The organism is Saprospiraceae bacterium (assembly GCA_026129545.1).
Taxonomy (GTDB): domain Bacteria; phylum Bacteroidota; class Bacteroidia; order Chitinophagales; family Saprospiraceae; genus M3007.
Window position 1 is genome coordinate 115344 of record JAHCHX010000005.1, and the last position, 57671, is coordinate 173014.

General features: G+C 52.5%; 40 protein-coding genes (2 of these 40 cut by a window edge). 17 read left to right on the plus strand and 23 right to left on the minus strand.

Translation table 11 applies throughout. The features are described from left to right. The 6 genes from KIS77_21845 to KIS77_21870 all read left to right on the plus strand — a co-directional run. A protein-coding gene (locus KIS77_21845) for a tetratricopeptide repeat protein (protein MCW5924979.1) crosses the window boundary here: on the plus strand, nucleotides 1-596 show its 3' portion. 1054 nt of this gene lie to the left of the window's left edge; 596 of the gene's 1650 nt are visible here — the last part of the coding sequence; the start codon falls outside the window, past its left edge; it ends in the stop codon at nucleotides 594-596. A gap of 165 nt (nucleotides 597-761) precedes the next feature. Next, complete coding sequence (locus tag KIS77_21850; GenBank protein ID MCW5924980.1) at nucleotides 762-1190, plus strand: hypothetical protein; 429 nt, start codon at nucleotides 762-764, stop codon at nucleotides 1188-1190. Between the two features lie 398 nt (nucleotides 1191-1588). Further along, a complete protein-coding gene (locus KIS77_21855; protein ID MCW5924981.1) occupies nucleotides 1589-3781 on the plus strand; it encodes a glutamine synthetase III in 2193 nt (730 codons plus the stop codon). Between the two features lie 81 nt (nucleotides 3782-3862). Continuing rightward, complete coding sequence (glsA, locus tag KIS77_21860) at nucleotides 3863-5503, plus strand: glutaminase A (GenBank protein MCW5924982.1); 1641 nt, start codon at nucleotides 3863-3865, stop codon at nucleotides 5501-5503. Nucleotides 5504-5528: 25 nt separating this feature from the next. Next, the gene (locus tag KIS77_21865) at nucleotides 5529-6887 is read left to right on the plus strand and encodes an ammonium transporter (GenBank protein MCW5924983.1); all 1359 of its coding nucleotides are present in this window, start codon (nucleotides 5529-5531) and stop codon (nucleotides 6885-6887) included. 174 nt (nucleotides 6888-7061) lie between these two features. Beyond that, nucleotides 7062-8213, plus strand: a complete 1152-nt coding sequence (locus KIS77_21870; protein MCW5924984.1) for an acyl-CoA dehydrogenase family protein — start codon at nucleotides 7062-7064, stop codon at nucleotides 8211-8213. Between the two features lie 224 nt (nucleotides 8214-8437). Here KIS77_21870 and KIS77_21875 read toward each other — a convergent pair whose 3' ends face one another. The 5 genes from KIS77_21875 to pgmB form a co-directional block, all read right to left on the minus strand. Further along, the gene (locus KIS77_21875; GenBank protein MCW5924985.1) at nucleotides 8438-9952 is read right to left on the minus strand and encodes a tetratricopeptide repeat protein; all 1515 of its coding nucleotides are present in this window, start codon (nucleotides 9950-9952) and stop codon (nucleotides 8438-8440) included. Between the two features lie 115 nt (nucleotides 9953-10067). Next, nucleotides 10068-12041, minus strand: a complete 1974-nt coding sequence (locus tag KIS77_21880) for a KUP/HAK/KT family potassium transporter (protein MCW5924986.1) — start codon at nucleotides 12039-12041, stop codon at nucleotides 10068-10070. Nucleotides 12042-12077: 36 nt separating this feature from the next. Further along, a complete protein-coding gene (locus KIS77_21885; protein MCW5924987.1) occupies nucleotides 12078-13487 on the minus strand; it encodes an alpha-glucosidase C-terminal domain-containing protein in 1410 nt (469 codons plus the stop codon). 29 nt (nucleotides 13488-13516) lie between these two features. Next, nucleotides 13517-14119: a hypothetical protein gene (locus KIS77_21890; GenBank protein MCW5924988.1), complete on the minus strand. Its 603-nt coding sequence runs from the start codon at nucleotides 14117-14119 to the stop codon at nucleotides 13517-13519. A gap of 175 nt (nucleotides 14120-14294) precedes the next feature. Further along, a complete protein-coding gene (gene pgmB / locus KIS77_21895) occupies nucleotides 14295-14978 on the minus strand; it encodes a beta-phosphoglucomutase (GenBank protein MCW5924989.1) in 684 nt (227 codons plus the stop codon). A 182-nt stretch (nucleotides 14979-15160) separates the two neighbouring features. Between pgmB and KIS77_21900 the strand changes: the two genes are divergently transcribed. Beyond that, entirely contained in the window at nucleotides 15161-16531 is a 1371-nt protein-coding gene (locus KIS77_21900; protein ID MCW5924990.1) for a pentapeptide repeat-containing protein, read from the plus strand. Between the two features lie 103 nt (nucleotides 16532-16634). Here the strand turns inward: KIS77_21900 and KIS77_21905 are convergent, their stop codons facing one another. From KIS77_21905 to rpsA, 10 genes are all read right to left on the minus strand, one after another. Beyond that, nucleotides 16635-16883: a hypothetical protein gene (locus KIS77_21905; protein ID MCW5924991.1), complete on the minus strand. Its 249-nt coding sequence runs from the start codon at nucleotides 16881-16883 to the stop codon at nucleotides 16635-16637. A gap of 55 nt (nucleotides 16884-16938) precedes the next feature. Next, nucleotides 16939-17172 (minus strand): DUF433 domain-containing protein, encoded by a 234-nt coding sequence (locus KIS77_21910; GenBank protein ID MCW5924992.1) that lies wholly within the window; start codon nucleotides 17170-17172, stop codon nucleotides 16939-16941. A 98-nt stretch (nucleotides 17173-17270) separates the two neighbouring features. After that, nucleotides 17271-20159: a DNA polymerase I gene (gene polA, locus KIS77_21915; protein ID MCW5924993.1), complete on the minus strand. Its 2889-nt coding sequence runs from the start codon at nucleotides 20157-20159 to the stop codon at nucleotides 17271-17273. A 519-nt stretch (nucleotides 20160-20678) separates the two neighbouring features. After that, the gene (gene fusA / locus KIS77_21920; GenBank protein ID MCW5924994.1) at nucleotides 20679-22814 is read right to left on the minus strand and encodes an elongation factor G; all 2136 of its coding nucleotides are present in this window, start codon (nucleotides 22812-22814) and stop codon (nucleotides 20679-20681) included. Nucleotides 22815-23176: 362 nt separating this feature from the next. After that, nucleotides 23177-23644, minus strand: coding sequence for a 30S ribosomal protein S7 (rpsG, locus tag KIS77_21925; GenBank protein MCW5924995.1), 468 nt, complete (start codon nucleotides 23642-23644; stop codon nucleotides 23177-23179). A gap of 110 nt (nucleotides 23645-23754) precedes the next feature. After that, nucleotides 23755-24129 (minus strand): 30S ribosomal protein S12, encoded by a 375-nt coding sequence (gene rpsL / locus KIS77_21930; protein ID MCW5924996.1) that lies wholly within the window; start codon nucleotides 24127-24129, stop codon nucleotides 23755-23757. A gap of 202 nt (nucleotides 24130-24331) precedes the next feature. Continuing rightward, a complete protein-coding gene (locus tag KIS77_21935; protein MCW5924997.1) occupies nucleotides 24332-25777 on the minus strand; it encodes an FHIPEP family type III secretion protein in 1446 nt (481 codons plus the stop codon). Further along, nucleotides 25774-28464 (minus strand): tetratricopeptide repeat protein, encoded by a 2691-nt coding sequence (locus KIS77_21940; protein MCW5924998.1) that lies wholly within the window; start codon nucleotides 28462-28464, stop codon nucleotides 25774-25776. The genes KIS77_21935 and KIS77_21940 overlap by 4 nt, the downstream gene beginning before the upstream one ends. Before the next feature lie 14 nt (nucleotides 28465-28478). Then, nucleotides 28479-30470 (minus strand): TIR domain-containing protein, encoded by a 1992-nt coding sequence (locus tag KIS77_21945; GenBank protein ID MCW5924999.1) that lies wholly within the window; start codon nucleotides 30468-30470, stop codon nucleotides 28479-28481. 289 nt (nucleotides 30471-30759) lie between these two features. Next, the gene (rpsA, locus tag KIS77_21950; GenBank protein MCW5925000.1) at nucleotides 30760-32838 is read right to left on the minus strand and encodes a 30S ribosomal protein S1; all 2079 of its coding nucleotides are present in this window, start codon (nucleotides 32836-32838) and stop codon (nucleotides 30760-30762) included. 286 nt (nucleotides 32839-33124) lie between these two features. On the opposite strand from rpsA, the gene KIS77_21955 reads away from it, so the two are divergent. Beyond that, nucleotides 33125-33442 carry a DUF3467 domain-containing protein gene (locus tag KIS77_21955; GenBank protein MCW5925001.1) on the plus strand — a complete coding sequence of 106 codons (318 nt, stop codon included), beginning with the start codon at nucleotides 33125-33127 and terminating at the stop codon, nucleotides 33440-33442. Between the two features lie 122 nt (nucleotides 33443-33564). Here KIS77_21955 and KIS77_21960 read toward each other — a convergent pair whose 3' ends face one another. Together KIS77_21960 and radC are read right to left on the minus strand one after the other, a co-directional pair. Further along, nucleotides 33565-33984: a hypothetical protein gene (locus KIS77_21960; protein ID MCW5925002.1), complete on the minus strand. Its 420-nt coding sequence runs from the start codon at nucleotides 33982-33984 to the stop codon at nucleotides 33565-33567. Between the two features lie 99 nt (nucleotides 33985-34083). Continuing rightward, complete coding sequence (radC, locus tag KIS77_21965; protein MCW5925003.1) at nucleotides 34084-34779, minus strand: DNA repair protein RadC; 696 nt, start codon at nucleotides 34777-34779, stop codon at nucleotides 34084-34086. Nucleotides 34780-34909: 130 nt separating this feature from the next. On the opposite strand from radC, the gene KIS77_21970 reads away from it, so the two are divergent. Then, a complete protein-coding gene (locus KIS77_21970; protein ID MCW5925004.1) occupies nucleotides 34910-35563 on the plus strand; it encodes a PorT family protein in 654 nt (217 codons plus the stop codon). A 186-nt stretch (nucleotides 35564-35749) separates the two neighbouring features. Here the strand turns inward: KIS77_21970 and KIS77_21975 are convergent, their stop codons facing one another. Together KIS77_21975 and KIS77_21980 are read right to left on the minus strand one after the other, a co-directional pair. Further along, nucleotides 35750-37549 (minus strand): acyl-CoA dehydrogenase family protein, encoded by a 1800-nt coding sequence (locus KIS77_21975; GenBank protein ID MCW5925005.1) that lies wholly within the window; start codon nucleotides 37547-37549, stop codon nucleotides 35750-35752. A gap of 205 nt (nucleotides 37550-37754) precedes the next feature. Continuing rightward, the gene (locus tag KIS77_21980; protein ID MCW5925006.1) at nucleotides 37755-38231 is read right to left on the minus strand and encodes an Lrp/AsnC family transcriptional regulator; all 477 of its coding nucleotides are present in this window, start codon (nucleotides 38229-38231) and stop codon (nucleotides 37755-37757) included. 136 nt (nucleotides 38232-38367) lie between these two features. Between KIS77_21980 and KIS77_21985 the strand changes: the two genes are divergently transcribed. The 8 genes from KIS77_21985 to KIS77_22020 all read left to right on the plus strand — a co-directional run bounded on the left by KIS77_21985 (nucleotide 38368) and on the right by KIS77_22020 (nucleotide 48382). Next, nucleotides 38368-39669, plus strand: coding sequence for a cystathionine gamma-synthase family protein (locus tag KIS77_21985; GenBank protein MCW5925007.1), 1302 nt, complete (start codon nucleotides 38368-38370; stop codon nucleotides 39667-39669). A 405-nt stretch (nucleotides 39670-40074) separates the two neighbouring features. After that, complete coding sequence (locus tag KIS77_21990; protein MCW5925008.1) at nucleotides 40075-40584, plus strand: hypothetical protein; 510 nt, start codon at nucleotides 40075-40077, stop codon at nucleotides 40582-40584. A 118-nt stretch (nucleotides 40585-40702) separates the two neighbouring features. Further along, nucleotides 40703-41716 carry a hypothetical protein gene (locus KIS77_21995; GenBank protein ID MCW5925009.1) on the plus strand — a complete coding sequence of 338 codons (1014 nt, stop codon included), beginning with the start codon at nucleotides 40703-40705 and terminating at the stop codon, nucleotides 41714-41716. Continuing rightward, nucleotides 41688-41987 (plus strand): hypothetical protein, encoded by a 300-nt coding sequence (locus KIS77_22000; GenBank protein MCW5925010.1) that lies wholly within the window; start codon nucleotides 41688-41690, stop codon nucleotides 41985-41987. The genes KIS77_21995 and KIS77_22000 overlap by 29 nt, the downstream gene beginning before the upstream one ends. A 180-nt stretch (nucleotides 41988-42167) precedes the next feature. Next, nucleotides 42168-42824, plus strand: a complete 657-nt coding sequence (locus KIS77_22005; GenBank protein ID MCW5925011.1) for a hypothetical protein — start codon at nucleotides 42168-42170, stop codon at nucleotides 42822-42824. 711 nt (nucleotides 42825-43535) lie between these two features. Next, nucleotides 43536-44273 carry a response regulator transcription factor gene (locus KIS77_22010; GenBank protein MCW5925012.1) on the plus strand — a complete coding sequence of 246 codons (738 nt, stop codon included), beginning with the start codon at nucleotides 43536-43538 and terminating at the stop codon, nucleotides 44271-44273. A 167-nt stretch (nucleotides 44274-44440) separates the two neighbouring features. Continuing rightward, nucleotides 44441-46507 (plus strand): methylmalonyl-CoA mutase, encoded by a 2067-nt coding sequence (gene scpA, locus KIS77_22015; protein MCW5925013.1) that lies wholly within the window; start codon nucleotides 44441-44443, stop codon nucleotides 46505-46507. A 213-nt stretch (nucleotides 46508-46720) separates the two neighbouring features. Next, nucleotides 46721-48382, plus strand: coding sequence for a T9SS type A sorting domain-containing protein (locus tag KIS77_22020; protein ID MCW5925014.1), 1662 nt, complete (start codon nucleotides 46721-46723; stop codon nucleotides 48380-48382). A 64-nt stretch (nucleotides 48383-48446) separates the two neighbouring features. On the opposite strand, the gene KIS77_22025 is transcribed toward KIS77_22020, so the two are convergent. The 4 genes from KIS77_22025 to rpoB all read right to left on the minus strand — a co-directional run. Further along, nucleotides 48447-50132 (minus strand): DEAD/DEAH box helicase, encoded by a 1686-nt coding sequence (locus KIS77_22025; protein ID MCW5925015.1) that lies wholly within the window; start codon nucleotides 50130-50132, stop codon nucleotides 48447-48449. A 580-nt stretch (nucleotides 50133-50712) separates the two neighbouring features. Next, nucleotides 50713-55008 carry a DNA-directed RNA polymerase subunit beta' gene (rpoC, locus tag KIS77_22030; GenBank protein MCW5925016.1) on the minus strand — a complete coding sequence of 1432 codons (4296 nt, stop codon included), beginning with the start codon at nucleotides 55006-55008 and terminating at the stop codon, nucleotides 50713-50715. Nucleotides 55009-55113: 105 nt separating this feature from the next. After that, nucleotides 55114-55884, minus strand: a complete 771-nt coding sequence (locus KIS77_22035) for an FkbM family methyltransferase (protein ID MCW5925017.1) — start codon at nucleotides 55882-55884, stop codon at nucleotides 55114-55116. An 87-nt stretch (nucleotides 55885-55971) separates the two neighbouring features. After that, nucleotides 55972-57671, minus strand: partial view of a DNA-directed RNA polymerase subunit beta gene (gene rpoB / locus KIS77_22040; protein ID MCW5925018.1) — the 3' end only. The gene runs 2140 nt beyond the window's last position; 1700 of the gene's 3840 nt are visible here — the last part of the coding sequence; the start codon falls outside the window, past its right edge; its stop codon occupies nucleotides 55972-55974.

The window sequence follows — 57671 nt, forward strand, 5'->3', positions numbered from 1 at the left end:
CGACGGGAGTGCTTGTTTTATCTATCATTACGGGTGTGGGAAGTTATCTTTTTTGGAAATGGTCGCGGACGAGCCAGCAGAATGAAGCTAAACAGGCTAAAGCCTTGGCTACGTTTCGCAACAACGAGGAGGCACAGCAAGCCCGTGAAGCCCAACTCAACGAAGAACTCGCTTTCCGAAGCCGCGAATTGGCGGGACAGACCGTGCACTTGCTGCAAAAAAACGAATTGCTCCGCCGAATCGCCGAACGACTGCGCGAAGCCATCGGCGACAACCCGCAGGACGAACATCGCTTTCGCCCCATCCTTCGCCTCGTGGAAAACAACATCAACGACGACGAACGCTGGGAGGAATTCAAACAGCGATTCGAAGGCGTACATACGGGCTTTTTCCAGCGTCTTCTGGAGATTCAGCCCAAACTCACCGCCCACGACCTCCGCTACTGCGCTTACCTCCGCATGAACCTCACCAGCAAAGAAATTGCCTCTTTGCTCAACACCTCGCTGCGAGGCGTGGAGACTCACCGATACAGACTGCGCCGCAAGCTCAATTTAGAAACAGACAGCGATTTGTCAGCGTGGATTATGAAGGTGTGACCATCACAATACCCCGCCCATTGTACTTTTTTTGCAAAAAAACATCAAAATTGGCTGTTGACGTAGCGTTGTGAAGCGCGTGTAGTAGTGTTGACGTACCCCCTTTGCTTGCCTTCCGCATGATATGCCCTCCATCTTTGCCCCATCAAAACAAAGTCGATGGACATGAACCACGAAGAAAAAACACTCGCACTTCACATCCGACAAACCACGATTCCCGACTTGGGCCAACGCTTGCACGAACTCTTGGGCTATTACATCCCAATCGAAGTCGAATGGGAAAGCTTCAGAAACGCGCCGTTGTCGGCGCTTCACTACCTGCGCAATTACATCGAGCGACTTCAAAAGACCCTCGAGCAAATCGCAGGCGAAGAAAAAGAGGCTAGCTCGCTAGCTGCGCAGCTCAGGCGCATCAGCATACGGCAAGTACCTTCCAACGAAGCGGTCGAATTAAGCTTTGCCGACGGCGCATTGTGCTCTATGGTCAACTTCAACAATATAGAAGGCATTCCTGCGGAAACCGAATTGCACAAAACTATTGGGCATTTTGTGGCCATGACCACCACATTGCGCTCGCACGAACATATTCGATAAACTCACATCAAACAACCCAACATGGCACGGAATTGCCCTGTGCCCATTATGCTTTTGATAAGCCTTTTCTGACAACCGATTCTCGCTCTCCCCACTTTCATTTCACCCCATAATCAGCCTCCTACCTAACCTCTTGTGAGATTTAACTGATTGTGCCGCACTAGCAATTGCAGCACATCTCGCCTCTTCGAGCAGCATGCTGTTTGAGGAAATATATACCTTGATTTGCTAGGATTTGTCAGATGAACATGATTGATGTCCATGATTTTGAACAGATTGCGCTTTTAGTCATGCCCAAAACTTGATGGCGCGAAGTATACTTGATTGCCCTCCAAAAAATCAATCACGCATTGACAACCCAATTTTTTCATCACCAATCTAAAAAACGTTTTAGTGCAATGAACAACACTGCTTATCAGGATTCCAAGTTTCTCGACCCACTTGACAAACTTTCTTTGCTTTCCGCGCCCGTGTCAGAGTATTTTGGCAGCAACACTTTCAACCGCGCCGCCATGGAGAAATATCTGCCAGAAGATGTGCTCCATCTGTTTGACAATGCTTTGCGCACCAGCCAAAGCATTGACCGCAATTTGGCAGATGCCTTTGCAGAAGGCCTGAAAAACTGGGCTATCGACAACGGGGCAAAACACTACACACACTGGATACAACCCATCAACAACAACACCGCCGAAAAACACGATGCCTTTTTCAAACCCGCGCTTGACCGCCACAACCCCTCGCTCGAATCGTTCAGCGGCAGCGACCTGATGCAAAAGGAGCCGGATGCATCCAGCTTCCCCAGCGGAGGCCTGCGCAACACCGCTCAAGCGCGCGGCTATTCCGTATGGGACCCTACTGCCACTATTTTCATTCTCGAAACAGAGCTGAGCAAGACGCTCTACATTCCCAGCATTTACATCGCATGGACAGGTGAGGCACTTGACTACAAAACCCCGCTCCTGCGCTCCCTGCGCCAACTCGACCGCGCCGCCACGGAAGTGGCCCGATTGTTCAACCCCGATGTGAAAGGCGTGAAAGCCACGCTTGGCTGGGAGCAAGAGTATTTCGTGGTGGAAGAGGACATCTACCACCAGCGCCCCGACCTCAAAATGGCAGGTCGCACCCTCTTCGGCAACAAACCTGCCCGCAATCAACAACTCGAAGACCACTACTTCGGCGCCATCCCAGAGCGGGTGCAAAACTTCATCGCTGACTTTGAGACAGAGGCGCACCGCCTTGGCATCCCTGTGGTAACCCGCCACAACGAGGTGGCACCTAGCCAATACGAGTGCGCGCCCATGTTCGAGGACGTGAACAACGCCGTTGACCACAACTTGCTCCTGATGAACCTCATGCGCCGCGTGGCAAGCCGCCATGGCTTGCGCGTGTTGCTCCACGAAAAACCTTTTGCGGGCATCAACGGCAACGGCAAACACAACAACTGGAGCCTCAGCACTTACGAAGGACATAACCTGCTCTCACCCGGCAAAGACCCCGGCCACAACCTCTCCTTCCTCACGTTCTTCGTCAACATTGTGGCTGCCGTCAATCGCTTCGAATCGCTCATCCGCGCCAGCATCGCCACACCCGGCAACGACCACCGCCTCGGTGCCAATGAGGCACCTCCGGCCATCATCTCGGTCTACACGGGCGAGTTCATCGAAAAAGTGCTCGAACGCTTCAAAACAGAGGGGTTGCACGAGGCCGTCAATGCCAAATCGGTGCTTCAATTGGATTTGTATAGCGTGCCTACGGTAGAGCTCGACTCCACCGACCGCAACCGCACCTCGCCATTCCCGTTCACGGGCAACAAGTTCGAATATCGGGCGGTCGGCGCTTCGGCCAACTGTGCACAGGCGCTCACGGTGCTGCAAGCCGCCGTCGCCGACCAACTTGCCCAATTCAAGCAAGCGGTGGATGAAAAAACGCAACGCGGCCAATCCGTAGAGGAAAGCGTGGTGGAGGTGTTGCAACAAACGTTGCGCGAAAACGAGCGCATCATTTTCAACGGCAATGGGTACAGCGCCGAATGGGAAGCCGAAGCTGCCCGCCGGGGCCTGTCGAACAACAAAACGGCCCCCGATGCACTGGGAGCCTATTTGGAAAGTGGCGCGAGGGAACTTTTCGAGCGCACAAATGTGCTGAACGAACGCGAGTTGGAAGCCCGCTACGAGATTTTTGCCGAAGAATACATCAAAGTGATGGAATTGGAAGCCCGGATGATGCTAGATATTTGCAACACCAACATCATACCCGGCGCCAACGCCTACTTGGGACAACTCGCCGCCACCAACAACCAGCTGGCCCAGATGAGCCAAGCCAATGGCAGCCATGCGCTCTTGACCACCCAACACAACCTGAATAAACTGTTGGAGGCTGTCAACTGTGTGTTGGCCAACACCTTCACCTTAGAGGAAAAGCTGACGCAACTGCACCATCAGGGCGATGTCTCCCACATTCTCCAATATGCCGGCAAAGATATCAAGCCGACACTGGAGTCTACCCGCCGTTGCGTGGACGCGCTCGAACTGCTGGTGGACGACGAACGCTGGCCTTTCCCCAAATATCAAGATATGCTTTTCAATTTTTAGTTTGGCCGAGCCAACCAAGCCATGCGCCCCGAGCAGCCTATGCCTGCCGGGGCGCAACCTTCAACTCGCACATTCAATACCATGGAAAAAAAGTCAAAAAAAGCAGAAAGCCCGACGGCTACCCATCAAACGGAAAATGAAATGAACAGCAACCCTTCTAGGACTGTCCAACATGAAATCGAAGCGGATTTTAGACAGCTTTTCCGCGCCTTGGATACCGAACAAAAAGGCTCCATCACCTTGCACCAGCTTTTTCGCCGCTTGCAGGAAATGGGCATAAAAAAGGACGACTTTCGGCTGAGAGGCGTGTTGGGCTCCTACCTCGACCGCGACGACGAAGATTTGGACGAAACTATACTCGAATTTGCAGATTTTCTTAAAATCATGCAAGGCGGGGATGGTGCCAGTTTGATTCAGAGTGCCATCCGCGGCGACCTCATCGTGCCAGAATTCAAACAATTTTCCCGCGAAATCCGGGAAATTTGCGAGGCCGTCAAGCAGTTGCGGGAGGGTAGTGTGGCAACTTATATCCCCCAATTGGGCCGGGTCAATCCCGATTTGTTTGCCGTGACTATCTGCACGATTGACGGGCAGCAATTCCATTGGGGTGACTATCGGCAGTTTTTCAGCGTACAATCCGTCTGCAAACCCATCAACTACTGCATCACCCTTGAAGAGCATGGCGAAGAAAAAGTGCATCGGCACATCGGGCGCGAGCCTTCCGGCATCGGCTTCAACGGCCTGGTGCTCAACGACAAAGGGCTGCCACACAACCCAATGATAAATGCCGGTGCCATCATGGCCTGCTCGCTCATCAAGCCCCATTTTCAAATGGCCGACCGTTTTGACTATGTGCTGGATGTGTGGTCGAAATTGGCAGGCAACTCACCCGCCCGCTTCAACAATGCCGTGTATCTCTCCGAACGCGAAACGGCCGACCGCAACTTCGCATTGGGCTATTTCATGCGCGAGAAAAAAGCTTTCCCGGAAAACACAGACCTGAACCAAACCCTGGAGTTCTATTTCCAATGCTGCTCCATCGAAATCAACTCCGAACAACTGGCGGTAACCGCGGCGACATTGGCCAACGCAGGCGTGTGCCCAACCACCGGGGAGCGCATTTTCCGACCCGACACAGTGAAAAATTGCCTGAGCCTCATGTCGAGCTGCGGGATGTACGATTTCTCCGGCGAATTTGCCTTCACCATCGGCCTGCCCGCCAAAAGCGGGGTCTCTGGCGATTTGATGATTGTAGTGCCCAATTTGATGGGCATCGCCATCTATTCGCCTGCGCTCGACCAGCTGGGCAACTCCGTGCGGGGCATCGAGTTCTGCAAACAATTGATCAAAAACTTCAACTTCCACAATTTCGACTCGCTCACGGGCAGCTTGAACCAGAAAAAAGACCCTCGTGTCAATCGCGCTCAGACGAAAATTGACGGGGTCATCAGTCTGTGTTGGGCAGCGAGCGAAGGCGACCTTTTCCAAGTGCAGTCGTTGGTAGCTAGAGGCGTGGACGTGGATGCTGCCGATTACGACGGCCGCACGGCTATCCACTTGGCTGCTTCCGAAGGCCACCCAAAAGTGGTTCGATACTTGCTCAACCAACGCGCACAAGCAAGCCCCAAAGACCGTTGGGGCAACACCCCGCTATCAGATGCCATTCGTGGCAAACACGAAGAAGTCATCCGAATTTTGGAAGAATACAACGCAACAACCTAATGCTACCTGTCGCACATTAAAGCCTATGACCGCACTTCAAAAAAAACTGACGAACAACAGCCGCAATGTGGCTTCTTTCATTTTTCTGGTCTTCATCGCCCTATCGGCCATATCCGCTTTTTATCCCTCTCGCCACCCAGAAGGAGGCACCTTCGAACCAAGCAACATTGCATTCATGCTTTCGGCGGCAGGGCTTGTCCTGCTAATGACCCCGGGCCTGTCGTTCTTCTATGGCGGCATGGTGAACGCCAAGAGCATCATCTCCACCATGCTGCAAAGTTTTGTCGCGCTGGGCCTCATCAGCCTGTTGTGGTATGTAGTAGGCTTTAGCTTGGCTTTTGGCGACGACATAGGGGGCATCATCGGCAATCCGATGACCTTCCTTTTTTTCGACAACGTGGGGCTGGCACCACACGACCGCATGGGCACAGTGCTGCCCTTTGCGTTGTATGCCGCTTTTCAGCTGAAGTTTGCCATCATCACCCCGGCGCTCATCACAGGTTCTTTTGCCGAACGGGTTCGTTTTTGGGGTTATGTCATTTTTATATGTTTGTTCTCCTTGCTTATTTACTGCCCGCTTGCCCACATGACTTGGCACCCCGATGGCTTGTTTTTCAAGATGGGGGTGCTTGATTTTGCGGGTGGCACGGTGGTCCATATCTCCGCGGGATTTGCGGCTTTGGCAGGCGCTATTTTTCTGGGTCGCCGCAAGTCGCATTTGGAGCAAAGGGCCCATACGCCCGTCAATGTGCCTTATGTGGTGCTCGGCACAGGGCTGCTTTGGTTCGGTTGGTTTGGTTTCAACGCGGGTAGCGCCTTGGAATCCAACACGTTGGCCGTGCTTGCTTTCATCAACACCAATTTGGCTTCTGCCTCGGCTATGTTCGCTTGGATGCTGTTCGACACCGTACGCGGCAAAAAAGCATCGGCTGTGGGCGCCTGTGTGGCGGCAGTGGTAGGCTTGGTGGCCATTACTCCGGCAGCAGGGTTCGTGAGCTTTGGGAGTAGTATTTTCATCGGCGTGGTCGCCGCCATCGTGTGCAACTATGCCGTGCATCGGAAAACAAAATCTGATTTGGATGACACGCTCGACGTATTTCCATGCCATGGCGTAGGCGGCATTGTTGGCATGATACTCACGGCCGTTTTTGCCACTGAGGGCGGTCTTGTTGCCGGAGAAACCTCTTTGTTTTTCAGCCACCTGCTTGCCTTGGCCATTGTGAGCGCCTTCACGTTTTTTGGCTCGTTGGCACTGTATCGGTTTGTTTCTCTTTTCACCCCCATGCGCGTCACGGAGGAAGAAGAGGCAATGGGGCTTGACATCACGCAGCACCAAGAGTCGGTTTTTGCCGAAGAAGCGCATCTCGCCGGCACTTACCAATAAGCGCGTGGAGTGGGTTGAAAATCGGCATTTCAAGACGTTTTGTAGAAACTTCCCCTGCCGGGCTTGAACTTTCGGCGTACCTTTGGGTTCTCATTCGCCGAACTGCCGACCGATGTCACCACCATCGGTTTCTTTTTCACAAAAACACTCCCTCGCGTAGGTAAAATCAGATTTATGGGACAGACTGCAACCATCAGCGCCGACAACCTTCAATTGATTCGTCAAAGTGCCAAAGACTTCGCGGAGGCATATATCCGGCCACACGTCATGGACTGGGACGAGAGCCAGCATTTCCCGATGGATATGTTTCATCAAATGGGCGAACACGGATTCTTGGGCGTGTTGGTGCCAGAGGAATATGGCGGTGCCGGACTCGACTATCAGGCCTACATCACCATCATAGAGGAAATAGCCAAAGTGTGCGGCTCCATCGGACTAAGCGTGGCGGCGCACAATTCGCTCTGCACCAACCACATACTCATGTTCGGCAACGAAGAGCAAAAACACAAGTATCTGCCCAAACTTGCCACGGGCCAATGGATTGGCGCGTGGGGGCTCACCGAACCCAATACTGGCTCTGATGCCATGCGAATGCAATGCACGGCCGCCCGCGATGGCGATTACTGGGTGCTGAATGGCAATAAATTGTGGATAACGCATGGCAAGAGCGGGCACGTCGCAGTCGTCATCGCTCGCACCGGCGAGCTCCTCGACAGTCGCGGCATGACGGCATTCGTCGTGGAGCGCGGCACGCCGGGGTTTCTTGCCGGGAAAAAAGAGAACAAACTCGGAATGCGCGCCAGTGAGACGGCGGAAATGATTTTCGACAACTGCCGAGTACACAAAAGTCAAGTGCTTGGGCAAGAAGGCGAGGGCTTCATTCAGTCCATGAAGATATTGGACGGGGGGCGCATTTCCATCGCGGCACTTTCGCTCGGCATCGCCAAAGGCGCTTACGAGGCTTCTGTCAAATATGCCAAGGAGCGCCACCAGTTCGGCCAGCCTATTTCCAATTTTCAAGCGATTAGTTTCAAATTGGCAGATATGGCCACAAAAATTGAGGCGGCGGAATTGCTGACGCGCCAAGCAGGCCAGCTGAAAGATGAAGGAAAAAAACACACCAAACAAGCCGCCATGGCAAAATACTACGCTTCGGAAGTAGCGGTGGAAGTCAGTACAGAAGGTGTACAGATACATGGTGGCTACGGCTACACAAAGGATTTTCCGGCAGAAAAGTATTATCGGGATTCCAAACTTTGCACCATCGGAGAGGGCACGTCAGAGATTCAGAAATTGGTTATTGCGCGCGAAGCTTTGCGAGAGTGACGGCTTTCGACAAAAAAATAAAAAAAAGTTTTCCGGTACGATATTTGATTTTCCTACCTTTGCTGTCTCAACATCGAAATTTAAGATTTTTCCCATAGTTTGTTTTGTTTTGTAATTTTTGGGCCTCCGCAGCTTGCTGTAGGGGCCTTTTTTGTTTTTGACCTGTGCGAGTGTTTTTGAAATATCGAAAACACTCGCACAGGGGGTGTCCGCGCCGCTGACCTTTATAGCTTTCGCTCCCCTATTTTCCGTTCCAACTCTGCCGATTTTCTGATTGCGTTGGCTTTTTTCCAAACCTCCACCGCCGCTGAGCGTTCGCCTTTTTGAAAAAGCGCGTCGCCAAAATGCTCCATGATGCCGGGGTGCTTGTCGCCCCCTTGCGTGAGCAGCCGCTCGTAGTGACTGACGGCAGCAGCGAAGTCTTTCTTGCCCAGCAGCGCCAAGCCGATTTGGTCCTGAATGTCCAAGCGCAAGGCAAAGTTGTTGCCCGTCATCAGCACGGCCTGTTCCAGCTGCGCACGAGCATCGTCGTGCTGGCCTTTTTCATTGGCTGCCAAGCCGTAGTAGTAGTATGCCTTGGGCTGGTTGGGAAAAGCATCTATGGCTTGGTCGGCCATGCGGAGCATCTCGTCGTGGCGTTGCTGTTGATACAGGATGTCGAGGGTGTTTTCCCACACGGAGAAGACGGTTGGGTTGAGTTCTATACATTTTCGATAGCGTTCGAGTGCCTCCGCAGGGCGGTTGGCGTGATAGCGCAAATCACCCGACAGGCTCCATGCCTTGGGGTCGGTGGGGTGCGCCTGCTCCACGAGGCTGCCGAGTTCGAGCAGGGTTTGAGTGAGCGATTCGTCGCGGCCAGCCTCAAGTTTGGGGATATAGGGCAGCACCTCTTTTATTTTGGCATCAATGGAAATTTTCGCGTCGGCAAAAAGCGGTTTGAGCGAGGCCAGGTAATCGGCATCGGAGCTGCTTTTGGCCTTGTCGAGCACGGCCAGTTTTGCCTCTGGGTCGTCGGGGCGGCGGCGCAAGATGTCCTCATACACTTTGCGGGCGCTGGCTTTGTCGCCCGATGTCTCGTAGTATTTGGCTAACCGGTGGCGATATTCGATGCGCTCGGGATAGATGTCGGCGAGTTTTTGCAACTCTGCCGCGGCCTTCTTGCTGTCGCCCATGCCCACATAAATCAGGTGTTTTTCCATTGTTGTTTCCAAGGTGATGCCGCGCAGGCTTTCGACCCGTTCGAGGGCTTTCAACCCACCTTTGGGGTCGGCGGCAAGCACGGACAGGTAGGCCAAGTGCTGCCAAAACTCCACCGTGTTGGGGAAACGCTTGGTCAGTCCCTCATATACCTTGACGGCATCTTTCGCTCGCCCGGTTTTTTCCAGAATATCGGCTTGAAAAATCTGGTACCACTCGTTGGCTGGCTCTTTTTCCACCGCCTTGACGACGGATTCGAGCGCATTTGCCATATCGTCTTTGGCAAAATACGAACGCGCCATGCCATACCAAGCGGCTCCGACATCGGGATTGTCGTAGGTGAATTTTTTGTACAGCTCGATGGCTTTGTCGTGATGGCCAAGCAGGCGCTCGCGTTCGGCGTTCACAAAGGCGCTTTGGCGCGTCACCTCCGCCTCCGGGACGGTCTTTGCTTGTCCGTCAAGTGTGTTTTGAGCAAGCAAAATGGCAGGCATGAACAGGCTCAAAGCCACAAGCACAGCAGGTATGTTTTTGAATTTCATGTCAAAATCCCAAAGTAATGATGAACATCTTTAGCCGCTCCATAACGTTCGGCAAGCGCAGTATATTCGATTGGTTCGACTGATTCGATTGGGCCGATGTCCGCCCCATGCCGCATCAGGTGATTCTTTTCAGTTTAAAGTCTTTGACGGGGCGCAGCACAAGCGGCACTTTTTCAAGGTCAACCGAGTCGCTGTCGAGGCCAAACCAGTTTTGGGGCGAAGCGGTGAAGCTTTTTACTGCCAGATAGACCGTCATCACGATTTGTTCCAGCACGGGCAGGTCGTTTTCGTGCGACAGGAATTCTTGGATAATGACGAATTTGAAATCGCCCGTTGGCAGCCCGTCGCGGCTGATGTGGTAGCGCGATTCGATATTAACCTCCTCATTGAGCAAAAGTTCTTCCACCACCTTGCGCAAAAACAGGTTCATGCGCTGCTCCACTCGAAAACCGAGGCGGAAGGTGACTTTATAGACGTCATCAGCGGCGAGCACGTTGACTTTGTACTCCATGGTGTATGGCTCGTCGGTGACTTCGATGTGCACGAACCAATAGATGTCGGCGCGTTTGGGTTGAGTCTGGAGAATGGAGTAGAGGATTTTTTCCTCCACCTTTTTGGGCGATTTGGCGCTACTGAGAAAAACGAGGTTGGTGGCATATTTTGGCACGGATTCGTCGTTGCTCAGCGCGATGAGCTGGTCTATGTAGTCGTTGATTTTGATGTTGTGAATGAAACGGGTTCTGATTTTTTTGGCCTGCACCCACACATACATCAGCACGAACAACACAGAGGCAATGACGATGGTGATGAAGCCTCCTTCCTTAAACTTCAGCAAGTTGGCTGAGAAAAATGCTCCCTCAAAACACAAGTACCAAACCAGGAAAATCCATACGAGCAACGGTGGTCTTCGGCGCGTCACGAAAAAGTTGGACAAGAGGATGGTGGACATCAGCATCGTAATCGTGACAGACAATCCATACGCCGCCTCCATGTGTTTGCTTTCTTGGAAATACAAGGTCACAAAAACACAACCTCCCCAGAGTAAGGTGTTCACCGCTGGCACATAAAGCTGCCCTTTCAGGTGGGTGGGGAAAATGACAGTCAGTTTTGGCAAAAGACCTAGGCGGATAGCTTCGCTGACGAGCGTGAAAGAACCCGATATCATGGCTTGGCTGGCGATGATGGCTGCCATGGTGGCGATGGTGATGCCAATGGGCAAAAACCAATCGGGCATGACGCCGTAAAACGGATTGAGTGTCTCGCCTTTGACCAACATGGTCTGCCCCTCAAAATGGAGGCACCATGCAGCTTGACCAAGATAATTGAGCACCAGACACGTTTTCACAAAAATCCAACTCACCCGGATATTCTGCTTGCCACAATGCCCCAAATCCGCGTAGAGCGCCTCCGCGCCAGTGGTGCAAAGAAATACCGCGCCCATGAGTACCAACGCATTGGGATGATGCAGCAGCAGCTGCATGGCGTGCACGGGGTTGAGCGCCTGCAAAATGGACCAGTTCCCGGCCAACTGCATCAGCCCCAAAAGCCCCAGCATGGAAAACCACACCAACATGACTGGTCCAAAAAACCGCCCGACCGTCGCCGTACCGAATTGCTGAAAAATAAACAAAGCAGAGAGTATGCCGATGGTGATGGCAACTATCGGAATATGAACGTCGTGCAGACTGTCCACCGCTTGAAGCCCCTCTATGGCCGACGAGATAGAAATGGGCGGCGTTATCATGCCTTCCGACAATACCGCGCTACCGCCTATCATGGCCGGAAACAACAACCAACGGCGCCGCCGTCGGACCAAAGTGTAGAGGGAAAAAATGCCGCCTTCGCCCTTGTTGTCAGCCTGCAACACCAAGGTGACGTATTTGAGCGAAGTTTGAATGGTAAGCGTCCAGAACACGAGCGATACCGCGCCGAGTATCGTCTCCCGATTCACAACATCGGTGCCCACGATGGCTCGCATCACATAAAGCGGCGAGGTGCCGATGTCGCCATAAATGATGCCGAGGGTGATAATTAAGCCAGCTGTGGTGAGCCGGTGGTGGTGGCCGTTGTGTTCGCCGTTGGAGGACATTTTAAGGGTGGTTAGAGGGTATTGTCGGCATTTCCACTACTTGTTTGTCAGCACGAGATACTCCCAGGGTTTTAGTGTCAGGGTCATTTTGGGGGTCACTTGCACGGTGCTCGCGCCAAAAAGGTTCAGGTAGGCACCGAGCACGTCGCTACTCGGGGCAAGGTTGACGGTGCGGGTGTTCTTGCTCAAATTCAATACCACGATGGCGCGGTCGCCATTTTTCTCGCGTGTGAACGCATAGACGTGTTCATCCGAATCGGTGGAAATCTTCTGCAAGTTGCCGCCGTTTTTCCCCGACCACAATGCTTGATTGGTGTGTCGGAGGGTGCATAGTTTTTGAAAAAAATCCGTTTTCGCGTATTTTTTCCAGCGAATGGGGTCTTTTTCAAAAAACTTCAACCGCCTTGCAAGACCGTCTTCCTGTCCGTTGTAGAGCATGGGGGTGCCTTGCCAAGTGAACATGAGCACATTGAAGGCATCCAATGCAGAGCCGTACAATTCGGCATCGGTGCCGCTCCAAGAGTTTTCATCGTGGTTGGAGGTGAAATACAATTGATAGTAATCCTTCGGGTAGAAGCCGTCGAGGAAATTGAGAAGCGTGTCGAGCGATTTTGCGTTTTGGTTGCCAGCGGCGATGTCGCGGGTCACGTCTTTCCATTTCCAGCCATAGTTGGCGTTGAAGCAAGAATTGAAATGCGCTGGCTCGTCTTGCCATTCGGAGAGCATGAACAGCAGTTTCACAGAATCCAGCGCGGGGCGCGCCTCCATCCAAAAGTCGTTCGGCACGAGGCCGGCCATGTCCACGCGATAGCCGTCAATGTCGCAGGTCCTCACCCAGTATTGCATGGCCGCTATCATGGCTTTGCGCAAGTCCGGGTTGGAATAATCGAGGTCGGCGCAGTCGTCCCAGCCAGTAGGCTGGCCGTGCTCATTGATGGGCGTGGTGAAGGCTCCGTTGATTTTTGTGTAGAACTCGGGGTGTTCTTTCATCCACACGGCATCCCAGGCGGTGTGGTTGGGCACCCAGTCGAGAATGACTTTTAGGCCGAGTGCGTGCGCTTCGCTGACGAGGCTTTTCAGGTCGTCGAGCGTGCCGAAATCGGGGTTGATGGCGTAGTAGTCTTGCACCGAGTAAGGGCTGCCGAGGTCGCCGGGGTTCATCTTGCGTTTTTCTTTCCCAATGGGGTGGATGGGCATGAGCCACAGCACGTCGGTGCCGAGTTCCTTGAGTCGGGGAAGTTGTTTTTTCACCCCGGCGAAATCGCCCGACGGCGAAAACTGGCGGATGTTGCACTCGTAAAGCACGGCGTTGCGTGCCCATTCGGGTTCGGCAGGGCGAGCAGGTTTGGGTGACGGTGGTGGCGCGGTTTGCACGGCGGGAGCGGGTTTGTTTTCGCAGGAAAAAAATAATGCCGCGAAAGCGAGGGCAAAAAACAAGTTTCTCATGGCAGTTTATTTTGAATGTCGGAAGAGAATCAATGCGCTGGCGGCGCGGTTTTCGAGCCAGCCACCCGCACCTGTATGCCAGTCACGTTCAGGTCGGTGTTGCCTCTCCAAATCATCAAAAAGCCTTTGTCGGTCACGGCCCATGTGTTGTTGATGTAAGGGTCTTTGCAGGCGAGATAAATTTCGTTTTTGGCTTCGTCCCAGTTCCAGCGCCCCGTGTCCACCACTTTGTTTTTTATCAAAACGTCGAACGTCTGGTCTTCGCGAAAACGCAGCCACTTGGACTGGTAATGTCGGTGCACGAGTGTGTCGGTAGGCTGAAAGGCCATATTCATGTGCCACCAACCTGTGCTGAGATATGCCTTGCGGCTGGCGCTGGCGGGCGGTAACGCATCTATAGGCACCGTGACCATGCGCGGTGGCTCTTGTATCTGCATAGAATAGTTGGGGTCGGGGTTGTCGCCTTCCACTATGTGCGATGCATTCCAATCGCGGCCATCGGTAGGGGTATAGACGGATGGGGAGGCCGACGGGTCGGCAGCGGATGGTTCGGCTTTGGGCTTTTTGAATGTTTTGCAGGTCAGGTATCCCAATGCGATAGCCAGCAGACCGAGCAGGATGTTGAGTTTCATGTTTTTGTGTACGGATGAGTGTTGTGAAATGCAGGGGGTTAGGGCGAAAAATATACCCCGATTAAAAAAAGATTTGAACCGGCCTGTGGGCAAGGCGGGGATGCCCGTGATTGATTTGCATGGTTTTTCGAGGGTTGCGAGTGTGCTCGTTCAAAACCAATTTGCGTTGGCTATATCAGGCGACGGTTGTGCCTGAAAGTTGAGTCAACAGACTGTTCAACGTCAAATTTTCAAAACCGGGTATCACCAAATGTGCTTTGGGAAGATACTCTGGCTGGCCAATACCCACGACGGTGAAACCACCTGCCACGCCTGCCCAAACACCCAACGCCGCATCCTCAAACACCACACATTCCGCGGGACGCAAGCCAAGCCCCTGCGCAGCCAGCAGAAACGACTCCGGGTCGGGCTTCACCTTGCGGGTGCTGTAGCCATCAATAATCACATCAAAATAAGGCTCAAGATGGGTGGAGCGCAACACCGACCGCGCGCTGCGCGAGGCCGACGATAGCGCCATTTGAAGCCCTGCCTCTCGCACTTGCCGCAGAAACAACAGTGCGCCGGGCAGCACATCCGATGGCTTCAGATTGGAGATGAGCTCGACGTACCAGTTGTTCTTCACGTCCGACCAGTGCAACTTTTCTGCCTCGGTCATATACACATCGCCCCATTCGAGGATTTTTTCGAGGCTCGCCAAGCGGCTCAGCCCCCGCAGTTCCTCGTGTTGCTCTATCGAAAAATCAAACCCCAGCTGATTGGCCAGCCTTTTCCACGCCGTGTAATGGTGTTTTGCCGTGTCAACGATGACACCGTCCAAGTTGAAAATACAGCCCTTTATTTGCTCCGAGAAACCTGCCATGAGCGAACTCCGATTAGGGCGGCGAAGTTATTGTAAATCCAACGGAAAGGAAGGAAAAACGATGTCTTGTTCCGCATTTAGCCAGCCGGGTTGTTGGCAGCATGGCGGCTTATCGCGCATTTTTTCATTCAAAAAACCACGATGAACTTGTGTACGTTTGCTGCGCAAACTGCCTCATGCACATGGCTTCCGAAAAGAAAAAAAAGGACGAATCTTACACGAAAAGAATTGACGCGCTGGCCCGCGTCATTATCGCCTTGCTAGTGGGCATGATTATCGGGGTAGTGGTGTCGCAAGTAGGCATGGAAGCGCTTCAAAACGAGATTCACCATGTCGTGTTCTTCTTTTTGTGGCTTATCATCATCACGGGGCTATTCGCGCTTTGGGTTGTTCAAAACAAAGAGAGGCTGTTGAAAAAACTGTTTGGCGTGTCCGACACGGATTTGAGCGAGCTCAACAAAACGGGGCAATCGCTGCTCTTCAGCGTGGTGGAGAAAGAGTACGACCAAGCACGACGCGACCTGAGCCTGCTGTTTCGCAAAATAACGGCTTGGTACTCCTGGATGAATTTCCGCCGATGGGTAGTGGTCGCGTTTCAGACGCTCATGGTGGGCTTGGCGGGTGTGTTGGGCACCTTGTTGCTCTATAACCAGAACAAACTGCTGAACCAACAAAACCAGTTGCTCAACCAACAAAACCTCCGCCTCGACCAGCAAACTTACCTCCAAGAAGCCGAACGGCGCAGTTCGTTCATCTTCTTGATGGGCAATATCTTGGATGCCGTTGACAGCGAACTCAAAGATGACGTGGGCGTGCAGGGCGTGCGCGACATCTCGCCTCAACTGATTGGGCGCATCATTGCATTGAGCCACTCGCTTCGCCCCTACCGATACCTCGGCACCGACTCGCTGGTGGGGCGCGAGCTCAGCCCCGAACGCGGCTATCTCTTGCTTTCCATCGTGAGCAGCGAGATTGACAAAAGAAGCCTGCGACGGGTGTACCAATCTGCCGATTTTTCGTTTGCCGACCTCAAAAAAGCGGTCTTGTCCGGTGAATATCTTGCAGGCATCAACCTAACAGGGGCCGACTTGGAGGGCGCTCGCCTCGACGATACCGACCTGAGCAACGCCAACCTGAGCGACGCGGAGATGAACGATGCCATTCTTGTCCACGCCAATTTGCGCGACGCGCGCCTCCGCAACACGACCCTGCGCAAAGCTTACTTGGAATCAGCCAACCTCTCCAGTACCAATCTATCCGGCGCCGACCTCCGCCGCGCCAATCTTTCCTCCGCCAATCTCAGCAAGGCCCGGCTGAGCGGCACCAACCTCAGCGGCGCCAATCTGAGCCATACGATATTCGCAAAAGCCGCCTTCGACCAAGCACTTTTCGACAGCACGATTGTGGCCGAATACACTTGGCTCGACTCGCTCAGTCGCATGGGAGCCGACACCCTGCGCGGCACAAGGCACTTGGTTTCCAACTACTACATGGACTCGGTGGAGACGAATCTAGGGTGGTTCTACTTATTGCGGAGAAAAGAAGGGCAGTGAGGGGGGGCTGTTGTTTTTCAGGGGTGCTGTCTGCCTGAGTGCCGCCAGCCAGTTCTCCCCCGTGCCCATTTCCACCAAAATCGGCGCTTTCAGGTTGGAAAAATCAAGAGATGGTATAAGTTCTACCTTTCTGGAAACCAGAAAATTGATTCAAAAAATTGGGAACAAGCGGCAAAAGGTATTTGATGTTGCTTTTGAACACATCAAAGACCACCAATGTCAGGTTGCACTTGCTGATGTTTTGCTGATAATCAATGTTTTTGTCAATCGTCAGTAGAATATCGAATCCCATCTGTTCGGCAGCCGCCAGCAGTTTGCCGTTTTTAAATCCTGACAAACCTGTCTCCGTCACCGTTTGCACCTCAAGGCCGGACAGGTGTTTTTACAACTTGCGGGTGACGCACTCGTCAAGCAAAATCTTCATGAAGGATTTCGGCAGAAGAAGTGATGAGTTTTTGCGACAGCGTCAATACCCGTTCTACTTGTTCGCGGGTCACGGAGGGGAAATCCTGCAAAAACTCTTCGACGGTTTCGCCTTCTTCCAAGTAGTCGAAAAGGTTTTTTAATGGCACCCGTGTGCCCCAAAAGACTGGTGTGCCGCCGAGGATTTCTTTGTCAACGTTGATGACTTTGTGTGCCATGGCCTGATGTAAGTTTCCCCAAAAGTAAGATAAAAACAAATACCGCCAACTTTCAGTTGGCGAACCGCTCGCACCTCGCCAACCGAAAGTTGGTGGCACTAATGCGCCTCCAGCCAGTTCTCCCCCGTGCCCATTTCCACCAAAATCGGCACTTTCAGGTTCGGGAGCGCCGTCTGCATCTCGTGTTGGATAATCGGTTTCAGGCGTTCCAGTTCGTCGCGGCGGACATCGAACACCAACTCGTCGTGGACTTGCAGAATCATATGTGACTTGAACTTGCCCTCGCGCATCGCCTTCCAAATGTTCACCATCGCCACCTTAATCAAATCCGCTGCCGTGCCCTGAATGGGCGTGTTGATGGCGATGCGTTCGCTCATGGAGCGCATCATGCCGTTGCCCGAATTGATGTCGCGCAGGTAGCGGCGGCGGCCCAGCAGCGTCTCGACATAGCCGTGTTTGCGGGCGAAATCCACGATGTCGGTCATGTAGTTTTTCAGCCCTTTGTATTGGCGGAAATAATTTTCAATCAACTCTTTGGCCTCCGTGCGCTTGATGCCGAGTTGGTTCGAGAGATTGCTCGCGCCCGCACCGTAGATGATGCTGAAGTTCACGGTTTTTGCGGCGCGACGCTGTTCGGGCGTGACTTTGTCGAGCGGCACGCTGAACACCCCGGCGGCGGTGGCGAGGTGAATGTCGAGACCTTTTTGGAAGGCATCGAGCATGGCTGCGTCTTGGCTGATTTCAGCAATGAGCCGCAGTTCGATTTGCGAATAGTCTGCCGAAAGCAGGATGTGGTCTTTATCGCGGGGGATGAACGCCTCGCGCACCTTGCGCCCTTCGGGGGTTTTGATGGGAATGTTTTGCAGGTTGGGGTTTTGGCTGCTGAGTCGCCCCGTCGCTGCGAGTGCCTGATTGAAAGACGAATGTACGCGCCCCGTGCGCGGATTGATGAGCGCGGGCAAAGCATCCACATAAGTGCTTTTCAGTTTCATCAGACCCCGGTGCGCGAGAATGTCGGTGCAAATCGGGTAAGTGGCGGCCAGTTCGGTCAGCACGTCCTCGTCGGTGCTGTACTGGCCCGACTTCATTTTTTTGCCGGGATAAGGGAGCTTCAGGCGGTCGAACAAGGCTTCGCCGACTTGTTTCGGGCTGGCGATGTTGAAATTGAAACCCGCTTCGGCGAGTATTTTCTTTTCCAAATCAACGATTTGCACCGCGAGTTCGCCGGAATACTCTTTCAAAAAATCGGGAGCAATGCGCACGCCCGCAAATTCCAAATCGGCCAGCACTTTCACCAACGGCGTTTCCACCTCGCGAAACAATTTCACCAAACTCTCGCCGCCCGCCTCCAATTTGGGTTTCAAATACTCGTAAAGTTGGTAGGTAATATCGGCGTCCTCTGCCGCATAATCTTTGATTTTTTCAATCGGCACGTCGCGCATGGTGCCTTGTTTGCCGCCCGTTTTTTTGCCAATGAGTTCCTCGATTTTGATGGACGAATAGTTCAGGTAAGTTTCCGCCATGTAGTTCATGTTGTGGCGGAGTTCGGGTTCGAGCAGGTAGTGGGCGAGCATGGTGTCCCAGAACGTGCCGCGCAGTTCGCAGTCGTAGTTTTTCAGGACGATGGCATCGTATTTCAGGTTCTGTCCGATTTTCACAATGTTTTCATTTTCAAAAATTTGTCTGAACTCTTCGACGATTTTTTGAGCCTCTTCGCGGTCGGCGGGAATCGGGACATACCAAGCCTCGTGGGCTTTCAGGGCAAAGGAAAAGCCCACCAAATCTGCCTGCGTCGGCTCGATGGCGGTGGTTTCGGAATCGTAACAGATGGCGGGAGCGACCCTTAACAGGGTGACAAGTTTTGTTCTGCTTTCAGGTGTGTCTGCGAGGTGATACTCGTGCGGAACGTTCTCGATATTCTTGTCGGCGACGCGGTGCGCTGCGCCGCCACGCTCGACGATTCCGCCGGTGGCGACGGGCTGGGCGGCAGGGTCGTCGCCGAAAAGACTGCCTTGTATGCTGCCGTCCGAGTTGGCAGTTTTGGCCGCCGACTTCGCAGCCGTTTTTGCTCCTTTTTCAGCAACTGAAGTCTCCGACGCGGGCGGGCTTGCCCACGGACTTTTCAAAATCGCATCAGCCAAAGTCCTGAACTCCAATTCTTTGAAAATCTGGATGAGTTCCTCGCGGTTGAAGGGTTCGATTTCAAAGGTCTTGTCGTCGAACTGAATGGGCGCGTTGGTGTCAATCGTGGCGAGCCATTTGGAGAGGATGGCTTTGTCGCCGTGCGTTTTCACGATTTCCTGCTGTTTGCCTTTAAGTTTGTCGGCGTTGGCGAGCAGATTTTCCACCGTGTCGAACTCGTCGAGCAGTTTGGCGGCGGTTTTTTCGCCGATGCCGGGCAGGCCGGGGATGTTGTCCACCGAGTCGCCCATGAGGCCGAGCATATCAATCACCTGCTCCACGCGCTTGATGCCCCAGCGTTCGCAGACCTCTTTTTTGCCCCAGATTTCCGCCGCGTCGCCGCCTTTTCCGGGTTTGTAGAGGAAAATTTTGTCGTCCACCAACTGCCCGAAATCCTTGTCGGGCGTGACCATAAACACCTCGTAACCATCTTTTTCCGCCTGTTTTGCCAAGGTGCCAATCACGTCGTCGGCCTCGTAGTTGGGCACGCTGACGACGGGCAGGTTCATGGCGCGCACGATGCGTTCCACCCAAGGGATGCCGAACGAGATGTCCTCCGGCTGCGCCTCGCGGTTGGCTTTGTAGGGCTCGTATTTTTCGTGGCGGAAGGTGCCGCCTTTGGGGTCGAACACGACGGCGACGTGGGTGGGTTTTTCTGACTGCATCATGTCCCACAATGTGCGCATAAAACCCTGAATGGCAGAGACGTTCCAACCTTTGGAGTTGATGAGCGGGCGGGTGATGAACGCGAAATGCGCGCGGTAGATGAGGGCGTGCCCGTCGAGGAGGAAGAGTTTTTTCGTCATAGCAAAGGGAGTAATTAGGGGTAATTGGAGTAATTAAAAGTCATTCTTGAAATGTGCGGCAAGGTAGGGTGAAAGACTATTTTTTGTTTTAAAAAAACCTTCTCCACAGTGTTGTCGTTCCTCACTTCGTTCGGAATGACAGCCTCAGGAAGAATGCCTCACAAAATAATCCCGCATGATACTGTGTCGGAAACGCCAAGCAGACCCTGGCATTATGACTTGTTGCATGGTTTTTATACCTTGATTCGCTAGGATTTGTTAGATGAACATGATTGATGTTCTTGATTTTGAACAGATTGCGATTGCAGCCATGCCCAAAACCTAACGACGCGAAGTATATTTTGACGCAAAAACAAGGTTTTAAAATCTCTTTCGCCACTCACAGCGAGACGGAAAATGTATGCCCCACACTGACCATAAAGCAAAGACCCGGCAGCATCGCGCTGGCCGGGTCTTGTATTTCCAAAAAGGCTGTACGACAACCTTCTAACGTTCAAACGAGTGACCTTCTAATCTCTTTTATGCCTTCACCGTCCCTTTGGCCTTCTCGATGACGGCCTTAGCCACGTTTTCGGGCGCTGCGGCATAGTGGCTGAATTCCATGGTCGAAGAGGCACGGCCAGAGGTCAGCGTACGAAGCGAGGTCACATAGCCAAACATCTCGGCCAAAGGAACCTCTGCTTGTATGGCGACCGCGCCGCCCATGCGGGTCTCTTGGCCTTTGGGCAAACCACGACGGCGGTTGAGGTCGCCGATGACCGGGCCAACGTACTCTTCCGGTGTGATGACTTCGAGCTTCATGATAGGCTCCATGATTTGCGGCTTGGTAGCCGGAGCTGCGGCACGGAACCCTTCTTTGGCGCACAACTCGAACGCAATCGGCTTGGAGTCAACCGCGTGCATGGAGCCATCGGTCACTTTCACCTTCATTGAGTCAATGTTGTAGCCTGCCAGAATGCCGTTGTTCATCATCTGAGTGAAACCATCGGTAATCGGCTTGATGTAGTTTTTGTCAATCGCGCCACCCACGATAGCCCATTCAAACTGCAATTTCTTCTTGCCGCTCTTGAAGTCGTCGCTTTGCAGGAACTCCTCATCGGCAGGGCCAAGCGTGAATTCCATGTCGGCGAAAAGACCTGCACCACCCGTTTGCTTTTTCAGGCGCTCGCGATGTGTGGTCGTTTTGGTGAGCGCCTCCTTGTAGTTTACTTGTGGAGCACCTTGATTGCATTCCACTTTGAACTCGCGGCGGAGGCGGTCAACAATGATTTCGAGGTGCAGCTCGCCCATGCCGGAAATGACCGTTTGGTTGGTTTCCTCATCGTAGCGAACGCGGAAGGTGGGGTCTTCCTCGGCAAGTTTGTTGAGCGCCATGCCCAATTTGTCGAGGTCTTTTTGCGTCTTGGGTTCCACTGCCAACCCAATCACCGGCTCTGGGAACACCATACTTTCCAGCACAATCGGGTGCGCCACGTCGCAGAGTGTGTCGCCCGTGCGGATGTCCTTGAAGCCTACCGCTGCCGCGATGTCGCCCGCTTCCACAGTGTCAATCGGGTTTTGCTTGTTGGCGTGCATCTGGTAAAGTCGGCTGATGCGCTCTTTTTCGCCCGAACGAGTGTTCAGCACGTAAGAGCCTGCATCCAGCTTGCCCGAATAAACCCGAATGAAGCACAGACGCCCCACAAACGGGTCGGTGGCAATTTTGAAAGCCAACGCCGTGAAGGGGTCGCTCACGGTAGGCTTGCGCTCCACTTCTTTGTCTGTTTTCGGGTCGGTGCCTTTCACCGCCTCGATATCAATCGGAGAAGGAAGGTAGTAGCAAACGGCATCCAAGCAGGCTTGCACACCTTTGTTTTTGAATGCCGAGCCACACATGACGGGGGTCATTTTCAAGTCGCACACAGCCGCTCGCACGGCAGCACGCATTTCCTCCACGGTGATGCTATCGGGGTCGTCGAAGAATTTTTCCATGAGCGTGTCGTCGTAGGAGGCAATTTCTTCGATGAGCGCCTGCCGCTGTTCGTGCACCGTGTCTTTCAAATCGTCGGGAATCGGGACGACGTTGTAGGTCATGCCTTGGTCGGCTTCGTTCCAGATAATCGCTTGATTCGTCACCAAATCAACCACGCCTTTGAAATTGTGCTCCGAGCCGATGGGCACTTGCAGCGGAATGGCATTGGCGCCGAGCTTGGCCTTCATGTCTTTCACTACCATCATGAAGTCGGAGCCAGCGCGGTCCATTTTATTGACGAAACCGATGCGTGGCACTTTATAGTTGTCGGCCAGACGCCAGTTGGTTTCCGATTGAGGCTCCACGCCGTCCACGGCAGAGAAAAGGAACACCAGCCCGTCAAGTACCCGCAGCGAGCGGTTCACTTCCACCGTGAAATCCACGTGGCCGGGGGTGTCAATGATGTTCATGTCATATTTCTGCTCTTCTACCGTCCAAGCGCATTTGGTGGCGGCGGAAGTAATGGTGATGCCTCGTTCCTGCTCCTGCTCCATCCAGTCCATGGTAGCAGCGCCTTCGTGCACTTCACCGATTTTGTGCGTGACACCGGTATAAAAAAGAGTACGCTCCGTAAATGTCGTTTTGCCAGCGTCAATGTGCGCGGCGATACCGATATTGCGGGTGAACCGGAGGTCCTTTGCCATGATTTGAGTGTAATTGAGAGTGAATGAATGAATTTTAGTGCTATGAGACGCAGCTTCAAAACAAAGTATCGCAATTGGCGAAAAAATATCTGGCTGCTAATGGTTTATTTGGCAAAATGGGGTTTGGCTTTTTTATTGTTTTGAAAAACAAACGAGGGGCAAAGCAAAGGCTGTCTCTTTAAAAGCCAATACCGCCGGAAAAGAGCATCTCATAAATCATTCGGGAGCCGTGAAAGTCATTTTTTTAATTTGGCACACCATGTCTCATGTGGCTTTCAAATTACAGCAAATGACTCTTGACGACCTTCAACGACTTATGATACACCCTCTTTCGACGGTAGGAATTTGACCACGAGGGGTCATTAAGCTCTGAAATGTGCAAAAGCGCGGTTCGCTTCCGCCATTTTGTGTGTGTCTTCACGCTTCTTGACGGCGCTGCCCTCACCTTTTGCGGCGGCCATGATTTCGGCAGCCAATTTTTCGGCCATGCCTTTGCCGCTGCGGGCGCGGGCATATCGAATCATCCATTTCATGCCAATGGATACCTTGCGGTTGGCCGGGAGCTCCGTCGGAATCTGGAAAGTGGCGCCCCCGATACGACGGCTGCGCACCTCTACTTGGGGCATCACGTTGTTCAGGGCTTTCTTCCAGACTTGCAACTCGTCCTCGTTGGTGCGGCTTTTCACGATGTCGAGCGCATCGTAGAAAATGCCAAAAGCAACGCTCTTCTTGCCCTCCCACATCAGGTTGTTGACAAAACGTGTCACAAGCGTGTCGTTGTAACGTGGGTCAGGGGACAATACTCGAGGTTTCGGTTTGTGCTTGCGCATTTTTTAATTTATTGTTGATTTGTGGATGTGCTGATTTGGCGATTTGAAGCTTTGCTGAGCATTGACTTTTCAATCAACGCATCAACAAATCACCCAATCAACAACAAGATTTATTTCTTCGGACGCTTGGTGCCGTAGCGGCTGCGGCTTTTTTTGCGGTTGTTCACGCCAGCAGTGTCGAGCGCGCCGCGAACGATGGTGTAGCGCACGCCGGGCAGGTCTTTCACACGACCACCGCGCACGAGCACGATGGAGTGCTCTTGCAGGTTGTGACCTTCTCCGGGGATGTAACAGATGACCTCGATGCCGTTGACAAGACGCACTTTAGCCACTTTGCGCAAAGCCGAATTGGGCTTTTTAGGCGTAGTGGTGTAAACACGGGTGCAAACGCCACGCTTCTGCGGGCTTGCGGCCAACGCACGGCTCTTGCTCTTGTACTCGACTTTCTCGCGGCTCTTGCGCACCAGCTGATTAATGGTAGGCATACCTTAATTTGCTAAAATTTGATGTAACTCGTTCAAAATCAATGAAAAAAACGCTCAAAAAAGAGGGCTTTCCCAAAAGCGAACGCAAAGGTACTTCAAGAGGCGAGAATTTTCCAAACAGGATTTAAGATTTTCCGAAAGAAAATTCGGGGCGCGTGGAATGTCGTTTTGCCAACCATTTTCATGCAAGCCTCCCCCGTGTTCATGCCTCAAGCATCACTTCGAAGCGTGCCACTATTCTCGGCAGGCACTCTTGCAGGCTGAACACGGAGGTTTCTGGAAATTCAAAAGCAATCAAATCGCTGATTCTTTTGCGCCATGCGGCGGCGGTGATGATAGGGCGAATTTTCCCCGCCGGCGTGTGATAGTTTTGCGCAATCTGGGCGCAGACCCGCTCGCGCAATGTTGCCTGTTCCCCGTCATCGAGTTCGTCGAATCGAAGCACCCTTTGGAGCAAGTCGTTTTCGAGGTAAAAACAACTTAGGGTTTGGTGTTCCTCGAAATGCGCAGAAGCCCGATTGATGATGGCATTTTTCAAGTTGACGCGCACCAATTCAGCCCATTCGCTCAGGCTTAGATGTTCCAATCGCTTGTCTGAGTCTATCAGGTGCACTGTCTCGGACAAGGATGGCGCCTCGGACGCGGACAAGCCTTGGCGGTAGGCATCCTGCCCGCCACTGACGAGCACTTCAAGGATACGCACCAAGGGTCTTATGGAGATGCTTTCGACGGCCAGATGGCGCAAAATAGTGGTGATAAAATCCGTGCTGAATCGTGTGCGAGCTAGCGCCAAGAGGTTGGGGTTGGCTGCCTCCAACGAATCGAGCAGAAAGTTGACGCTGCCCCGGTTGAGAAACAACGCCCCATGGCGGGTGAGGAAATTGACAAATTGGAGATTTTCAGTCGCCATGTCGCCAATTGGCCGGGTGGGGAATAGCAGGTCGTTGATTTGGAAAGCCATTTCGTTGGGGGCGAAGTCGGTGCGTTTCTCGCCTCTTATTTTGGGGAATGGAATGCCCTTTATTTTAAAGGCGGCATCCACAAAATAATCGGCGCTTTCCACGAGGCGGTTGAAATCGTGCGGATTGTCGTCGGGGTCAATTTGGCTGGGGTGGGCGTGCATGGCAAACCTCACGGCTTCGAGGTCGCCTATACACGCCTCTGCCCATGCTTCGGGCGTGTTGGTTTCTGAAGGCGAAAATCGCTCAAGATGTTGAAGACCAAACCCTTGAGCAAGCAGTACTTGCACGATGCGCTCTTGGCCGTTGGCATCAAAACGACGGAAAGATGGGTGGGCTTTTTCCGCCACTGCCTCGACCAAATCGGGGGTGATGAGCAGCCTTCGATTGCTCAGTAGGTCGTCGCACAGGGCAACGACTTGTGCCGTCAGGGAGTCGTGAAGGCTGTGAGCGGTGGTGTGGCGCAATCGAGCTATCTTGCCATTGATGGCGACTTCTATTTTTTTGAATGAAGGGGGCTGCTTCTCTCTCACAACGACCACTACTCCCGGCACACCCAAGTGCTGAAACAGCGCGGTGGCATATTGCGACAACTGGCTCCACGCGAGGGGCTGTCCCTCTTCTGCGAGCGGATGTCCCTCTGGCACGCGGATGTTAATCTCGATTCCAATGTTTGAGGTATGACTCATGTCGGCAAGGCTGCTTTTTCGGCATCGGTTAAGTGCAAGATTTCTCCCCGGCTAAAAAAGGTGCCGGGGCTGAGGTCGTTGAGCAAGGTGGCAATTTGGGGATGTTGGGTGGCCACAAAATGCCCAGCGCCGCCCAGCACGAAGTCGTTTTTGGGAAGATATTCGAGAATCTGGAAAAAGGTCGGGTCGCTGGGGCGGATTTGCCAAAGCAACTGACCCGCGATGCTTTTGCCCACACTCGACAGAATTTCTTCCTCTTGCGCGGCGGTCAGATGCAACAAGGTCCGGCTCGAAGCCGTGTTGACGGGCAAATAGGGGAGTATGGAGGGGTGGCTTCTCACGTCTTGGGCAATGGCTTGGATGGACTTTTGCGACTTAAGGCCACTCTCGTATATTTCCTGTATCACATCAATTTGGACAACGGAGATTTTTTGCTTGAGCAACATTCGGATCAATTGGAAAAACCCGGAAGCATAAGTGGCGGATTTCCCAACGAATTTGGCCGAGATTTCCGGCGAATCGTAGTGAATGAAGTCAGCAAGGTTGAGCTGAACGTTTTGCTCAAGCAGGTCTAAGAGGCAATCAAAAGCGTGTTCGGTATGCTTGTCAGAGGTGGTTTCACCAAAGTCCAACCAACCTTGTTGCATCGGGATGCCATCGAGGTCAATGACAAAGTTGGCGCTTTCCACGATGTTCCAATCGGTAGAGAAACGGATGCCGGGCAGGGTGATGCCAAAGGCTTGTTTGAATCTTTCTCGCAGATTTTCAATTTTTTGCAACAAATTGGGCGCGAGATTGCCCTCCTGCACGAACCACTCTGTTAGGTTGTCGCGGAATCGCACCCGGATGGAAAAGGTGTTGGCCGAGCGCTCGTCGGGCAACACTCCGAAATGCCGCAATGAGACGAGCTTGCGCTCCAAGCGGCTGGCTTGCTGGCGGTACTGTTCGTTGGAAGGCTCGAGGCGGGCAGCTTGCTGCGCATGGTGCAGCGCCTCACGCAGGCCTTCAAGGGTCGCCGATGTTTCGGAGAGTTTGTCCAATGCTCCCGTCAAGTTGTCGTGATAGACGGCGAGGCTCGCGTCAGCGGCTATGGCTTGGCGATAATGCTCGGCGGCATTTTGGTAATCCGCGAAATAATAATGGATATTCCCAACACGATTGTGGAAGCTGGCTTTGTATGAGTCTCCTTTGACGGCTCGTATTCGGCGCAATACTTCTACGGCTGGCTCCATGCCCGTTCCTTCGCTGTAGCCTTTGTCGCGTAGGGTATCGGAAAGGTCGTGGAGGGTGTTGAGCGCAAAATCGAACTGTGGGTCGAGTTCAAGTGCTTCCAAACAAGAGGCCATCCCTTTCTCAAAATCACCCATAGCGATATACATCTCGCCCGCCTTCACCCTAAGGGTGCGTGCGAACATGGGGCAGTGCGGCAGCGCCTTATCATACCATCCGGCTGCTTCGGCATATTGTGCTTGCTCGGCACACAAAGCGGCCAAGTTCCAGTATCCGTCCACCGCTTGGGGGGCAAGGCCAAGTGCTTTTTTGAAAAGTTCGGTTGCCTCGTCGTATCGTTTTTCTTGCTGTCGCAAATAGCCGAGCGCGACAATTGGCTCCAATCGCGATGGGTCGCCTTCGTGCAATTGCTGAAAACAGTTATAGGCAGCCTCGGCATCCCCTCCTGCCTGATAGGCATAGCCCGCCTCAAGCATGTTGCTTGCTTCATTGTCCGGGTCGGCTTTGTCGGCCAATGCGCGGACTTTATCTATCTCCTGTTTGTGCGCTGCGAATAGTGTTTCGTCTTTGCCCCAAAGCGCCATCTTGTTGCGGTAGCCCCCGGAGTTGCCGGGGTTTGCCGCGATAGCGTCCTCGAAACAACGAGCGGCTTCGTCCCAGTTTTTTTCTTCCAAAAAACTGCGCCCTAAGGCAATGTAGGCCTCTGGGTCTTTGGGGTGCAAGGTCAAATGTGTGCGCAACAACGCTCTCGATGACTCGTAATGCCCCAGTATGCGCTCCAAATCGGCGCGGCAAATGGCCAAATAGGACAGTCTTGGGAATAATTTTGCCGCTTGCTCAAGGTCGTGTTCCGCGTCTGGGATGGTGTTGTAGTACATCTGGATGGAACCACAAACAGACCACAAGTGCGCCCGTAGGGAAGGTGTGAGCGTCGAGTGTTGGGCGAGTTTGCGTAGGAAAGGATATGCCTCGGGCCAACGTGCGTGTTCGGCATGGCGGCCATTTTCCCTAAATCGGCCCAACTCTGCGGATTTGCCTTCAAACCAGTGTTTCTTTTGCTCTGGCACCGTCCCGGCAGCCGCTTCTGCCCACCACCATGCGAGCTGTGTGCGCCAATGTGCGAGCGCCTCGACGTAGCGCGTGAGAAATAATGTCCAGGCTGCTTCTTCCGACTGTTGTAGCGCCTGTTCCATCTCCGCTATCCAAGCCTGTTTTAGCCAACCGATGAAATCCTTGCGGAGTTGGAGCAGGGGCGCTTCGGCTCTTGTGTCGCTGTTGCCCCCGACGATGGTGTCGAGCGCAGCACGCGCTGCCAAGGTGTCTCCCTCTTTCTTCAAGTCTCGCCGCAAGGGTTCGAGCGTGGCGGCTAACGGTTGCATATCTGCTCCCTGCATGGCAGCGGCGTGATAGGCGTCGGCAAAAATCTTGTTTTGCTTGTCGGAAAGCTCGGGTTTCATCACTCAGAGTGTTTTTATCGCGGCAAGCCCGGCTCGGCGCGACGGCTCTCTTGCGGGCTGTGGGTGGTGCGGTCGGTCATGGTGCTGGGGCCGGTGGGTTTGGTAATCGGGGTGCCTTCTGTTTTGGCGGATGGTACAAGTTGTCTCACTTCGTCGGGCACGACCATTTGGGCTGTCTCATACCCGCAGTTGAGGCAACGTTTTTCCGAAAGGTTGGCAACGGCTTTTTGGCAATTGGGACAAAACCAAAGCGGGCCGGCATCACATTTTTTGCAAAATGTCCAAGCACAACGCCCTCCCTTGACGGGCAGAAGTTGCTTGCACTGAATGAGTGGGTCGCTGTGATTGGGGCACTCCCAAAACACAAAACTATCCTCATTGGTGGCTGCGGCAGCGGCTGGTTTGGCCACTTCCAGTTTTAGGGTGGCCCGCGAGAAGGAGGCCGAAATGCCGTACATGCGCAAGCGGTTGGCACTTTTTGCGGCGGTGTAGCGGGCGGCGTGGGTGACGGCCTCGTCCAAGTCTTCGCCTTTGGCCAACGCGGTGTATAGTTTTTCGGAAAAATCGGCGGCCTCCTCGCTTTTCACGGGTGTCTGTATGGCCAGCACCCCATCCACCGAGGTGACGAGGTGGAGCGCCATGTCGCGCAAGCTGCTACAGGAATCCGGGGGGGCGTGCAAAAAGATGAGGTTGGGTTTTTGCCCGTCTGGGAAGCATTGCACAAATTCGTCGGGGGTGAGCCACTCCTCTTTCTTGGCATGTGCATCACAAAACGCGATATGGCTCACCTCTTTTTCTGTTTTTCCTTTTCCGATGAAATGAACAATGTGGAATGGCTTTTCTTTTTTGATGAAGGCCTCGAAATCTTTTTGGCTTTTGAACTCTTGCGGCCCCGACACTTCAATGTTGGCCCACAATTTTTTATCTTCTTCTTTCAGGGGCTTGGAGCGGCCAAAGACGCTCTGAGCGTCGTCGTCAATGCGCTGAGCGACTTCCTGCACTGCGGGTTTTGAATAGGCGACAAGGATGCGCAACTTGTCTGCTTCCACCTTTTTTTCTTTCCCCACTGACGACAGGCGGCGCGAAAGCACGAGATTTTCTTTTTCGCCGATAAAAAAGCCCTCTTCTTGGCCTTCGGGCAGGGGAAGCCAGAGATACTCCCATGGCAGGCCAGCCAAATCACTGGACTGGTCGTCGAAATGAAGCACGATTTTGAGTGGCTTGACGTCGGCAGGCATCTGAGCCTTGTAGGCTTTCACGAAGGCTTGTTGGGACGCGGGGTCGGCAAAAAGCCGATAAAACAGCGCCTCGCCCAACACGCGGCAGTCTTCTTCTTCCAAGTCGCCTTTGAGCAGGAGGCGTTGAAGTATGGACAGGACTTTTTGCGGCAATCCTCTGGATGACAGGGGGTGTTGCGACACGGTGCCCGATTTGGAGAGCAGCAGACAGCGTTGTTGTTTTTGCCGAACGGCTATGATGAGCGCGTCGGGGTCGAGCTGGCGGAGTTCATTGATTTCTTCAGGCTTGAGGCCCGCAGCGGCGGATTTGGCTGGCTGACTGGTTTTCACGCTGTCGCGCACTTGACGCGCGGCCCATTGCAGGGCGGCCTTCATCTCGTCTTTGTTGCCTTTTTCCTTGATGCGCTCGTTGGCTTTCACCGCTTGAATTTTGGGTAACATATCGTGGTCTTCCCACAGGCAGTCGTCCAAGATGACCGGGATGACCAGTGCAAGTCCCTGTTGTTGTTTGGCTAGGGCGTGTTTTAATTCGACAATGTTTTTATACTCTGAATTGAGAAAATCGGAGCTGACCAGCAAGACGACGACTTCGGCTTTTTCTAGATTGGCCTTGATTTCATTGTCCCAAAATGCGCCGGGCTTGATTTCGCCGTCCTGCCAAAGGCGCCAATGGTTGCTTTGGGCCGCGGGCGAGAACTCTTTGATGAACGCATCTTTGACGGGCGCGTCCTCCTCGGCGTAGGAGATGAAAATGAGCAGGTCGTCCATGTTGTTGAGAGAAAAAAATTCCCTCAAAAGTACAAAAGACTTGCTGCGGTGGAGGTCTTTGGCGAAGGGGAAACCCTTTTTCCGAGTGTCTTCGTTAAATTTTTCGCCGAATATACCCGATTTCGACTGCGAAATTTGCCTTGCCAGTCGAAAAATGCCAATCCCTTTCACTCAAAGCCCTCCACCGCAGCAAGTCAAAAAGGCTTTCAGTATCAATGAAAATCCCCCGCTCCGACTTGCGGAACGAGGGATTTATGTGCAATGGTCGCTGGCTTGAGCGACTTGGTGATTATTTCTCGAGCTGTTCTTTCAACTGTGCGAGCACGGCCAAATCGCCGAGTGTTTCTTTCTCGACTTTTTTCTGCACTTCTGTGATGGCAGCTTGTGCCTCGCCTTCTTCTTTTGCTTTTTCAGCTTTCACGACGGCTTCGGCTTTTTGCTTCAAATCCTCCAAATAGCGCGTGTGCGACACGAGGATGCGGCGGTCGTCTTTGTTGAACTCTATGACTTTCACCGTCACCGTTTCGTTGGCTTCCACCGGGTTGCCGTCTTCTTTCCTGATGTGTTTGGCGGGAGCGAATGCTTCGAGGCCGTGTGGCATCTGGAAAGTAGCGCCCTTGTCGTCGCGCTTGAGCACGGTAGCTTCGTGGTAGGAGCCGACCGGGAAGATGCCTTCGAAGGCATCCCAGGGGTTCTCCTGCGTTTGCTTGTGCCCGAGGCTGATTTGACGTTTCTCTTTGTCAATGTCGAGCACCATCACTTCCATCGGGCTGCCCACTTTGGTGAACTCGCTGGGGTGAGCGTAGCGCTTCGTCCAAGAGAGGTCGCTGATGTGCACCATGCCGCCCACGCCTTCGGAGAGTTCTACGAAGATGCCGTAGTTGGTGATGTTTTTCACCGTGCCGGTGTGCTGGCTGTTGATGGGGAAACGGTTCTCGATTTCGCTCCACGGGTCGGCTGTCAGTTGCTTGATGGACAACGACATCTTGCGGTCGGCGCGGTCAATGGTGACGACGCGGGCTTCCACTTCTTGGTTCATCTTGAAGTATTCCTTCGCATTGATGCTTTGGTTGCCCCAAGATATTTCGCTGATATGGATAAGACCCTCTACGCCGGGCAGGATTTCCACAAATGCGCCGTAGTCTTCGATGTTGACGATTTTGCCTGTGACGACGGAGCCTTCGGTGACATCTGCTGGCAAAACCTCCCACGGGTGCGGGGTGAGTTGCTTGAGGCCGAGGCTGATGCGTTTCTTGTTCTCGTCGAAATCGAGCACCACGACGTTGATACGCTGGTTGAGCTGCAACACCTCGCTGGGATGGCCAATGCGGCCCCAGCTGATGTCAGTGATGTAGAGCAGGCCGTCCACGCCGCCGAGGTCGAGGAAGGCTCCAAAGTCGGTGATGTTTTTCACGATGCCTTCAAGCACCTGACCTTTTTCGAGGCTGCCGAGGATGTGTTCGCGTTGTTCGGCCAAGTCGCTTTCAATCAAGGCTTTGTGGCTCACCACGGCGTTCTTGATTTGCTCATTGACTTTCACCACTTTGAATTCCATCACTTTGCCTACATATTGGTCGTAGTCAATGACGGGCTTGATGTCAATCTGGGAGCCGGGCAAGAAGGTCTCGAGGCCGTTGCAATCCACGATGAGGCCGCCTTTGGTTTTGCTGATGACTGTGCCGCGAATGATGGTTCCGTTCTTGAAGGAGTCCACGATGCTTTCCCAAGCACGGAGGATTTTGGCTTTGCGGCGCGAGAGGCCGAGTTGGCCTTCGCTGTCCTCTTGGCTTTCCACATATACTTCCACGTTGTCGCCGGGGGCGATGCCGGGCATATCGCGAAATTCGCTCAGGGGGATGAGGCCGTCGCTCTTGTAGTTGATGTCGAGCACAACGTCGCCACCACTGATGGCGCTGACGCGGCCTTTGATGATTTCGTTTTCGGCGACGTTGCTGAGGGTCTCGTCATACTGTTTCAAGAGGGCGGCTTTTTCTGCTTCATCGTACGCAAAAGTGCCGCGCTTGTCCATTTTCCAGTTGAAATCGTCGTGGGCACCGCCAGCTGCCACCGTGTCGAAAACAGGAAGTTCGACTTCTTCTTCCTCTTCTTCTTCAGTTGCGATGATTTCTGGCTCGGCCGCCTCCGATGCTTTGGGAGCAGGGGCTTCTTCCTCGATTTCTTCCTCGGCCTCTGCTTCCACGATGGTTTCTTCTGCCTCGTCCGTTGGGGGCGTGGTGGCTGCTTCCACTAATTCGGCAGTTTCTTCCGCAACGGTTTCGGCGGCGGGCGATTCGGCAGCTGTTTCGGCGGACGCTTCTACAGTATTGTCCTGCTCGTTCTGGATTTCTTTTTCTTCGTCGAGTAACATAATTGAAAAACGGTTGATTCTGAGGCTTTTTAAGTGTTTAACCACTTGCCGATTTCACTTCGGGGCGAAACCGTTACCCCTTGCTTTTTTCAAAAGCGGGCGCGAAGGTAACACTATTTCGATTTTAAAAGAAATACCATTCAAAATTGAGTATTGTTGACAAAAGCGGATGTACTTTTTTGAACACCTTTCCTCGACTTTGATTTCTTTACGGTAGTTTTGCAGCCCCTTAAAAAAAACTCGAGGCAATTTGAATCATCACACACCCAAACTTTTTACATTAACAATGGCAGAAAATAAGATTCCGCAACAAGCCGCTATCAATATCGAACTGTCTGAAGAGGTAGCCGAGGGTATTTATTCCAATCTTGCTATCATTTCGCACTCCAACGCTGAATTTGTGGTGGATTTCATTCGCTTGATGCCCAACGTGCCAAAGGCGAAGGTGAAAGCCCGCGTCATTCTGACTCCTCAGCACGCCAAAAGGCTGCTTTTCGCACTGAAAGATAACATTCAAAAATACGAGATGCAGTTTGGCAAAATTGAGGACGTGGACCAGCCAACTCCTCCGATGAACTTTGGCACCCCCACTGCGCAGGCTTGATGAGTTGAAGGGCTTGCCCGGCCAACTCGTTCAACTATACCTCGCGCCGCCAAGTTTTGGGCATGGCTATGGTCGCGGTCTGCTCAAAATCAAGGGCATCAATCATGGCCACTTGATAAATCTTAGCGAATCAAGGTATAATTTTCCCGAAAGTATTGCTGAGTTTGTTCCACGCTGAATGTTTTTGGGCGAACCTCTGGGGTGGTTCCAGATTCGGCATCGAATCGAAAGGTGGTATCGCTTGCCCATTCGATGATGCCGTAGAGTGTTTTGCCAGTGAGTGGCCCGGTTTGAAAGCCACTCAAATCAAGGGTGGCGGGTTTTTGCCGACAGTCGTATTGGTATTGTGCGGGGAAAGTGTCGAACTCGCTACCAAATTTGAATAGCCATAGTGCGTGCCCGTCTGGCTGGAACAGCAAAACCCTGCCTTCCCGTGTAGCCCATCGGCCCGTGAGGTCGCGGCAATCTTTTTTGGGTGTGCAGCAAAATAGGATTAAAGCGCCCCCGCCTAACAGGGCTAAGTGCGTAAAAAGTTGGTTCATGTGTCTGCTGTTTATGCGATGGTGAAATATCCCTAAAGACAACTCTTGCTGGCTTATGTGGCAGCCAATTCTTGAATGGTGATGCCTTCTTGCTGTTGCTCACATTCCTACCTCGTCCGCAAAGCTGTAGTAACCCCGCTCTGACACGATAAGATGGTCGAGCAAGGGTATTTCGAGCAGTTCCCCTGCTTGCTTTAGTTTTTTTGTCAAATCCACGTCTGCCTGACTGGGTTGCAGGTTGCCGGAGGGGTGATTGTGTACTGCAATGAAGTAAGTGGCGCGAGCGTCGAGCGCGGCCTTCAGCACCATCCTCACATCCACTACCGTGCCGCCCATACCACCTGTGCTGAGGCGCTCTCGTCCGAATACTTCATTGGCTCGATTGAGCAGCAATAGCCAGAACTCTTCGTGATGCAAGTCGGTGAGCAACGGCGCGATGGCATGAAAAGCGTCGCGGCTCGAATGTATGCGCGGGCGTTCGCGCAGGTCGGACAACTGACGCCGCCGGCCTATCTCGAGCGCGGCAGCTATGGTGATGGCTTTGGCTTCGCCCACGCCTTTGAATCGCTGCAATTCTTTTATCGAGCGTTTGCCGAGCTCATGCAAATTTTGGTCAACGGAAGCGAGTATGCGCTGTGCCAATGCGACAGCGCTTTCTCCTACCGTGCCGGAGCCGATGAGTATGGCAAGCAATTCGGCATCTGACAAGGCTTGCTTGCCTTTGAGTTGCATTTTCTCTCTGGGGCGGTCTTCTTCGGCCCAGGCGGTGATGGCGCGGTAGTTGTTGGCGGGCATGATTTGTTGCTTTAGCGATTCGTGACAAAAGTCGTTTGTCAAACGCAAATGCCCAAACGATTGGAACAACCAAATTGCATTTCATCACATCAAGTAGGCCAATCGTACTGTTCACACAAAAAATGCTTCCATGAATTACGCTCTTCTGTTGTCATCTGCCTTGTTTTTGTATGCACATTCCTTATCGGGCCAAACTTTTGCGTTGGGCGCTCGCGGTGGGTATTCGTTTACCAACATCCATCTTTCAGAGATAAAGTGGCAGGACGGACTGGTGCCGCCGAACAGCACAGACCCGCTGCACGGCTTTCATGCCGGTTTGGAAGGAAAGATGGATTTCAATCAAAAATGGGCTTTGTTGTTTGGTGTTCAATACAGCCAAAAGGGTTTTGAGTCGCAACTTTTCTGGCCTGCTGGCCCAGCTTCGGCGAGGAATGTTTTTCACTATATCTACCTCCCGGTGGTCGTTGATTTTCAGGTCTGGCGCGGGTTGTCTATTCAGGCAGGCATGGAAGGAGGGCGCTTGCTTGGTGTTCGCGCCATATCGGGAGGCGAAAATGTCAACATCAATAAACTGGGCATTTATAGGGATTTTGATTTTGGCCTCATCGCTGGGTTGGAGTATCGGATTCGCCGCTTTTTCATCGGGGCGCGGCAGAGTTGGGGCATCTATGATTTGTACGGAGATGCCAAGTTTACCGATGAGAATGGCTTCGAATTGGGCGAACTTAAGAGTTTTCATCGCGCGGCGCAGATTTCAGTGGGATATCGCCATCCTTTGCCCTAAAAAAGAAGCAGCTGTCTCGCAAGATTGATAACGGCTGATGAGCGTCTATGAAAGTGCTCCTTTGGATGCCCGCCCGGTGTCGCACCTTCTAGCATCAAAAATCAACCTTTATCAGCCTTTTGAGATAGCTGCTCTTCCAAGTAGGTTTAATAAAACGGTCACAATCCAACGGTCGTCAACAGCCGCTCAAAAACACCAGCCGTTGGCCTGTAGCAATGCTTGGGCCACGAGGCGGCGTTTTTCTTTTACGTTTACCGGGGGGTATTTGGCGAAGCGCTTCACGCCCATTAGGAAGGTTTTGAGCAGGTCGCCTTCGGCAAAGGATGCGATAGCGTCGGTGGCATTTTTGGTCATGCGCGCCGTCGCATCGTGGAAGTAGATTTGCAACATCGCGTCGTACACTTCCTGTGGTTGCTCTTTTTGCATATCGGCCAGTTTTTGCACCCGCAACAACATGGATTCCGCTGTGTAGAGGTCAATGAGCATATCGGCGCAGTTCATCAACAGCTCCTGCTCCTCTTTCAGGTTGAGCTTGCCATCCATCTGCATCTTGGCTGCCCCCCCCGCTGTCATCAAAATTATTTTTCTGAAATCCGCGAGGGCTTTGCGCTCCTCGGCATAGTCGCCCTCTACTTTTTCAAAAGACGGCATCGCCGCAAGTTCTTTCTGAACTGCCCACGCTGGGCCTACGATGTCCAACTGGCCTTTCAATGCGCGTTTGAACAATTGGTCCACCATGAGCATCCGGTTGATTTCGTTGGTGCCTTCATAGATGCGGTTGATGCGGCTGTCGCGGTAGGCACGGGCGGCTGGATATTCTTCGCTGAAGCCGATGCCACCGTGAATCTGCACATTTTCGTCCACGCAGTAATCGGTCACTTCGGAGCCAATGACTTTCAGGATGGAACATTCGATGGCGTATTCCTCCGCTGCCTCCAGGGTGGCTTGGCCGAAGGATTTCCCCTCTGCTTCGGCGGCTGCTTTCTTGTCCTGCATCAGTTGCGAAGTGCGGAAGCCTGCGCTTTCTGCGGCGAAATTGCGCACTGCCATTTCTGCCAGTTTGTGCTGAATGGCACCAAAAGAACCGATTGGCTGACCAAACTGAATGCGTTCGTTGGCATAGCGAGTGGCCATGTTGACGACCTCCTTGTTGCCCCCGATACACATCACGCCGAGTTTGTAGCGGCCAATGTTCAGTGCGTTGAAAGCAATCAAATGGCCTTTGCCGATTTCGCCCAATACATTTTCCGCCGGCACTTTGGCATTCTCAAAAAACACTTGACGAGTAGAGGAACCTTTGATGCCGAGCTTGTCTTCTTCTTCGCCCAAAGTGATGCCCGGCGTGTTGCGCTCCACGATAAATCCGGTGAATTTCTCGCCACCGATTTTTGCGAACACGATGAATATGTCCGCAAAACCAGCATTGGTAATCCACATTTTCTGTCCGTTCAGGATGTAGTGGCTACCATCGGCGCTCAAATCGGCTCGAGTCTTGGCATTGAGCGCATCGGAGCCTGAACCCGGCTCAGTAAGACAGTAGGCTGCTTTGAGCTCTCCGGAGATGAGCCGGGGCAGGTATTTTTCTCTTTGCTCTTCGGTGCCAAAATACAAGATTGGCAACATCCCGATACCTGTGTGCGCCGCGATGGACGTGGAAAAAGAACCACAGGGGCCAAGCACATCGGCTATCACTGTGTTGGTGTTGGTATCGAGTTCCGTGCCGCCGTACTTGGCTGGCATATGAGCGCCGAGCAGACCCAATTCCCCTGCTTTTTCCAGTAAGCGTTCGGTAAGTCCCGGTTCGCGTTTTTCGATTTTCAGGCGGTTGGGCGCAATCTCGTTGTTTAGGAAGTCTGAGGCCATTTGTTTGACCATGAGTTGCTCCTCGTTGAGTTCTTCGGGAATGAACGTGTCCTCCGGGCTGCTCTCTCTGATGAGGAATTCTCCCCCCTTGAGCACATCCGTTTTTTCCAAAATATCGAACATTGTATTAAGACAGGTTGTGAGACAAAATTGGTTAGCGAATTTTCGCCACAAAAATATGAGTTAAGGTCTCAACAATGCAAGGCTGGAAAAAGTTTTTCGAAAGATTTTTTTGAAATTCGTCGAAACGGGCAAAGGATAGCGCAAGGCAGGTCGCTGTTTGCTTGTTTTTCACGGGCAATGCTTTGGTGAGAAATGGGTGAAAGACTTACCGAATCGGCAGCATGGTTGTGTTCTTCACCTCCGTCATTACAAAGTGGCTTTGCACGCGCCCTATATTTTCGAGGGTTGCCAGTTTTTCCTTGATGAATCGTTGGTAGTCGTCCATATCGTTGACCACAACTTTGAGCAAATAATCATACTCGCCCGTGATATGGTGACATTCCAACACCTCTGGCAGGTCTATCACCGCTGCTTCGAATTGCAGCAAAAAATCGCGGTTGTGTTCCTTGAGTGACACCTCGCAAAGAACGAGCATCGCCAATCCGATTTTGCGGCGGTCAAGCAAAGCCGTGTAGCCAGCAATGTAGCCTTCTTTTTCCAGTCTTTTCACGCGCTCAAAAACAGGTGTCGTAGTCAGATTGAGCCGAGCTGCTATTTCCTTGGTGGTCAGAAACGCATCCTCTTGGAGGAGTTGGAGAATAGCGCGGTCCGATGCGTCAATTGTCACAGATTTTTTTTCCATGAAATGGCAATTTAGAAAACAAAAATACACGATAGTTCTTTAAATACGTCAAATTAAAGTTTTTTATTCTTAATTAAATTTATCTATTGGCAAATAATTCCATAAACATGAATTTTGTAACAAAAACTGCCGTGTCATGAAACGAGATTTAAAACCCGAAACCTTAATGATGTCGCATGGCTACCGCTCCGAATGGTCGGAGGGTGCCGTGAAATGTCCCATTTTCCAGACATCAACCTTTGCATTTCGCACTGCCGAAGAGGGCAAGGCTTTTTTTGAAGTCGCATACGGGCTGCGCGAGAAGGGCGCAAAAGAAAAAACCGGCCTCATCTATAGCCGACTGAACAATCCCGACATGGAAATCCTTGAGGAGCGGCTTAAACTGTGGGATGGAGCCGAAGCCTGTGCTGTCTTCGAAAGCGGCATGTCAGCCATCTCAACGGCACTGTTCGAGTTTTTGCGGCCGGGCGATTTGTTGCTCTGCAGCAATCCTTTATATGGGGGCACAAGTCACCTTGTGCATCATGTGCTGACTAAGTTTGGCATTGAGGTGTTAGGTTTCAGCCCCGGCGCAAGTCGTGAAGAATTGTTGCAAATCGTTGAGGCATCAGGCAAAAAAGACCGCCTCGGCATGATATACATCGAAACGCCAGCAAACCCAACGAACGACCTCGTGGACATCTCCGTGTGTCGCTCTGTGGCAAACGTATTTGGTCGCAATGGAAGGCAAGTCTTGGTGGCTGTGGACAATACTTACATGGGGCCGATTTGGCAACATCCGCTACGCCACGGCGCTGACCTCGTTTTATACTCTGCTACAAAATATATTGGTGGACACAGCGATGTCATAGCAGGTGCCTGCCTTGGCCCGACGGAACTAATTGCACGGGTGAAAACGCTGCGTACCTTTTTGGGAAACATGATAGCCCCACATACAGGTTGGTTGCTGTTGAGAAGCCTTGAGACCCTTAAACTTCGAATGGAAAAACAAACTGAAAACGCTCAGGTCATCGCCCGCCGCCTTGTCCGGCACTCAAAAGTGGCCAAAGTGCACTATCTCGGTCTGTTGACACCTGAAGATGGCGAGGCCTACGAAATATATCGGAGGCAGTGCTCGTCGCCGGGGGCAATGGTTTCTTTTGAAGTGAAGGGAGGCGAAAAGGAGGCTTTTTCATTTCTCAACCATCTGAAAATTGTGAAATTGGCCGTAAGCCTTGGCAGTACGGAATCTTTGGCTCAACACCCTGCCACGATGACCCACGCGGGTGTTGGCCATGCCGAGAAAATCGCCTTTGGCATCAGTGACGCGCTCATTCGCCTGTCCGTTGGCGTGGAGCATGTGGAGGACCTGTGGTGGGATTTGGAACAGGCGCTCGACAAAATCCCAGAGCATCGGGAACTGGCACCGGAGGCGATGTTGAGCCCCAATTATGTTTGATTAGAAGCCAACGTTGGATACGATGCCCTGTCCCGGATTGACTGGAATGGGGCTTTTTCTTTCCCCAAATGAAAACGATTTGCGAAATTGTCTTGGTTGACACACCCCGCGTCGCCAAGTTTTGAGCATAGCGAAAAACGCAATCTGCTCAACGTCAGGGAGAACAATTATGGCCATTTGACAAACCATGGCGAATCAGGGTATGCTTTTTCGCGCAATGCACACGCCTGTTTCGAGGCGATTTCTCGCTCGAATGGCGGCAATCATGTATGTTTGCCACGCTTTGGCCAAAATCATTCCCACGAACCATTAACAAGGCAGCCCATCCCCTTTGGTCTCCGACCACACAATTTGAACCAACCGCTCAGCATCTTTGCACCAGTTTTTCACAAAATCAACTTTCGCATGGCAAACGAAACCAAAACTGAGAAAGGGAAAAATCGAGAAACGCTCTTGCTGGTTGTTATCGCCTTGTTCGGCATCGCGGGGCTTGTCGCGCTTCAATTTTCGCGGAAAGACCCCACCCGTCGTTCGGGCGACAAGTCGCTCGTGCAAGCGGAAAATCAAGCCACCGACATTGACCCCAACGCCTCCGCCCCCATCCAGAAAATACCCGGCGAACTGCTCCACACCAGCGAACACCCGGAAGCAGGCCGTCCTTTCAAATTCTACATGGTGAAATACAGCCAAGGCCCCGAATACGAGCTCGATTTTGGCGACGGAAGCCCTCGCAAACCTTTTGTGGATGGCACCGTGCAACACATCTTTAAAAAACACGGCCCCTGCATCGTGACACTATACGCCCGCTATGAAGGTCAGGAGGTGGCGCTCGACACGCTCCGAAGAATCGTGGCCCGCGTCAAAGAAGAGGTGCTGGTAGGGCCGAAAGGGAAACCCGTCATTGACTATGACTAACAAGCGGTTCTGCTTGATTTTTTTAACGAAAATTTTGCAGCCAAACCCTTTTCAGTAGTTTTGTCGCACACAGAAACGCAAACCGTTATTTCGCACACATCACAAACATTAGAACGGAATGAAGAAAATCGGAATTCTACACGGCAAGGAATCATCCTTCCCAGAGGCATTTGTCGCCCGCGTCAATGCCAAAAAAGTCAAGGGCATACACGCCGAGCCAGTCCTCGTGGAGGAACTCATGCAAGGGCATCCAACATCTTATGCGGTGATGATAGACCGCATCAGCCAAGATGTCCCCTTTTATCGAGCCTATCTGAAAAACGCGGCGCTCAACGGCACCGCCGTGCTCAACAACCCTTTTTGGTGGAGCGCCGACGAAAAGTTTTTCAACAATTGCCTTTCCACTAAAATCGGCGTCCCGGTGCCCCGCACCATTCTGTTGCCCTCCAAACAGATGCCACCCGACACCAGTGCCCAGAGCTTCCGCAACATGAAGTACCCGCTCGACTGGGAAAAAATGATTGACTATCTCGGCGGCTTTCCCCTCTTTATGAAACCCCATGCTGGCGGCGGCTGGAAAAACGTCTATAAAGTCAACAACTTCGATGAGTTTTTCCGCGATTACAACGAGACCAACACCCTCGTCATGCTGCTGCAAGAAGCCATTGATTTCGATGCCTATTTTAGATGCTACTGCCTCGGCGGCAAATATGTGCGCATCATGGACTACGAGCCGCGCAACCCGCACCATCTGCGCTATGTGGCCGACCACAAAGTACCCAAAGCACTGCGCGACCAAATGCACGAGCTCGTGCTTCGCATCAACCACGCACTTGGCTACGACTTCAACACCGTCGAATTCGCCATACGCGATGGCATCCCCTACGCCATTGATTTCTGCAACCCAGCACCCGACGCCGACGTAAACTCGGTCGGCGAGGAGAACTTTGAATGGGTAGTGGAAAACGCCGCGAACATGGCCATCGAGAAAGCACTTGCCCACAAAGATGGCGGCAACAACCTCACATGGGGCACTTTCATGCACGACGCCGTGGCTGGCCGTATGCCAACCATGCCCGATGGGGAAAAAGCCCCCAAAACAAGTGGCAAAGCATCAAAAGCAAAAAAGTAAGAATTTGCTTTCTGCTTCAAACAAACTGGAAACCCGCTCGCGAGTCATTCGCGCAGCGGGTTTTTCTTTAAGCCTCGATTCAAAAAGCAATCCACAGGATAAATTTCCAAAAATCAGTCGAACACTGTTCACGCGAGCTTCCAACAAAGCATCAACCACAGCGTCACCTCTCGAATCTTCAAAGAACCGCGCCTTTTCTGCACCTTCCGCTACGCCGACCACATTCCTGTTCTTTGACAAAACCGGACAAAACGTTGACTCGTATATGTGACTTTGATACCGCTCAAAGTCTAAATCCCGCTCTCCTCAAAAAATTTTTCTCAAAAAAACCTGAACGCGCGATTTTTTGGCACTCCATTTGACACTACCCCTATATGCGCCGAAAAATAACAAAAAGCGCCGTTTAATCGAAAATCATCCACATCATCTCACAAACCAATACTTAAGCAACATGAAAAAGAACGCCGCAATTCCGACCATCCTGCTCGCTCTCGCCAGCCTCTTCGCTTTCCAAGTGAAAGCACAAGACGCTCCGACGTTTCAGGATTTCTTGGCTCAGTTTCCGGCTGCCGAGCTTCCTTACTCCTTCAACGCTGAAGAACTGCAAGGCCAGCTTCAAAACAACGCCGCAGCCAAAGCCAAGCGCCTTGGTTGGGAATACTACGAGTTCCTTCCCGAACTCGAGCGCAGCGCCCAATTCAGCAGCATGCCAGTGTATCCAGAACCAGTCGCAAAATTTGAAACGGAAAACAACATCGCCGTTCTTTACAATATCGCTCGCGGCCTGAGCCGTGGCACAAAAACTTACAGCATCACCATTTTCGACAAAGAAGGTCAATATGTCGGCACTCACTATGTGGCAGGTGTGAACCCTAACTCACTTACCGTCGCGACAATTGCCGAAAACCTCAGCGCCGACGTAAAGGAATACAAAGTGAACTGGGCCAATGACTTCCGTACTTTCGGTGCGCAAGACAATCAAATCAGCCTCAACCTCACCGACTTCCAGACGATTGACCTCGTTGCCCCCGGCAATCCTGACCAAATCGAGTGGTCGAGCCGCACCGCCCCACAGGATACTTCCGCTGACTTGGCTAAAATGAAATGACTGACAACCGAAGACATTAAAAACTGAATATAAGGCTGGAGCCATCCGATTCGTTTCGGGTGGCTCTTTTTTTTGCATAAAAAAGCCCGGCCGCGACTTTTCACGACCGGGGTTCTCGCCTATGAAGCATAAGACATCTGAACCAAGTGAAGTGTGGTTGGAACGGGGCAGTTTCTTTGAGAAATTTTTTGGAAAGAGAACCTAGTGTGATATTGGCCACTCCCTCGGAGTAGCCAATATCACATCAACAATACCGACACAAGCCAATGCCGAGGCCCGACACAGGAAGCAGCGTTGACATAGCCTGAGGTTTGATACAAGAAAATAGGCTGGCAAAAAACGGCGCGATGAAACGCGCCAATGGCACACGCAGCGCCGAAAGAAGGGAAGCTGGTCTGTTCATGAGACGGCATAGGGATGTAATGAGTAATCGGATGCTTTTGGATAAGGGATTAAAATAGTGCAGACAAAAATAGGGGGCAGTTGCCTGCTTTTTCAACAATCAAACGAACCTAACCTCAAAAATGTCGCCTATCTGTCTTTTTTAACATTCGCCCAAAGCCCGCCAAAACATGGCAATTTAACAAATTTATGCTGTCTTTAACCCCGCGCATACTTCGATTCGCGGGGGAACGTTAATGCAGCATCCGCAATCTCGAATAACCTACCCCTATATCGGAACATCATCTAATCACACCACTGACCGACTTTATGGCAAGTGCTAACTACAAAATCCTGCTCGTAGAAGACGACCAAAACTTCGGCGACGTACTCCGCTCCTATCTCGAAATGCACGACTACGCGGTCACGCTCGCCACCGACGGCGTGCTTGGACTGGAAGCTTTCAGGAAAAACAGTTTCGACCTTTGCATTTTTGACGTGATGATGCCGCGCAAAGACGGCTTCACGCTTGCCAAGGAAATACGCGAGCGCAATCAAGAAGTGCCTATCATCTTCCTCACCGCCAAAACGATGAAGGACGACGTGTTGCAAGGCTTTAAACTTGGCGCCGATGATTATATCTCCAAACCTTTTAACTCGGAAGAACTTTTGCTGCGCATCCAAGCCGTGCTTAAACGCTTTCACAAGAACGCCGACCCCCGCGACGACCAGCGAGAGTTCACCATCGGCAAATACCATTTCAATTACCCCGTGCGCATCCTGACCTTCACGGAGGCGCAGCCCGGCGAGGAAAAACAATGGAAGCTAAGCCCAAAAGAGGCGGAGCTGCTCAAATTGTTCTGCAAATACATCAACGACGTGATGCCGCGCACAGAGGCGCTCACCAAGATTTGGCACGAAGACACCTATTTCACCGCTCGTTCGATGGATGTTTTTGTGACCAAGCTCCGCAAGTATCTCGCAAAAGACCCTGCTATCGAGATTGTCAACATTCACGGCAATGGCTTCCAACTCCTCGTGAAGGATATGGTAGCAAGCCCCGCCTGAATCGTGTTGCCATAAAAAGTATCACATCCACTACAGCCCGTGCGCCAATCTCCCCCCCGGTCGTGCGGGCTTGTTTTTTTGTGGCCGCCGTTCCAAGCAATCGTTTAAGGGGCGTGTCAGCCGAATAAATCACCGATATTTCGCCCTCGAAACCAAAATCCGTTGTGATGCTCACTCCTGATTTTTCCAAAATACAATTCGACCCGGCGCTGCGGCCTGCCGAAGCGCCTCTGCCTCCCAGCAACGTGTGGCAACGATACGTCGCCGGCATCCCGCCCTTTCTCGGTGGCCCCTACTCTACGATGTATGCCACTCAGCCTTGGACCATTCGCCAGTACGCAGGCTTCTCCACCGCTGAGGAAAGCAACGCATTCTATCGTCGCAATCTCGCTGCGGGGCAAAAAGGGCTTTCCGTTGCCTTTGATTTGGCCACCCATCGCGGCTATGACTCCGACCACCCGCGAGTGGTGGGCGATGTCGGCAAAGCAGGCGTGGCCATTGATACGTTGGAAGACATGAAAATCCTTTTTGACCAAATACCGCTCGACCAGATGTCGGTCTCCATGACGATGAATGGCGCCGTCATTCCAGTCATGGCTTTTTACATCGTGGCAGCGGAGGAACAAGGGGTTTCGCCCGAACAACTTTCAGGCACCATTCAGAATGATATCCTGAAAGAGTTCATGGTGCGCAACACTTACATCTATCCGCCGGCGCCCAGCATGCGCATCATCAGCGATATTTTCGCTTACTGCGCTCGACGAATGCCCAAGTTCAACTCTATCTCCATATCGGGCTACCACATCCATGAGGCTGGCGCCCCGGCTGAGCTGGAGCTGGCATATACCCTCGCCGATGGTCTCGAATATATCAGAGCAGGGCTTGCGGCAGGGCTGGATATTGATGATTTTGCACCAAGACTCTCCTTCTTTTGGGGCATCGGGATGAACCACTTCACCGAAATCGCCAAGATGCGTGCGGGACGGCTTTTGTGGGCAAAACTCGTCAGGCAATTCGGCCCCCACAACGCCAAGTCACTCATGCTACGCACCCACTGCCAGACCTCGGGATGGTCGCTCACAGAACAAGACCCCTTCAACAACGTGGCCCGCACTTGCATCGAGGCGATGGCGGCAGTCTTGGGCGGCACACAAAGCCTGCATACCAATTCGTTTGATGAGGCCATTGCTTTGCCAACCGATTTTTCTGCGAAAATCGCCCGCGACACGCAGATTTTTATTCAGAAGGAAAGCAACGTCACGCGAGCGGTTGACCCTTGGGCGGGCTCATATTTTGTGGAACAACGAACACTGGATTTGGTGGAAAAGGCTTGGGCCTTGATTGAGGAAGTGGAACAATTAGGTGGCATGGCCAAGGCCATAGAAGAAGGATTGCCCAAACTTCGCATCGAAGAGGCTGCCGCTCAAAAACAGGCGCGAATTGATTCGGGCCAGGACAAAATCGTTGGGGTCAACATTTTTCAAGTGGCTGATAATGTTCCCTTCGATATACTTGACATTGACAACGCCACCGTGCGTGAAGGCCAAATACGCAGACTGAACGAGGTGCGAAAAAACCGCGACGAATCTGCCGTAAAGACGGCTTTGAACGCCCTCACGCATTGCGCAAAATCAGGGCAAGGGAATTTGTTGGAATTGGCCATCGTAGCTGCTCGCGCGCGTGCCACGCTGGGTGAAATATCGTTGGCTATGGAAAACGCATTCGGGCGCTTCGTAGCCACCACCAAATCCATCTCTGGCATCTATGCTGCCAACATGAAACAGAACGAAGATTTTGAAAAAGCGCGTCGGATGGCCGACACCTTCGCTGCGCAAGAAGGTCGCCGCCCACGCATCATGGTTGCCAAGCTCGGCCAAGACGGTCACGACCGGGGCGCAAAGGTCATCGCCACCGCTTTTGCCGATTTGGGGTTTGACGTGGACATCGGCCCCTTGTTCCAAACACCCGCCGAAGCGGCCCGCCAAGCGGCGGAAAACGACGTGCACATACTCGGCATTTCCTCCTTGGCAGCGGGGCACAAGACTTTGGTGCCCCAGACAATCGAGGCACTCCGCGAACTGGGCCGCCCTGATATTCTTGTCGTGGTGGGTGGCGTGGTGCCTCAGCAGGATTACGATTTTTTGAAAAAAGCAGGCGCGGCAGCGGTGTTCGGGCCCGGCACAATAGTGGCAAAGGCGGCACAGGAGCTGCTGGGGGTGCTGATGAGTGAATGATTATACCTCGCACCGCCAAGTTTTGGGCATAGCTGCAATCGCAATCTGTTCAAAATCAGGGGGAGCAATCATGGTCATCTGACAAATCCCAACGAACTAAGGCATACATTGCCGTATCTTTGAAATCTGACTTATCCAAATATTGGGTTTGGCTCATCTAAATGGTTTCAAGTTCTTTGCATCCGATTTATTTGACCAATTCAGCATTTGGACATGAGACTTCTGATTTCACTATTGTTAGGCATTGCCATCCATACTGTAGCCGCACAAAATCCTGCAACCAACCAAACATGGATTAATTCAGGAAAAGTAAGCGCCCGCATCACTTCAGCAGGAATTCATGCAGACAGTCTTGGTGGTTTCGTTTTGGGAAATGATGCGCCCGGGCTTCCTCCCAAAAATTTGCTTGGTCATCTTGCTCCATGGATAGGAGGGCTTGACCCGGCAGGCAATCTGAAGTTAGCTTGTGAAATGGACGACCCAACAGTGTCTGACTGGCAGCAGGGAATACGCGGTGTGACGGGTTCAGGTAAGGTTTGGAAAGTCAGCCGTGAACAAATATCAGAACACATTTCCGACTTTCAAGATAACGGTGTGATAGATAACCCTATCCCTGCCATATTTGCTTGGCCAGCGCCGGGCAATCCTCATTCCACGTTGCTGAACGAATTCGCTATCCCGCCTCAATACAGGCCATTGCCGCACTTCTACGACCACAATAATGATGGAATTTATGACCCTTATGATGGGGACTACCCTACGGTAGGGCACTTGGCATCTTTCTCCAATCTTGTCCCTGAGCAGCTAGTGTGTGCTCCCTTTTTCGATAATGGCCTCCATGCTCTTTCAGCAAGTGTCAAAGAAATCTCGATGAACGGTATGCTTACAGCATTTACCCTCGATTGCAACGAGAAAGAATTTGCTCAAAACACTATCTTTTTCGCATATAGTTTCTCTTATGAAGATATCGAGCGGGCAGATTCGGCATACTTTGGCCTTTTCGCAGATTTTGAGCTTGGCTACCCGCACGATGACTATTTGGGATGCTCAATGCCGAAAAAAGCTGCTGTTTATTGCTACAACGCTGATACATTGAATGACTTGGTAGCAGGCCAAAATCCGGCTATGATTTCTATTAACTCTTTTCGCGGCCCGTTGGACACATTTGGAAATCTAATTGAGTTGAGCCACGCAATCCCAATCCTGCATTCCAATGAGTTCCCGGCCGCCGTGAGGAGGCCCCATTTGCCCATAGGGTTTTACAGGTATCTGTCAGGGCATTGGCGTGATGGTTCTCCTTTATTGGCGGGAGGGATAGGCTACAATAGCGGTGGGGAAAAAGTCAAGTTTGCATTTCCGGGACACCCTTCCAATGCTGACGGCTGGAGCGAAATCTCGGCTTCCAACCCTTTGAGTGACAGAGAGATGATAATCAGTTACGGGCCGTTGACCATTAAGCCGGGCGCAGTTAACGAGGTCTTCTTTTCCATCTCAGCCTTAACCGAAAAAGGCCCATCGGCACAACTCCAGCGACTTGACGAGTTCAGGCTTTTGCAAGAACATCTGTTGGAAAACAACCCCATTGGGCAGCCATTATGTGCTTCCACCGCCACAAAGGAACATACCAAACAGGGGATATCTGTATTCCCCAACCCCGCTTCATCGCGACTAATAATCCGCACCGATATATCAGGTGCTATCACACTGACTTTGTTCAATGCTTTTGGAAGCAAAGTTTTAGAAAAAACGGAGTTAACCTCGGAAGGAAAAATAATTGAACGCTCAATCGCAAATCTACCTGCTGGCCTTTACATATTGAGATGGGAGGCGGCAGATGGGCGGCATGGTACCCACAAAATAATCGTGCAGCATTAGGAAATGTAATCGGAAACCACACTACCGAGCAAGCAGCATCGGTAGTGTGGCTTGAAGAATAGGACTACCACTTCTTCCCCTTTTTCTTTTTCCCGAATTTCTCGAAAAATTTATCCTCTTTCGTCCTCTTTTCTTTGGGGGCAGAAGCATCATCCACTCGGATTCGACGACCATTGATGGTAAATTCGGAAAGCCCCTGACGCACCACGTTTACATAGGCCGCGTCGAGGTCGAAGTGCATATAGGCGCGATTGAGGTCAATGTGCCCAATGGCTCTGTCGGGCACCCCAAAGGTGCGGGAAAGCAGTCTGATGAAGTCCTTCTTTGACACGCCATCCATGTCGCCGATATTGGCAAACAGACGAGCCATTTGCCCTGCGGGTTGGCCGTTGTGGGTTCTTGCGCCGCGTTTGTCGCCGCGCGGATAGACGTTGATGTCAGGTGCGTCGCGGTAGTAAGCGAGAAAACGGTTGAACTCGACACTTGCAAAACGCTTGATGAGTTCTTCCTTGCTGAGGTCTTTCAGTTCTTCGTTGATGCGAGCCATGTAGGGTTCTATCTCCGCGTGATGCACCTCTTGGTTGTGGATGTTGTTGACAATATGGTAGAGCTGCTGCTCGCACACCTCGATGCCCGTCGGGATTGATTTTTTGGTAAAAGATGCTTTGTTCTTCCGCTCTATGAGGCGTATGCGTTCCTCGAACTTTGGCGTGACAATACTGATACTCACACCAGTGCGACCCGCACGGCCAGTGCGACCTGAGCGGTGGGTATAGACCTCCACCTCGTCGGGCAGGCCGTAGTTGATGACGTGGCTGATGTTGCTCACATCCAAGCCACGCGCCGCCACATCAGTGGCGATAAGCAGCTGCAAGTGGCCCTCGCGGAAACGCTGCATCACGCGGTCGCGGTCGCTTTGGGCCAAGTCGCCGTGTAGCGCATCCGAATTGTAGCCGTCGCGTATCATCTGCTCGGCCACTTCTTTCGTCTCGTTTTTGGTGCGGCAGAAAATAAGGGCATAAATGCCGGGGTTGGCATCCACCACCCGTTTCAAGGTGGCGTAGCGGTCGTCGGCCCTACAGACGTAGTAGATGTGCTCAATGTTCTCATTGGTTTGGTTGCGCTTGCCGGTGCTTAGCTCTTGCGGGTTGGCCATGTAGTCAGCAGCGATAGCGCGCACCTCGTTGGGCATGGTGGCCGAAAACAACCAGATGGATTCACGATTTTCGGCAGCGGCGAGGATGAAGTCAATGGCTTCTTTAAAGCCCATATTGAGCATTTCATCGGCTTCGTCGAGCACGACGCGGCGCACGCCATCCAGCCGGACGGCTTTGCGTGTCATCAAGTCCATGAGACGACCGGGGGTCGCCACCACGATTTGTGCCCCTGCCCTAATTTGCCGGATTTGGCCCTCGATACCAGCACCGCCGTAAACTGCGACCACTTTGTATTGATGGGCGAAGTGTGAGTAGTTGACCAAGTCATTGGCGACTTGCACGCACAGTTCGCGGGTAGGGCACATGATGAGCGCCTGAACGCCTCGCTCTGAGGGGTCAATCCGCTGCAGCAGGGGCAGGCCAAAGGCAGCTGTTTTGCCCGTGCCTGTTTGGGCCAATGCGATGATGTCGTCGTCGGTGGAAAGTGCAGTGGGGATGACAAGTTCCTGCACAGGTGTGGGCGTTTCGAAGCCCAGTGCTGCAATGCCTTGCAGCAAGTCGTCGGCGATGCCGAGATTCTTAAAAGCTGTCATTAAAAATGTGTGTGTTAGAAAAAAACAAGAGGGACTTGGCTGCCCACCCCTCTGCTCTTCTTCTCCACACATTCCGCCGGACGGGCGATTGCGAAAAACAATTGAAAGGAAGCCTTTGCCCTATTTTATCATAAAGAAGGATGTCTTACAAGTCTAAGTTTCGACTGGGATGACAAGGTTTACAGTTTTTTCCCTTCGAAGAAGGGCTTGAATCACGTAAATCTTGTAATTCCTGTCAACAAATTTCACTTGTGAGAAATCCTCCTAACTTTCCCAAAAATGTCCACAAAACATGGATTTCCAGAAAGCGGCGGTTTTGACTTGAATGGTCGGGGTCGGTCACCACACTAATGGATATTATTTTTGTGCTACAAAGACACAAAGGCACAAAATGCGGCAAATCAATGATTATTTTGCTTTGCGTCTTTGTGACTTCGTGGCAAATTTCAAAATGCCCAGTAGTGTGGTCGGTGACATTTGTTCGCAAAAAAGCGCCGCCGCCTGAAACGAGTGTCGAAACAAAGCGGCGGCACCATTAACTGTCTATCAATTGAAATGCCTGCGACGAGCGGCGCATTCGTCATTCATCTTCCACCAATACTTCTTCTTGCTGTTCGCGGAACGGACGGCCCGAACCCGTGACCTGCAAGCGGTCGTATTTGCGCATACCCGTGCCTGCTGGGATTTTTTTGCCTACAATCACGTTCTCTTTCAAGCCCATGAGGTAGTCTTTCTTTGCAGCGATGGCGGCCGTGCTAAGCACTTTGGTGGTTTCTTGGAACGACGCGGCAGAAATCCACGACTCGGTGCCAAGTGATGCTTTGGTGATACCCAGCAGCATCGAGACGGCGGTAGCCGGAATGGCGTCGCGGTATTCCACAAGTTTCTTGTCGTTGCGCTTGAGGAAAGAGTTTTCCTCACGCACTTGACGGAGTGTCACCAAGGCACCTGCTTTTAGTTTGGTGCTATCCCCTGCGTCAATGACGAATTTTTTATCAAAAATCCAGTCGTTGTAATCAATGAATTCGTTGCGCTCCACTGGTTCGCCTTCCAAGAAGTGGGTGTCGCCTGGGTCGACGATTTCGAGACGGCGCAACATCTGCCGCACGATGACCTCGATGTGTTTGTCGTTGATGTTGATGCCCTGCGAACGATACACTTCTTGCACGCCGTTGACGAGGTACGAGGAGGCTGCGAAAGGTCCGGCAATGGCCAGGATGTCTTTCACCGAAATGGCTCCTTCCGTGAGCGCGGTGCCAGCCCGCACAAAGTCACCGTCCTGCACGAGGACGTGCTTGGTGAGTGGGATGAGGTATTTCCGCTTTTGGCCGTCTTTGGCCTCGATGATGGCTTCGCGGTTGCCACGCTTGAGCGCGCCAAAGGTGATGACACCGTCAATTTCTGCCACGACCGCTGGGTTGGATGGGTTACGGGCTTCGAAGAGCTCGGTCACGCGCGGGAGGCCACCCGTGATGTCCGCGATTTTGCCTAGCTTGCGCGGAATTTTCACGATTTGTTGGCCGGATTTTACTGCCTCTTCGTCGTCCACGGAGATGTAGGCTCCCACGGGGAGAGAGTAAGTTTTGAATTCTTCTCCGGTTTTGGCATTGAGAATCGTGACGGAAGGGATTTTCTTTTTGTTCTTACTTTCAATCACTACCTTTTCTGCGAAGCCAGTTTGGTCGTCGCGCTCCATGCGGAAGGTGACACCTTCCTCGAGGTTGTTGTAGCGCACGATACCGTTGAATTCGCTCACGATAACGGCGTTGAAGGGGTCCCATTCGCATATTTTGTCACCACGTTGCACTTCTTGGCCATCGCTGACATGCAGGATGGAGCCATAGGGGATGTAGTTGTTGGCGAGTACCCGATTGTTTTTCGGGTCCACCATGCGAATTTCGCCTGTACGCGACACGACCACTTTCACTGGTTTGCCTTCAGCATCTGCGCCTTCGACGGTGCGGATAGAGTCAAACTCCAACTTACCGTTGCTGCGAGCAGTGATGTTGTTTTCCGTTTGACCAATCATGGCCGTACCACCCGTGTGGAAGGTGCGGAGTGTCAGCTGCGTACCCGGTTCGCCGATGGATTGGGCTGCAATGATGCCAGTGGCATCTCCCATTTCGGCTATACGTCCGGTCGCCAAGTTTTTGCCGTAGCACTTGGCACAGATACCGTGACGGCTTTCGCAGGTCAGCACCGAACGGATTGTCACTGTTTCGATATCGGCGTTTTCGATATCGCCCGCGATTTTATCCGTGATGTATTCTCCCGCAGCCACAAGCAATGCCTCCGTTTCCGGATGGTAGATGTCGTAGAGGCTGTAACGTCCTTTGATACGGTCTTTCAGATTTTGAATAATCTTGTCGCCTTCTTTGAGGGCGGAAGTATCAATGCCGCGAAGCGTGTTGCAGTCCACCTCGCGTATAACTACGTCTTGCGCTACGTCCACCAGACGACGTGTGAGATAACCTGCATCAGCCGTTTTCAATGCAGTGTCGGCCAGACCCTTGCGTGCACCGTGTGTCGAGATGAAAAACTCTTGCACCGAAAGTCCTTCAAGGAAGTTGGACAGAATTGGGTTTTCGATGATGGCGCCTCCTGTGTCGCCGGACTTACGCGGTTTGGCCATGAGGCCACGCAATCCGCACAACTGTTTGATTTGTTGCTTGGAGCCACGCGCACCGGAGTCGAGCATCATAAACACTGAGTTGAATCCCTGCTTGTGGGCACTCAGTTCTTTCATGAGCTGGTCGGTAACGCGGTTGTCAGCGAAAGTCCATTTATCAATGATTTGGTTATAGCGCTCGTTGTAGGTGATGAGACCCATGTTGTAGTTGTCCCACACTTCATCTACTTCGGTTTGCGCTGCCTCAAGGGCCTTGCGTTTCAAATCTGGAATAATCAGGTCGCCCAAGTTGAAGGATAGACCCGCTTTGAACGCCCAACCGAAGCCTAGTTCTTTGATACTGTCGAGGAATTCGGCGGTGGTTTTGAAGCTGGTGCGTCCCAATATGTCACCGATGATGCCTTTCAGGTTGCGTTTCGTGAGCAGCTCGTTGATGAAAGGGACACCTTGCGGCACGGCTTGGTTGAACAGCACGCGACCTACCGTTGTGTTGATGCGTTTGTGGACGATTTGGCCGTTTTCATCTTGTGGCACTCGGCATTCAATGCCTGCGTGGAGGTCGAGTTGGCCTTCGTTGTAAGCAATCAGGACTTCTTCGGTGGAATAGAATCGGCGGCCTTCGCCTTTCACCGGGTTGTCTGGGATTGACTTGCGCTCTTTTGTCAAGTAGTACAAGCCCAATACCATGTCCTGCGATGGCAGTGTGATGGGCGAGCCGTCCTGAGGGTTGAGCATGTTGTGGCTCGAAAGCATCAGCACTTGTGCTTCTAAAATAGCGGCGTGGCTCAACGGAACGTGGACGGCCATTTGGTCGCCGTCGAAGTCGGCGTTGAAGGCTGTGCAGACGAGCGGGTGCAATTGGATGGCCTTGCCCTCTATGAGTCGAGGCTGGAAGGCTTGGATAGACAAGCGGTGCAGTGTCGGGGCTCGGTTGAGCATGACCGGGTGCCCGCGCAGGATGTTTTCGAGAATCTCCCAAATAACTTGGTCTTTGCGGTCAACGAGTTTTTTCGCGGATTTCACCGTTTTCACGATACCGCGCTCGATGAGTTTTCTGATAATGAATGGCTTGAACAGCTCGGCTGCCATTGCCTTCGGAATGCCGCACTCGTGGAGTTTGAGTGTCGGCCCCACCACGATGACCGAACGGCCGGAGTAGTCCACGCGCTTGCCGAGAAGGTTCTGACGGAAACGCCCTTGCTTGCCTTTCAAGATGTCGGACAGCGATTTGAGTGCGCGGCCACCTTCGGCTTTTACTGCGTTGGACTTGCGCGAGTTGTCGAAGAGTGAGTCGACAGCTTCTTGCAGCATCCGCTTTTCGTTGCGCAGAATGACTTCCGGCGCTTTGATTTCCAACAGGCGCTTCAGGCGGTTGTTGCGGATGATGACACGACGGTAGAGGTCGTTGAGGTCAGAGGAGGCAAAACGGCCACCATCCAACGGAACGAGTGGGCGCAATTCGGGGGGCACCACAGGCAGGTATTGAATAATTGCCCATTCGGGGCGCTGGCCCGAATCTTCCAGACCCGAACGGAAAGCTTCCACTACGCGCAGGCGTTTGTTGGCATCCGTTTTTTTAGCTTGGCTGGTTTCGGTGTGCGCGTCGTGGCGCAACTGAGCCGAAAGGTCGTCCAGATTGAGGGTGCTCAACAGCGACAGGATGGCCTCTGCCCCCATTTTTGCGACAAATTTGTCGGGATGGGAGTCGTCGTGCAGCTGGTTGTCTTTGGGCAGTGCGTCGAGGATTTCGAGGTATTCTTCCTCGGTCAGCAAATCCATGCGGCTGATGCCTTCATCTGCTTTCACGCCGGGTTGTATCACCACATAGCGCTCGTAGTAGATGATGGACTCGAGTTTTTTCGACGACAGGCCGAGAAGATAGCCGATTTTGTTCGGCAAGCTCTTGAAGAACCATATATGTACGACGGGCACGACGAGGCGAATGTGCCCCATGCGTTCGCGTCGGACTTTTTTCTCGGTGACCTCCACGCCACAGCGGTCGCAGACGATACCCTTGTAACGGATGCGCTTGTATTTGCCACAGTAACATTCGTAGTCTTTGACCGGGCCAAATATGCGCTCGCAGAACAGGCCGTCGCGTTCGGGCTTGTAGGAGCGATAGTTGATGGTTTCCGGCTTGAGCACCTCTCCATAGCTGCGCTCAAGGATTTCATCCGGGCTGGCCAGCGAAATGGTTATGCTGTCGAAACCCTGGTCTGTTTTGTTGCTTTTCTTTTTGAAAGGCATATTGCTGTTGAGAATTTGAAAGTCCGAGATTCAGTATTTGTGTTTCAAGGGGCATCGGCGCATATCTCAAGCGCGACGACAAAAAGATTTTCACCTAAAATGTGCTCACGTTTTGCCTTGTGGGCGCTTAAGCACCCAAATCAGTCCATCTTCTATCAGCAGCTTCAAGCCTGCGCTTTCGAGCAGAACCCGACATTCAGCCACCTCTTCGTCGGAGAGTAATTCTGGGTGCGGGTGTATTTCCAAAATAACGGTGTGAAGCTGCTCAAGCCACTGACGGTTCTCCCGCAAAAACACCAATTCGCCACCTTCGATATCCATGATGAGCGTGTCGAACTTCAGGTTGTATGCCTGCTCCAATTCTCTCACCGTCTTTCCTCTGACGCTTATCTTTTCGGACCATTTTCGGCGCATGCTGCTCTCGCCGATGGTTGGGCCGATGTAGAAGTCATTGGAAGCGTTGCTTGACATCATGCAATTTTCGATAGAGAACGAGCTGTTGTTGTGGGCCTTGTTCCGCTCTATGTAGGGTATCATTTTCGGATTGGCTTCCACCACTATATGCCGTTCGGGATGTTTGAGGAGTTGATTGGCCACGCAAGCCACCACCCCAAGACATCCTCCCAATTCCAACACGCTTGCCTCCGGGTCTAAGTATTCCTCCAAATAAATGCGCTCGCGTTTTTCGTAAGAACCTATTTGAAATTGTCCTCGTAGGCGTATATCCGTCACATCATAGGGAACCAGCAATTCCACACCGTTCAACTTTACTTTTTCTTTTTGCAGCATGGTGAAATACATCCCTGCCAGCCAAGTCTTTGTATGAAACTTGAGCAGGTTGAAGTCTTTGCTCAAATGTTGAATCGTGACACCCATTGCTTAAAAAAGAATGAAGTTGCGATGCGGAATTGCTGTGTATCCGGGGGCATCGTTTCTTGTCGAAACGAAAGCCCTGCGTCATGGTTATTCAAATTTCACGTCCAACGCCAAGCCGCGCAATTCGTGCACGAGGACGTTGAACGATTCGGGTATGTTGGCATCGGGCAAGTTATCGCCCTTGACGATGGCCTCATAAGCTTTGGCACGCCCCTGAATGTCGTCTGACTTGTAGGTCAGCAGCTCTTGCAGGATGTTGGATGCGCCGTAAGCTTCGAGTGCCCACACTTCCATCTCACCAAAACGCTGGCCACCAAACTGTGCCTTACCGCCAAGTGGCTGCTGAGTGATGAGCGAGTATGGGCCGATGGAGCGGGCGTGCATCTTGTCGTCCACCATGTGGCTGAGTTTGAGCATATAGATGATGCCCACCGTTGCTTTTTGGTGGAAGCGGTCGCCCGTTTCGCCGTCGTGGAGATACGTCTGGCCCAGCTCGGGCAGGCTTGCCTTTTCAATCCATTCTTCTACCTCGTCGGTCTTGGCTCCATCGAAAATCGGGGTGGCGAATTTGACACCTAATTTCTCTCCGGCCCATCCCAACACGGTCTCAAAGATTTGTCCCAAGTTCATACGCGAAGGCACACCGAGCGGGTTGAGCACCACGTCAACGGGGGTGCCATCCTCAAGGAACGGCATATCTTCCATGCGCACGATGCGGCTCACGATGCCCTTGTTACCGTGGCGACCTGCGAGTTTGTCGCCTACTTTCAACTTGCGCTTTTTGGCAAGATAGACTTTCGCCAGTTTCAACACGCCAGCGGGAAGTTCGTCGCCAATGCTGATGTTGAATTTTTCGCGCTTGTAGCGGCCTACTTCTTCATTGACCTTGATGCTGTAATTGTGCAGCAGGCGGGCAATCAAGTGGTTGGTGTGCTTTTCGCTCGTCCAGTTGGTGTAGTCCACCTCCGCGTAGTTGATTTGCTCGCGCAATGCCTGCACGGTGAGTTTGCTGCCTTTGGGCAACATTTCTTCACCATAGATGCTGCGAATACCGTTGGTGGTCTTGTCTTTCACCAGCACCTGAAGTTTGTCTATCAGGGTGGTTTTCAACTTGTTGAGTGCCACTGCGTGTTCGTCGTCGAGCTTGTCGAGCAGCGCCTTTTCAGACTCTTTGATTTGCTTGTCTTTTTTGGCACGTGCAAACAACTGCTTGTCAATCACCACCCCATTGATGCTCGGCGGCACTTTCAAAGAGGCATCTTTCACGTCGCCGGCCTTGTCGCCGAAAATAGCGCGAAGCAGCTTTTCTTCGGGTGTCGGGTCGGTTTCGCCTTTGGGCGTGATTTTGCCTATGAGAATATCGCCCTCTTTGGCCCAAGCGCCGATGCGGATGATGCCATTTTCGTCCAAATCCTTCGTGGCTTCCTCGCTTACGTTCGGAATGTCGGCGGTCAGCTCTTCCTCGCCCAGCTTGGTATCGCGCACATCCAGCTCAAAGTGTTCGATGTGGATGGAGGTGAACACATCTTCCTGCACTACTCGTTCGGACAGCACGATGGCATCCTCAAAGTTGTAGCCTTTCCACGGCATGAACGCCACTTTGAGGTTTTGCCCCAACGCGAGTTCGCCGTTCTCCGTGGCGTAGCCTTCGCAGAGAATGTCGCCCGCTTCCACACGCTGACCGCGCCGCACAATGGGCTTCAAGTTGATGCAAGTGCCTTGGTTGGTACGCATGAACTTGGTCAGTTTGTAGGTCTTGCGTGCATCCTCGAACGAAACCAATTGGT

Bases quoted from the DNA above. Each gene is read 5' to 3' on its own strand.
- KIS77_21990 (MCW5925008.1), top strand. From the start codon at position 40,075: ATGGCAAACGAAACCAAAACTGAGAAAGGGAAAAATCGAGAAACGCTC.
- rpsA (MCW5925000.1), bottom strand. From the start codon at position 32,838: ATGTTACTCGACGAAGAAAAAGAAATCCAGAACGAGCAGGACAATACT.
- KIS77_21880 (MCW5924986.1), bottom strand. From the start codon at position 12,041: ATGTCCTCCAACGGCGAACACAACGGCCACCACCACCGGCTCACCACA.
- glsA (MCW5924982.1), top strand. From the start codon at position 3,863: ATGGAAAAAAAGTCAAAAAAAGCAGAAAGCCCGACGGCTACCCATCAA.
- KIS77_21970 (MCW5925004.1), top strand. From the start codon at position 34,910: ATGAATTACGCTCTTCTGTTGTCATCTGCCTTGTTTTTGTATGCACAT.
- rpsG (MCW5924995.1), bottom strand. From the start codon at position 23,644: ATGCGCAAGCACAAACCGAAACCTCGAGTATTGTCCCCTGACCCACGT.
- KIS77_21855 (MCW5924981.1), top strand. From the start codon at position 1,589: ATGAACAACACTGCTTATCAGGATTCCAAGTTTCTCGACCCACTTGAC.
- scpA (MCW5925013.1), top strand. From the start codon at position 44,441: ATGCTCACTCCTGATTTTTCCAAAATACAATTCGACCCGGCGCTGCGG.
- KIS77_21955 (MCW5925001.1), top strand. From the start codon at position 33,125: ATGGCAGAAAATAAGATTCCGCAACAAGCCGCTATCAATATCGAACTG.
- KIS77_22010 (MCW5925012.1), top strand. From the start codon at position 43,536: ATGGCAAGTGCTAACTACAAAATCCTGCTCGTAGAAGACGACCAAAAC.
- fusA (MCW5924994.1), bottom strand. From the start codon at position 22,814: ATGGCAAAGGACCTCCGGTTCACCCGCAATATCGGTATCGCCGCGCAC.
- rpoC (MCW5925016.1), bottom strand. From the start codon at position 55,008: ATGCCTTTCAAAAAGAAAAGCAACAAAACAGACCAGGGTTTCGACAGC.
- KIS77_21945 (MCW5924999.1), bottom strand. From the start codon at position 30,470: ATGGACGACCTGCTCATTTTCATCTCCTACGCCGAGGAGGACGCGCCC.
- KIS77_21940 (MCW5924998.1), bottom strand. From the start codon at position 28,464: ATGAAACCCGAGCTTTCCGACAAGCAAAACAAGATTTTTGCCGACGCC.
- KIS77_21865 (MCW5924983.1), top strand. From the start codon at position 5,529: ATGACCGCACTTCAAAAAAAACTGACGAACAACAGCCGCAATGTGGCT.
- KIS77_22025 (MCW5925015.1), bottom strand. From the start codon at position 50,132: ATGACAGCTTTTAAGAATCTCGGCATCGCCGACGACTTGCTGCAAGGC.
- KIS77_21910 (MCW5924992.1), bottom strand. From the start codon at position 17,172: ATGGCACACAAAGTCATCAACGTTGACAAAGAAATCCTCGGCGGCACA.
- polA (MCW5924993.1), bottom strand. From the start codon at position 20,159: ATGACGAAAAAACTCTTCCTCCTCGACGGGCACGCCCTCATCTACCGC.
- rpsL (MCW5924996.1), bottom strand. From the start codon at position 24,129: ATGCCTACCATTAATCAGCTGGTGCGCAAGAGCCGCGAGAAAGTCGAG.
- KIS77_21875 (MCW5924985.1), bottom strand. From the start codon at position 9,952: ATGAAATTCAAAAACATACCTGCTGTGCTTGTGGCTTTGAGCCTGTTC.
- pgmB (MCW5924989.1), bottom strand. From the start codon at position 14,978: ATGGCAGGTTTCTCGGAGCAAATAAAGGGCTGTATTTTCAACTTGGAC.
- KIS77_22020 (MCW5925014.1), top strand. From the start codon at position 46,721: ATGAGACTTCTGATTTCACTATTGTTAGGCATTGCCATCCATACTGTA.
- KIS77_21985 (MCW5925007.1), top strand. From the start codon at position 38,368: ATGAAACGAGATTTAAAACCCGAAACCTTAATGATGTCGCATGGCTAC.
- KIS77_21900 (MCW5924990.1), top strand. From the start codon at position 15,161: ATGGCTTCCGAAAAGAAAAAAAAGGACGAATCTTACACGAAAAGAATT.
- KIS77_21960 (MCW5925002.1), bottom strand. From the start codon at position 33,984: ATGAACCAACTTTTTACGCACTTAGCCCTGTTAGGCGGGGGCGCTTTA.
- KIS77_21980 (MCW5925006.1), bottom strand. From the start codon at position 38,231: ATGGAAAAAAAATCTGTGACAATTGACGCATCGGACCGCGCTATTCTC.
- KIS77_21975 (MCW5925005.1), bottom strand. From the start codon at position 37,549: ATGTTCGATATTTTGGAAAAAACGGATGTGCTCAAGGGGGGAGAATTC.
- KIS77_21885 (MCW5924987.1), bottom strand. From the start codon at position 13,487: ATGAGAAACTTGTTTTTTGCCCTCGCTTTCGCGGCATTATTTTTTTCC.
- radC (MCW5925003.1), bottom strand. From the start codon at position 34,779: ATGCCCGCCAACAACTACCGCGCCATCACCGCCTGGGCCGAAGAAGAC.
- KIS77_21995 (MCW5925009.1), top strand. From the start codon at position 40,703: ATGAAGAAAATCGGAATTCTACACGGCAAGGAATCATCCTTCCCAGAG.
- KIS77_21935 (MCW5924997.1), bottom strand. From the start codon at position 25,777: ATGAGTCATACCTCAAACATTGGAATCGAGATTAACATCCGCGTGCCA.
- KIS77_21890 (MCW5924988.1), bottom strand. From the start codon at position 14,119: ATGAAACTCAACATCCTGCTCGGTCTGCTGGCTATCGCATTGGGATAC.
- KIS77_22005 (MCW5925011.1), top strand. From the start codon at position 42,168: ATGAAAAAGAACGCCGCAATTCCGACCATCCTGCTCGCTCTCGCCAGC.
- KIS77_22035 (MCW5925017.1), bottom strand. From the start codon at position 55,884: ATGGGTGTCACGATTCAACATTTGAGCAAAGACTTCAACCTGCTCAAG.
- KIS77_21850 (MCW5924980.1), top strand. From the start codon at position 762: ATGAACCACGAAGAAAAAACACTCGCACTTCACATCCGACAAACCACG.
- KIS77_21870 (MCW5924984.1), top strand. From the start codon at position 7,062: ATGGGACAGACTGCAACCATCAGCGCCGACAACCTTCAATTGATTCGT.